This is a genomic window from Nocardia sp. NPDC051990 (assembly GCF_040680755.1).
Taxonomy (GTDB): Bacteria; Actinomycetota; Actinomycetes; order Mycobacteriales; family Mycobacteriaceae; genus Nocardia.
In genome coordinates this window covers 57672-113730 of record NZ_JBFAXH010000019.1, presented here as the reverse complement: position 1 = coordinate 113730, position 56059 = coordinate 57672, and the positions used below count along the sequence as shown (strand labels likewise).

The 56059-nt window shown below is 65.4% G+C and carries 53 protein-coding genes, 4 pseudogenes and 1 riboswitch (2 of these 58 only partly in view); of the genes and pseudogenes, 35 read left to right on the top strand and 22 right to left on the bottom strand.

What is annotated here, in order from left to right:
* From AB0L63_RS27335 to AB0L63_RS27320, 4 genes are all read left to right on the top strand, one after another.
* Positions 1–4, top strand: the final stretch of a protein-coding gene (locus tag AB0L63_RS27335) for a DUF1048 domain-containing protein (protein ID WP_364506160.1). The gene continues 323 nt to the left of window position 1, outside the view; 4 of the gene's 327 nt are visible here — the last part of the coding sequence; its start codon lies beyond the left edge, outside the window; it ends in the stop codon at positions 2–4.
* Positions 5–887: 883 nt separating this feature from the next.
* Positions 888–2084, top strand: coding sequence for a serine hydrolase domain-containing protein (locus tag AB0L63_RS27330; RefSeq protein ID WP_364506157.1), 1197 nt, complete (start codon positions 888–890; stop codon positions 2082–2084).
* Between the two features lie 84 nt (positions 2085–2168).
* Complete coding sequence (locus AB0L63_RS27325; protein ID WP_364506154.1) at positions 2169–2438, top strand: hypothetical protein; 270 nt, start codon at positions 2169–2171, stop codon at positions 2436–2438.
* Positions 2439–3148: 710 nt separating this feature from the next.
* Positions 3149–3763 (top strand): class I SAM-dependent methyltransferase, encoded by a 615-nt coding sequence (locus tag AB0L63_RS27320; protein WP_364506151.1) that lies wholly within the window; start codon positions 3149–3151, stop codon positions 3761–3763.
* Positions 3764–4465: 702 nt separating this feature from the next.
* Here AB0L63_RS27320 and AB0L63_RS27315 read toward each other — a convergent pair.
* On the bottom strand, positions 4466–4897 hold the full coding sequence (locus tag AB0L63_RS27315; protein ID WP_364506149.1) for a GNAT family N-acetyltransferase: 432 nt from the start codon (positions 4895–4897) through the stop codon (positions 4466–4468).
* Between the two features lie 317 nt (positions 4898–5214).
* Here AB0L63_RS27315 and AB0L63_RS27310 point away from each other — a divergent pair, with 317 nt between their 5' ends.
* The gene (locus tag AB0L63_RS27310; RefSeq protein WP_364506146.1) at positions 5215–5754 is read left to right on the top strand and encodes a GNAT family N-acetyltransferase; all 540 of its coding nucleotides are present in this window, start codon (positions 5215–5217) and stop codon (positions 5752–5754) included.
* Between the two features lie 324 nt (positions 5755–6078).
* Here the strand turns inward: AB0L63_RS27310 and AB0L63_RS27305 are convergent, their stop codons facing one another.
* Complete coding sequence (locus AB0L63_RS27305; protein ID WP_364506144.1) at positions 6079–9387, bottom strand: BTAD domain-containing putative transcriptional regulator; 3309 nt, start codon at positions 9385–9387, stop codon at positions 6079–6081.
* A 119-nt stretch (positions 9388–9506) separates the two neighbouring features.
* Here AB0L63_RS27305 and AB0L63_RS27300 point away from each other — a divergent pair, with 119 nt between their 5' ends.
* Together AB0L63_RS27300 and AB0L63_RS27295 are read left to right on the top strand one after the other, a co-directional pair.
* The gene (locus AB0L63_RS27300; RefSeq protein WP_364506141.1) at positions 9507–10148 is read left to right on the top strand and encodes a hemerythrin domain-containing protein; all 642 of its coding nucleotides are present in this window, start codon (positions 9507–9509) and stop codon (positions 10146–10148) included.
* Positions 10149–10331: 183 nt separating this feature from the next.
* Complete coding sequence (locus AB0L63_RS27295) at positions 10332–10709, top strand: DUF4267 domain-containing protein (RefSeq protein ID WP_364506139.1); 378 nt, start codon at positions 10332–10334, stop codon at positions 10707–10709.
* 894 nt (positions 10710–11603) lie between these two features.
* Here AB0L63_RS27295 and AB0L63_RS27290 read toward each other — a convergent pair.
* On the bottom strand, positions 11604–12098 hold the full coding sequence (locus AB0L63_RS27290; protein WP_364506136.1) for an SRPBCC family protein: 495 nt from the start codon (positions 12096–12098) through the stop codon (positions 11604–11606).
* 462 nt (positions 12099–12560) lie between these two features.
* Between AB0L63_RS27290 and AB0L63_RS27285 the strand changes: the two genes are divergently transcribed.
* From AB0L63_RS27285 to AB0L63_RS27260, 6 genes are all read left to right on the top strand, one after another.
* Positions 12561–12698, top strand: a complete 138-nt coding sequence (locus tag AB0L63_RS27285; protein ID WP_364506133.1) for a hypothetical protein — start codon at positions 12561–12563, stop codon at positions 12696–12698.
* Between the two features lie 32 nt (positions 12699–12730).
* On the top strand, positions 12731–13087 hold the full coding sequence (locus AB0L63_RS27280; protein ID WP_364506131.1) for a hypothetical protein: 357 nt from the start codon (positions 12731–12733) through the stop codon (positions 13085–13087).
* A gap of 60 nt (positions 13088–13147) precedes the next feature.
* A complete protein-coding gene (locus tag AB0L63_RS27275; RefSeq protein WP_364506128.1) occupies positions 13148–14443 on the top strand; it encodes a serine/threonine protein kinase in 1296 nt (431 codons plus the stop codon).
* A 188-nt stretch (positions 14444–14631) separates the two neighbouring features.
* The gene (gene eccB / locus AB0L63_RS27270) at positions 14632–15690 is read left to right on the top strand and encodes a type VII secretion protein EccB (RefSeq protein ID WP_364506235.1); all 1059 of its coding nucleotides are present in this window, start codon (positions 14632–14634) and stop codon (positions 15688–15690) included.
* A gap of 43 nt (positions 15691–15733) precedes the next feature.
* Positions 15734–16807, top strand: a complete 1074-nt coding sequence (locus AB0L63_RS27265) for a glycosyltransferase (RefSeq protein ID WP_364506124.1) — start codon at positions 15734–15736, stop codon at positions 16805–16807.
* A gap of 294 nt (positions 16808–17101) precedes the next feature.
* The gene (locus AB0L63_RS27260; RefSeq protein ID WP_364506121.1) at positions 17102–17386 is read left to right on the top strand and encodes an alpha/beta hydrolase; all 285 of its coding nucleotides are present in this window, start codon (positions 17102–17104) and stop codon (positions 17384–17386) included.
* Positions 17387–17557: 171 nt separating this feature from the next.
* On the opposite strand, the gene AB0L63_RS27255 is transcribed toward AB0L63_RS27260, so the two are convergent.
* Positions 17558–17992 carry a DUF420 domain-containing protein gene (locus AB0L63_RS27255; RefSeq protein ID WP_364506117.1) on the bottom strand — a complete coding sequence of 145 codons (435 nt, stop codon included), beginning with the start codon at positions 17990–17992 and terminating at the stop codon, positions 17558–17560.
* Positions 17993–18564: 572 nt separating this feature from the next.
* Here AB0L63_RS27255 and AB0L63_RS27250 point away from each other — a divergent pair.
* The 4 genes from AB0L63_RS27250 to AB0L63_RS27235 all read left to right on the top strand — a co-directional run bounded on the left by AB0L63_RS27250 (position 18565) and on the right by AB0L63_RS27235 (position 23636).
* Complete coding sequence (locus tag AB0L63_RS27250) at positions 18565–19023, top strand: hypothetical protein (protein ID WP_364506114.1); 459 nt, start codon at positions 18565–18567, stop codon at positions 19021–19023.
* Between the two features lie 29 nt (positions 19024–19052).
* A complete protein-coding gene (locus AB0L63_RS27245) occupies positions 19053–20183 on the top strand; it encodes an MAB_1171c family putative transporter (protein WP_364506111.1) in 1131 nt (376 codons plus the stop codon).
* Positions 20180–21589 carry a cytochrome P450 gene (locus AB0L63_RS27240; protein WP_364506108.1) on the top strand — a complete coding sequence of 470 codons (1410 nt, stop codon included), beginning with the start codon at positions 20180–20182 and terminating at the stop codon, positions 21587–21589. Before AB0L63_RS27245 ends, AB0L63_RS27240 begins: the two co-directional genes overlap by 4 nt.
* A 970-nt stretch (positions 21590–22559) precedes the next feature.
* On the top strand, positions 22560–23636 hold the full coding sequence (locus tag AB0L63_RS27235; RefSeq protein ID WP_364506105.1) for a F420-dependent hydroxymycolic acid dehydrogenase: 1077 nt from the start codon (positions 22560–22562) through the stop codon (positions 23634–23636).
* Positions 23637–23732: 96 nt separating this feature from the next.
* Here the strand turns inward: AB0L63_RS27235 and AB0L63_RS27230 are convergent, their stop codons facing one another.
* On the bottom strand, positions 23733–25034 hold the full coding sequence (locus AB0L63_RS27230) for a VWA domain-containing protein (protein WP_364506102.1): 1302 nt from the start codon (positions 25032–25034) through the stop codon (positions 23733–23735).
* Positions 25035–25427: 393 nt separating this feature from the next.
* Between AB0L63_RS27230 and AB0L63_RS27225 the strand changes: the two genes are divergently transcribed.
* On the top strand, positions 25428–26279 hold the full coding sequence (locus tag AB0L63_RS27225; protein WP_364506100.1) for a maleylpyruvate isomerase family mycothiol-dependent enzyme: 852 nt from the start codon (positions 25428–25430) through the stop codon (positions 26277–26279).
* A gap of 510 nt (positions 26280–26789) precedes the next feature.
* On the opposite strand, the gene AB0L63_RS27220 is transcribed toward AB0L63_RS27225, so the two are convergent.
* A complete protein-coding gene (locus tag AB0L63_RS27220; RefSeq protein WP_364506097.1) occupies positions 26790–26915 on the bottom strand; it encodes a hypothetical protein in 126 nt (41 codons plus the stop codon).
* Positions 26916–27263: 348 nt separating this feature from the next.
* On the opposite strand from AB0L63_RS27220, the gene AB0L63_RS27215 reads away from it, so the two are divergent.
* Genes AB0L63_RS27215 through AB0L63_RS27200 form a run of 4 tightly spaced genes read left to right on the top strand, consistent with a single transcriptional unit; the run spans position 27264 to position 31917 of the window.
* Positions 27264–28160, top strand: coding sequence for a hypothetical protein (locus AB0L63_RS27215; protein ID WP_364506094.1), 897 nt, complete (start codon positions 27264–27266; stop codon positions 28158–28160).
* A gap of 30 nt (positions 28161–28190) precedes the next feature.
* Positions 28191–28805, top strand: a complete 615-nt coding sequence (locus AB0L63_RS27210; RefSeq protein WP_364506091.1) for a hypothetical protein — start codon at positions 28191–28193, stop codon at positions 28803–28805.
* On the top strand, positions 28802–30310 hold the full coding sequence (locus tag AB0L63_RS27205) for a pyruvate, phosphate dikinase (RefSeq protein WP_364506088.1): 1509 nt from the start codon (positions 28802–28804) through the stop codon (positions 30308–30310). Before AB0L63_RS27210 ends, AB0L63_RS27205 begins: the two co-directional genes overlap by 4 nt.
* Entirely contained in the window at positions 30307–31917 is a 1611-nt protein-coding gene (locus tag AB0L63_RS27200) for a PEP-utilizing enzyme (protein ID WP_364506085.1), read from the top strand. The genes AB0L63_RS27205 and AB0L63_RS27200 overlap by 4 nt, the downstream gene beginning before the upstream one ends.
* Before the next feature lie 90 nt (positions 31918–32007).
* Here the strand turns inward: AB0L63_RS27200 and AB0L63_RS27195 are convergent, their stop codons facing one another.
* Positions 32008–32640: a TetR/AcrR family transcriptional regulator gene (locus tag AB0L63_RS27195; protein ID WP_364506083.1), complete on the bottom strand. Its 633-nt coding sequence runs from the start codon at positions 32638–32640 to the stop codon at positions 32008–32010.
* 562 nt (positions 32641–33202) lie between these two features.
* Here AB0L63_RS27195 and AB0L63_RS27190 point away from each other — a divergent pair.
* Positions 33203–34450 carry a cytochrome P450 gene (locus AB0L63_RS27190; protein WP_364506081.1) on the top strand — a complete coding sequence of 416 codons (1248 nt, stop codon included), beginning with the start codon at positions 33203–33205 and terminating at the stop codon, positions 34448–34450.
* 43 nt (positions 34451–34493) lie between these two features.
* On the opposite strand, the gene AB0L63_RS27185 is transcribed toward AB0L63_RS27190, so the two are convergent.
* The 6 genes and pseudogenes from AB0L63_RS27185 to AB0L63_RS27160 all read right to left on the bottom strand — a co-directional run bounded on the left by AB0L63_RS27185 (position 34494) and on the right by AB0L63_RS27160 (position 39553).
* Positions 34494–35546: an ABC transporter substrate-binding protein gene (locus AB0L63_RS27185; protein WP_364506078.1), complete on the bottom strand. Its 1053-nt coding sequence runs from the start codon at positions 35544–35546 to the stop codon at positions 34494–34496.
* Between the two features lie 116 nt (positions 35547–35662).
* Complete coding sequence (locus AB0L63_RS27180) at positions 35663–36445, bottom strand: ABC transporter ATP-binding protein (protein ID WP_364506076.1); 783 nt, start codon at positions 36443–36445, stop codon at positions 35663–35665.
* Positions 36442–37443, bottom strand: a complete 1002-nt coding sequence (locus AB0L63_RS27175; RefSeq protein WP_364506232.1) for an iron chelate uptake ABC transporter family permease subunit — start codon at positions 37441–37443, stop codon at positions 36442–36444. The genes AB0L63_RS27180 and AB0L63_RS27175 overlap by 4 nt, the downstream gene beginning before the upstream one ends.
* Positions 37444–37526: 83 nt before the next feature.
* Positions 37527–37979: pseudogene (locus tag AB0L63_RS27170) on the bottom strand (ABC transporter substrate-binding protein); the annotation flags it as partial.
* A gap of 41 nt (positions 37980–38020) precedes the next feature.
* Positions 38021–38138, bottom strand: a riboswitch (cobalamin riboswitch).
* 34 nt (positions 38139–38172) lie between these two features.
* Complete coding sequence (locus tag AB0L63_RS27165) at positions 38173–38307, bottom strand: hypothetical protein (protein ID WP_364506073.1); 135 nt, start codon at positions 38305–38307, stop codon at positions 38173–38175.
* 65 nt (positions 38308–38372) lie between these two features.
* Positions 38373–39553, bottom strand: a pseudogene (locus AB0L63_RS27160) (acyl-CoA dehydrogenase family protein).
* A gap of 831 nt (positions 39554–40384) precedes the next feature.
* Between AB0L63_RS27160 and AB0L63_RS27155 the strand changes: the two are divergent.
* The gene (locus AB0L63_RS27155) at positions 40385–41362 is read left to right on the top strand and encodes a maleylpyruvate isomerase family mycothiol-dependent enzyme (protein WP_364506070.1); all 978 of its coding nucleotides are present in this window, start codon (positions 40385–40387) and stop codon (positions 41360–41362) included.
* 213 nt (positions 41363–41575) lie between these two features.
* Positions 41576–42598: an NADP-dependent oxidoreductase gene (locus AB0L63_RS27150; protein WP_364506068.1), complete on the top strand. Its 1023-nt coding sequence runs from the start codon at positions 41576–41578 to the stop codon at positions 42596–42598.
* A gap of 219 nt (positions 42599–42817) precedes the next feature.
* On the opposite strand, the gene AB0L63_RS27145 is transcribed toward AB0L63_RS27150, so the two are convergent.
* Positions 42818–43285, bottom strand: coding sequence for a MarR family transcriptional regulator (locus tag AB0L63_RS27145; protein ID WP_364506065.1), 468 nt, complete (start codon positions 43283–43285; stop codon positions 42818–42820).
* An 86-nt stretch (positions 43286–43371) separates the two neighbouring features.
* On the opposite strand from AB0L63_RS27145, the gene AB0L63_RS27140 reads away from it, so the two are divergent.
* From AB0L63_RS27140 to AB0L63_RS27130, 3 genes and pseudogenes are all read left to right on the top strand, one after another.
* Positions 43372–43863 (top strand): SPW repeat protein, encoded by a 492-nt coding sequence (locus AB0L63_RS27140; RefSeq protein WP_364506063.1) that lies wholly within the window; start codon positions 43372–43374, stop codon positions 43861–43863.
* Between the two features lie 425 nt (positions 43864–44288).
* Positions 44289–44513 (top strand): hypothetical protein, encoded by a 225-nt coding sequence (locus AB0L63_RS27135; RefSeq protein WP_364506060.1) that lies wholly within the window; start codon positions 44289–44291, stop codon positions 44511–44513.
* Positions 44514–45210: 697 nt separating this feature from the next.
* Positions 45211–45323 (top strand): annotated as a pseudogene (locus AB0L63_RS27130) (DoxX family protein); the annotation flags it as partial.
* Between the two features lie 60 nt (positions 45324–45383).
* Here AB0L63_RS27130 and AB0L63_RS27125 read toward each other — a convergent pair.
* The gene (locus tag AB0L63_RS27125) at positions 45384–45581 is read right to left on the bottom strand and encodes a hypothetical protein (protein ID WP_364506057.1); all 198 of its coding nucleotides are present in this window, start codon (positions 45579–45581) and stop codon (positions 45384–45386) included.
* 94 nt (positions 45582–45675) lie between these two features.
* On the bottom strand, positions 45676–46053 hold the full coding sequence (locus AB0L63_RS27120) for a GFA family protein (protein WP_364506054.1): 378 nt from the start codon (positions 46051–46053) through the stop codon (positions 45676–45678).
* An 883-nt stretch (positions 46054–46936) separates the two neighbouring features.
* On the opposite strand from AB0L63_RS27120, the gene AB0L63_RS27115 reads away from it, so the two are divergent.
* The gene (locus AB0L63_RS27115) at positions 46937–47593 is read left to right on the top strand and encodes a PadR family transcriptional regulator (protein ID WP_364506050.1); all 657 of its coding nucleotides are present in this window, start codon (positions 46937–46939) and stop codon (positions 47591–47593) included.
* A 160-nt stretch (positions 47594–47753) separates the two neighbouring features.
* On the opposite strand, the pseudogene AB0L63_RS27110 reads toward AB0L63_RS27115, so the two are convergent.
* Positions 47754–47846 (bottom strand): annotated as a pseudogene (locus AB0L63_RS27110) (FAD-dependent monooxygenase); the annotation flags it as partial.
* Positions 47847–47922: 76 nt separating this feature from the next.
* Here AB0L63_RS27110 and AB0L63_RS27105 point away from each other — a divergent pair.
* Positions 47923–48108 carry a hypothetical protein gene (locus AB0L63_RS27105; protein ID WP_364506046.1) on the top strand — a complete coding sequence of 62 codons (186 nt, stop codon included), beginning with the start codon at positions 47923–47925 and terminating at the stop codon, positions 48106–48108.
* A gap of 430 nt (positions 48109–48538) precedes the next feature.
* On the top strand, positions 48539–49762 hold the full coding sequence (locus tag AB0L63_RS27100) for an FAD-dependent monooxygenase (RefSeq protein ID WP_364506044.1): 1224 nt from the start codon (positions 48539–48541) through the stop codon (positions 49760–49762).
* Positions 49763–50222: 460 nt separating this feature from the next.
* Here the strand turns inward: AB0L63_RS27100 and AB0L63_RS27095 are convergent, their stop codons facing one another.
* Positions 50223–50936, bottom strand: a complete 714-nt coding sequence (locus AB0L63_RS27095; RefSeq protein ID WP_364506041.1) for a GIY-YIG nuclease family protein — start codon at positions 50934–50936, stop codon at positions 50223–50225.
* A gap of 80 nt (positions 50937–51016) precedes the next feature.
* On the opposite strand from AB0L63_RS27095, the gene AB0L63_RS27090 reads away from it, so the two are divergent.
* Both AB0L63_RS27090 and AB0L63_RS27085 read left to right on the top strand, forming a co-directional pair.
* Positions 51017–51229 carry a hypothetical protein gene (locus AB0L63_RS27090; RefSeq protein WP_364506038.1) on the top strand — a complete coding sequence of 71 codons (213 nt, stop codon included), beginning with the start codon at positions 51017–51019 and terminating at the stop codon, positions 51227–51229.
* Between the two features lie 182 nt (positions 51230–51411).
* A complete protein-coding gene (locus tag AB0L63_RS27085) occupies positions 51412–51771 on the top strand; it encodes a hypothetical protein (protein WP_364506035.1) in 360 nt (119 codons plus the stop codon).
* A gap of 36 nt (positions 51772–51807) precedes the next feature.
* Here AB0L63_RS27085 and AB0L63_RS27080 read toward each other — a convergent pair whose 3' ends face one another.
* Positions 51808–52089, bottom strand: coding sequence for a hypothetical protein (locus AB0L63_RS27080; RefSeq protein WP_364506032.1), 282 nt, complete (start codon positions 52087–52089; stop codon positions 51808–51810).
* Between the two features lie 351 nt (positions 52090–52440).
* On the opposite strand from AB0L63_RS27080, the gene AB0L63_RS27075 reads away from it, so the two are divergent.
* On the top strand, positions 52441–53385 hold the full coding sequence (locus AB0L63_RS27075) for an NADP-dependent oxidoreductase (protein WP_364506029.1): 945 nt from the start codon (positions 52441–52443) through the stop codon (positions 53383–53385).
* A 59-nt stretch (positions 53386–53444) separates the two neighbouring features.
* Here the strand turns inward: AB0L63_RS27075 and AB0L63_RS27070 are convergent, their stop codons facing one another.
* On the bottom strand, positions 53445–53828 hold the full coding sequence (locus AB0L63_RS27070) for a nitroreductase family deazaflavin-dependent oxidoreductase (RefSeq protein WP_364506026.1): 384 nt from the start codon (positions 53826–53828) through the stop codon (positions 53445–53447).
* Between the two features lie 99 nt (positions 53829–53927).
* On the opposite strand from AB0L63_RS27070, the gene AB0L63_RS27065 reads away from it, so the two are divergent.
* Entirely contained in the window at positions 53928–54584 is a 657-nt protein-coding gene (locus AB0L63_RS27065; RefSeq protein ID WP_364506023.1) for a TetR/AcrR family transcriptional regulator C-terminal domain-containing protein, read from the top strand.
* A gap of 44 nt (positions 54585–54628) precedes the next feature.
* Here AB0L63_RS27065 and AB0L63_RS27060 read toward each other — a convergent pair whose 3' ends face one another.
* Positions 54629–54811: a hypothetical protein gene (locus AB0L63_RS27060; RefSeq protein ID WP_364506020.1), complete on the bottom strand. Its 183-nt coding sequence runs from the start codon at positions 54809–54811 to the stop codon at positions 54629–54631.
* A 233-nt stretch (positions 54812–55044) separates the two neighbouring features.
* Positions 55045–56059: the 3' portion of a lipase family protein gene (locus tag AB0L63_RS27055; protein ID WP_364506017.1), read on the bottom strand. 170 nt of this gene lie beyond the right edge of the window; 1015 of the gene's 1185 nt are visible here — the last part of the coding sequence; its start codon lies off the right edge, out of view — the gene reads right to left on this strand; the stop codon is at positions 55045–55047.

The window sequence follows — 56059 nt, the reverse complement described above, 5'->3', positions numbered from 1 at the left end:
ATGATCTCCGTTGTTCCGCCGGCCACCTGTGGTCGAGTATTGGGTGGGAGATAGCCTGCACTCGAGCGGGGTTTCTATCGTTGAGTCGATCTTCTTTGTCACCGTGCGCCCGGGTCCGAGGTAGGCGGTGAACGTCGAAGTGACCCGATAGCGGTTGGAGGTCACAGCGGTGACCACCGCCTCACCGTGTCCTCGCACCGCGCCGCTTGGTGCCGCGACCGCCCACGGACGTACAGCGCACCGTCGGCGCCGCTCCGCGGTTCTCGCCAGTGGTTTTGCGGAATTCAGCGTTGACGGTCCGGCTCTCGATCAGGTTGTTGGGGTACATCGAAGATGTCGCGCAAAGCGGCCGAGGTGTTGATCCACAATCGTTGCGCGGCTGGGCCGCAAGCCCGAATGCCTGCCCACAAGAGAGTGATCCCGCGTTCAGCGTGTCGAAATCTATGCCGCCGGTTGAAATCGGGAACCTGCTCGACTATCTCTCCCGCGTCGAGCACGGCCTCGATGGCCACCTTAGGTAAATCTCGGCGCTCTGGTGTCCGCTCGGTACGAGGGGGAGTTCGGCCGCATACCGCCCAGCTGAGATCTGCTCGACCACCGGTCGAATCATGTTGTGTCACAACCTGATACACGATAGGAAAGCTAAAAATCCGGTGAGCGCGTTGCCTGCCACGGGATGATTGCGACTCGTAACTCCTGGAGGTCGCGCACACCTCACGATATACGTATACATCTACGTATAAGTATACGTCTGCTAGCTGATAAAACGGAAGGGCAATCACATGCACGCTCAACGCAGGGCCAACACCGACTCGAACAACTCGACCTGGACCGGCAGCAATTCCGGGAGCGGTCGTAGTAGCGGTGTCGAAGAAGGCTGGGGAAGGGTGGCCGACGCGTTCCGCGCGAACTTCGAGGGAGAACCCGGCGAGGTGGGGGCGGCGTGCTGCGTCTACGTGGGCGGGCGCCGTGTCGTCGACCTGTGGGACGGCCTCGCTGATCGCCAGGCGAACCGACCGTGGGGCGAAGACACCGTCGTCCGGGTCGCTTCCACGACGAAAGGCGCTACCGCCATCTGTGCCCACATGCTGGCACAGCGCGGTCAGCTGGATCTGGACGCCCCGGTGGTCCAGTACTGGCCGGAGTTCGGCGCTGCCGGCAAGGAGCGAATCCCGGTGCGCTGGTTGCTGTCCCACCAGGCCGGTCTGCCCATCGTCGACGGACCGCTGACGTTCGAGCAGGCGTGCGCCTGGGAACCGGTCATCCGCGCGCTCGAGGCACAGCAGCCGCTGTGGGAGCCGGGCACGGAGCACCTGTACCACGGCGTCACGTTCGGTCATCTGGTAGGGGAGGTCGTGCGCCGGATCTCCGGCAAGTCGCTCGGCACGTTCTTCGCCGACGAAGTGGCTGCCCCGCTCGGACTGAGCGCCTGGATCGGGTTGCCCGAGCAAGAAGAGGACCGGGTGGCCCGGATCGAGTACGCGGCTCCGTTCAGCCTGGAGCAGTTGACCGCCGGGATGATCAAGGCGACCGGGCTCGACGCAGACACGGTCACCGCATGGTTCGAGGCCGGGTGGGGTCCGGACTCGCCCGCGATCCGCGCGGGCTCGCTCGGCGGAGCCTTGGACAACATGGCCGACCCCGCGACCGCGTACTACACCACGCGTGCCTGGCGCGCGGCCGAGTTCCCGGCCGCGAACGGGATCGCCGATGCGGCATCGGTGGCACGGATGTATGCCGCCACGGTGAGCGAGGTCGATGGCGTGCGGTTGCTCGATCCGTCAACTGTCGCGAGGGCGGCAGCCGTCCAGACCGACAGAACGCGGATGCATGGGCTGCCGCCGGAGCTGAACATCCCGGCCAACCGCTCCTTCTACATGTCGCTCGGATTCTGGCGAGCCTGCCCGATGCTGCCGATGGCCGGGCCGGGATCGTTCGGCCACCCGGGCTCCGGCGGATCGATCGGCTTCGCGGACCCGGATGCCGGCGTCGGCTTCGGCTACGTCACCAATCTCTGGGACCTCCGGCCCGACGACCCGCGTGCGGCGAGCCTGGCCGAGGCCGTCCGGTCCTGCCTCGGATGAGTATGTTCGCGGGCTGCGTGGGGTCGTTGGCGGATTCGGTTGCCGCGGTGCGTGCTACCCGCGTGGGAGCGGCATACTTGCACCATGACCACGGACCGGCCAGGTGAGATACGCCCGGGAGACATTTACGAGGACTGTCACTTTCACCCTGTGCTGTGTACCTACATCAACGATGGCGATGAGATCGGCGGCATCTCCCTGATCGACGCCACCTCCCCGCGAGCCTGTTCTCTGAGCCACTGCGCGGTCATCAAACTATCCATCGACGATGTGATCGCGGCAAGGGCCGACTGGCCCGCCTACCTCGCCCGCCGCAAGGCTGAGTTCGAATCCGAATATTCGCCCTCCCACTGACCTGCCTCCGGAAATCACGTGGCAAGCAGCAGGCGCGGCACACGGCTGCCGATTGGTAGATCGCCGGTGGCGCGCCTACGTGCTCGGTTGCCGAGGGGCGTCGAGTTGTCTTCAGCCCGAGTGGTTCTCGCTCGGGATGCCCACCGTGGAACAGACCGATGCGCTCGTCCGCCACGCCACGCAAGTGGCCGGCGACACGGGCATCCGGAGGTTGGTCGAACGACTCTGCCGCGCAACAACTTTCCTGGATGGACGAAATATCGTGAAGGCATGGCGAGTAAACGACGTGGGGGAGCCAGGTGATGTCCTCCGTCTAGCGGAGGTGGCGAGGCTGACCGCAGGCCCGGGGCAGCTGTTGGTGAAGGTGATCGCTGTACGGCGAACTTTCCAAACGACTCATTGCTGGAAAGAGCATCGGTCGAATGACTTTCCACCCGCAGAGTCGAAACTGATTCGCCTGGCATACATCTGCGGGCGAGACCTGCCGCGGCTGAAACAGCCTGCAGAGCGGGTAGCTATGGCGTGCTCTGGTTGAGAACCCGGGTGGTCGGTGAGGTATACATGTGCGAATTCTTGCGTCGTATCCGCCTGAAGTGCGGTGTCGATTGGCAGGCTGCACCGGCGGCGGGCACCATCAGGCCGCGCGCTCACTGTCGGCGCGGCGGTGGCACAGTGAACCAGAGGCAAGCCCGAGTGAAGAGGAACAGACCATGAGCGGACGTACCCCCAGCCAGTGGGAAGAGCTCACTGCTGCTGATCCTGCGCATTCGACGTGGTACGTGGAGCGGTTCCGGGCAATGGCGGCCGAAGGCACGGATATCGTCGGGGAGGCGCGGCTGATCGACGCGATGCTCGACCGCAGTGGCCGAGTCCTGGATGCGGGGTGCGGACCGGGGCGTGTGGGTGCCTACTTGCACCGAGCTGGTCACGTCGTGGTCGGCGTCGACGTCGACCCGGTGTTGATCGCTGCGGCGGAGCAGGACTATCCCGGTCCCACCTGGATAGTCGGTGATCTCGCCGAACTGGACTTGCCGGGCCGTGGGATCGCTGGCGACTTCGATGTCATCGTGTGTGCGGGGAACGTGATGACATTTCTGGCGCCGTCCACCCGGGAGGCGGTGCTGGCTGGGTTCGCCCGCCATCTCGCCCCAGCCGGTCGGGTGGTTGTAGGGTTCGGTGCTGGTCGTGGTTACGAGTTCGCGCAGTTCCTGGCAGACGCCGAGGACGCCGGACTCACGGTGGATTTGCGGCTATCGACGTGGGATCTACGTCCATTTACCGACGAGTCCGATTTTCTGGTGGCGGTGTTCTCGCGCGCAGATTGAAGCCCGCGGCCGGCGTCGGATGTCCGCGGCCCGTCGCTCGAGAGCAGCTGTTATGAGGCGCGTGCAGCCTGGCCGGTCACGGACTGTTGGGCGAGGATTTCGAATGCCCGCGCGTGGGTGGCGACCTATCGCGGCTGAGTGATGGTCAGCGGTCAGGCGGGAACTCTGGTGTGTGGCTTACAGGTTGTGATCTCGTGTCGTTGCGTACGGTCGCCGGTGTGCTATCAGGACTGAATTGCGGACCTGGCTGCATCGAGACGGCCTTGCGCAACGTTGCCGGTGAACCGAGTTCTCAATGCTTGCCGCTCCACCGTGTTTCCTGAGGGAATGCGGCGCCTCAGTGATATCGCGGTGCAGATGGTGGCGGATCTCTCGGAAGCGTTATCGGTGAGGCCGAACCAATCAATGGTTCGCTAAACGGGTTGCCGCACAAGCGGTCGCGGACTCGGAGCCAGCTTCCCGGCCCCTCATCGACCAGGCACTGCACAGCTTCACACGGCCACGCTCGGATTCACTGTGTCTCCCCGAAGCAGACGTCCAGCGCTTCCTGTCCCCCGGGCGGAGCGTGCACTGCTCGAGCAGTGGGGTGCAGTGCGCGAGGTCATCGGCGAATCCGGCGCGCGGCTGTTGCATTGGGACCTGCAATACGAAAACGTGCGCTCCTCGGAACGTGGCCGCTGAGATCAATGACCGGCGTCCGGGCTATCCCTGCGCGTCAAGAGCCATCCAATTCTGCGGTTCCGCAAGAGGAACGAAACCGAACTCGGCGTACAGACTGTGTGCATCGGCCGTCACCAACAACATCCGCTCGAGCTGGTAAGGCGCCAGGTGCTCACGGACCGCAGCGACAAGTCGATGACCGAGCCCGATGCCGCGATGGCCTCGGTCGACGTAGACGTCGCAGAGCCAGGCGAAGGTGGCAAGGTCGGTGACGACGCGAGCGTAGGCAACCTGGTCGTTGTTGCCGTCGTACACACCGAAATTCAGCGATGCACGGATGGATCGCTCGACAATGTGCCGTTCCCGCCCTCGCGCCCAGTACGCATCGGTGGACAGCCAGTGGTGGACTCGGTCCACGTCGATCCGGTCGATGTTGACATCGATCTCGTATCCGTCTGCAACGCGCGCGATCACCTTCAGATGCTAACGGCGTCGCCGGGAACGGAACCAATAGCCTGGTAGCACCGGGCGTCATGAGCCAGGTGGGTCATCATCGCACGGCACTCACGGCGTTTGAGCCGCTTGTATTTCCGGCAGGCCCACCGCATCAGGTGCAGATCGAGCCGCCGAAGGAAGCCCTGTTCGTCGATGCCCCATGAGGCTGCGGTTGGCCTCGCGGGCGAGTTCATCGACGCGGTCGCGCAGGTCGATGACCAGTTGCCTGTGGTGCTCGAGGCCGCGGACAGCTAATCCGGATGCGGCACGCCCGGGAAGCGGGGGAAATTCGAGCCATGCCTCGATACAGAGTCGGCGAGACTCCAGCTATCCGCATCGTGCACCTGAATGGCCCAACATTTGCGGCACTCGCCCAGGGCGACCTGGCTGCGGCCAATGTTGTCAGCCCGGTACCGCTTCCGGCCGCTTTCGCCGACGCAGAGTGGTGCGGGCTGTGGCAGTTACGCAGCCGACAGGCCGAGGAAGACCCGGCCAGCGCAGCCTGGATTACCGGCGCCATTTGGGACGAGCGACGACACCTTGCCGTCGGCATGGCCGGTTACCACGCGCCTCCCGGCCAATCGGGAATGGTGGAGATCGGCTATGCCGTCGAGGCAAGGCACCGACGGCAGGGTTATGCCCGAGCTGCCTTGGAGGTTCTGCTGCGGCGCGCCGCCCGCGAGCCACAGATACGGACGGTTCGGGTCAGCATCAGCCCCACCAACCTGGCCTCATATCGACTGGCGTCGCAGTACGGCTTCATCGAGGTCGGCGAGCACGTGGACGAGGAGGATGGACCGGAGATCATCTATGAGGTTGCCGCAGACAAGCTTTAGGCCAAACCTCGGGATACCCCGACGACCTGCGCAACCATGGCCGAGATCCGCCATCTCGGCCTGTCCGAGGTCACCGTCTCCGAGACCGAAGCAGCACAGAGGATCACTCCGATCGCCGATGTGCAGACGATGTGCCACGCGCCGCGGTCGCGGCCGTCGTAGCGACCGTCGCGCGGGCTTAGGTGGTGGCGGCGAACTTCACCGGATTCGGGTCGGTCGAGGAATCCACGGGCCAAGTCCAAGGCCGTGACGAAGTGCGGGCTCAGGTCTAGGTGGTTCGATGCTCTATCCGACAACGGAGGCACCCCAACGCCGATCTTGCGTTCAGCGTGGCTGCGGGGGCGAAACATGGACGCCGAGAGCACGATCGGCGTGTGTTCGGGCGTCGGCGGACCAGTGGGGCGCGCTCCACTGGTCGGCAATGACGGCGGCCCGGGCGAAGTGGGCGGCGGCCTCGTCGTCGCGGCCGAGGAGGCGGGCGAGTTCGCCGAGCGTGTGGGCGACCGGACGCAGGGCCAGCGACAGGCTCTCCGCGCCCGCCGGGGGACCGTCACGGTACGGCAGCAGGTCCGTGTAGATCTGCTCGGCAGCGTCGCGGTCGTTGACGGCGACGAGCGCCATCGCGCGCAGGCTCGTCAGGAAGGTGAAGAAGAAGTCGGGCCGGATCGGGCTCGGTGACGTGCGGGCCCGGCGTGCCTCATCGCTGTGGCCGGCGGCGTGCAGGGCGAGCGTGAGCAGGTCGGCGACCATCGGGCCGAGCGTCGTGTGGAGAGCGCGCACGTCGTCCAGGTGGTCGCCGAGCGTGCCATCGTTGAGCCAGATCGCCGCCAGCGCGAGGCGGAGGAAGCCCGCGGCGTGCACCGATCCGGCGCGTTCCATGAGTTCGGTGGCCTCGGCGTAGCGGCGCTCGGCGTCGGCGAACCGGCCCTCGATGAGCACCAGCGTCGTCAGCGCGATCTCGGCGGCGCCGGTAGCCTCCGGCATCCGGTAGGCGCGGGCGAGGTCGAGCGCCTCCCCGGTCACGCGGCGCATGGTCGCCGGGTCGTTGGCCGCGGCGGCGTTCGCGGCCTGGCTGAGCAGCCCGGTCACGCGGTAGACGGGCAGGTCGTGCTCGACGCCGATCTCCACCAGCTCGCGGGAGTACTTCTCCCGCCCGGAGTCGCGGGCGAGGAGCAGCAGCGCCGCCGCCCGGAGGCGGGGATCGGTGGCGAGGTCGAGCGCTTCCCGCGCCGCCGCCATGACCGTCGGATCGTCCTCGCCCACCAGCTCGTGGGCGTACGCGATGAGGAGGTGGGACCGAACGTCGGGGGCCAGGCTGGTCCGCCGGAGCAGGCGGCTGAGGCGGTCGACGATGGGACGGTCGACCGTGCCGTACCTGCGGGCCTGCCAGGGTGTGGGCTCGGTCCAGGCGGTGAACGCGGCGATCATCAGGTCGTCGCGCCCGATCGACTCGGCGTACTCCGCGGCCTGCTCGCGCGTGTCCCTGGCCGCAGCGAAGGCCCCGGCCCGGACCTGCGCGCGCAGCAGCCTGCCGAGCAGGTCGACGCGCTCGTCCGGGTCGCTGGAGTTGGTGACGGCGTCGGTGAGGAGCGCGGCCGCCACGTCGTGGGCATAGCGCGCCTCGGCCAGCTCGGCGGCCCGCACGCAGTAGCCGACGGCCTTCGGTGAACCGGCTCGCGCATAGTGATGGGCGAGGGCCGCGACGTCACCAGTGCCCTGCAGGGCTGCGGCGATCCGGGCGTGCATCCTGGTGGTCCGCACCCGGCTGACATCGGTCACCAGCGTGTCCCTGACCAGCGTGTGAACGAACCGGACGCGCCCGGGCCCGGGCTCGTCGAGCAATCCGGCGATGACGCCCGCGTCCAGCGCGTCAAGCACGCTGTCCTCGTCGGTGTCGGCGGCCCGGACGAGCACGTCCACCGAGCTCTCCGGGCCGGCGACCGCCGCCAGCCGTAGGACGGACACAGCGCTCTCGGGGAGCCGGGCGAGCCTGCGCCGCAGCACATCCCGGACACCGTCGGGGACCTCGGAGAGCGCGACCAGCGCGCCCTCCCCGTTGAGCAGCCGCGCGCTCTCCCGCACGTAGAAGGGGTTGCCGCCGGTCCGCTCGGCGATCCCGGCCACGGTCGTGTCGTCGGCCGCGCACTCGGCGCGCACGAGCTCGGCAACGGCGTCGACGGGCAGTCCGGGCAGGTCCAGCCGCAGCGGCGCGGTGCGGGCGAGGGACCCGAGGGTGTCGGTGAGTCGCTCGCTCTCGTCTCCGCGATACGCCGCGACGATCAGGATCGGGGCCCGCACACCGACGCCCGCGCCGAGCAGTTCCAGTGTCGTGCCGTCCGCCCAGTGCAGATCATCGAGGACCATCGCGACCGGCCGCTCGGCGGCGGCGGCGGTGAGCCAGTGCCACAGGGCCCGGCGCAGCCGGAACCGCCCGGCCGCCGCGTCGCCGGCACCCGGCGCGGAATCGCAGAGCAGCGGCGCCAGATCGTCGGCCGGCTCGCCCGGCGGGCAACTCGCCGCCACGGCCCGCAAGGCCTCGACCCATGCCCACGCGGGCGGCGCGCCGTCCAGCTCGGGACAGCGCCCGGCGGCCACGAGCCACCCGTCCTGTTCGAGCCGCGCGGCGAGGTGCTCGAGCAGCGTCGACTTGCCGAGCCCGGTCTCCCCGGTGACGAGCGCGACACGCACCCCATCGGCGACGGCCTCTTCGGCGGCCACCACCAGCGCCGCGAGCTCACTCGCACGGCCCACGAATGTGCCGGCACCGGACCCGTTGTTCGGCGGTTCGATGGGCCGGCGCTGTGACGCTATCGAGTTCGACTGCGCCCCAGGCGGTTCCGCGATGGCCTGCGTCTGTTCCGGCGGAACGGCGGCGCGAAGGATGTCCGTGCGCTGGGCGAGGATCGCGTCTTCCAATTCCACCAGGTCCGGGCCTGGGTCGAGCCCCAGCTCGTCGGCGAGTGTGGTGCGAGCGCGGCGGAGCGCGGCCAGAGAGTCGGCTTGGCGGCCACTGCGCCACAGCGCGAGGGCGAGCATGCGCCAGCCTTCCTCGCGCAGCGGCTCGTCACGGGTGAGTCCCTCCGCCTCGGGGACCACCGCGGCGGAGTCGCCGAGCCGCAGTCCCGCCGCGATGCGCAGTTCACGGGCGACCACCCGCAACTCGTCGAGCCGCGCGATCTCGGCAGCCGCCCACGGCTCGTCGGCGAACTCGGCGAACGCCGGTCCCTGCCACAGCGCCAGCGCCGCACCCAGCCGGGCGCGGGCGGCGCGGGGATCGGCGAGCGAACGGGCCTCGTCGAGCAACTGCTCGAAGCGCCACGCGTCCACCGCTTCCGGCGGCAGCCGCAGCGTGTAGCCGGGTGGTGCGCTGACCAGCAGCCGGGCCGGGGTGCGCGGTGCGCGACCGGGTTCCAGCAGCCGGCGCAGGTTGGACACGTACGCCTGCAACGACGCGAGAGCGCGGCCCGGCGGTTCGCCCCGCCACAGGCCCTCGACCAGGCGATCGACCGACACGACCTGCCCGCGCGAAGCTACCAGCAGGGCCAGCACCCCGCGCTGTCGCGGTCCGCCGAGCGGAATGGGCTCGCCGCCGGCCTCGGCCGCGAACGAACCCAAAACCCGGACCATCACCATGACCCGGCCGATGGTACGCGCGGCCGCAGCCGGTGTTCCAAGTCGCCTCCAAGTGCTCTCCAAAACCCCGGGCGCAATCTCGGTACATCGAACGGATGAAACACGAAGGGAAGCAACAGATGAGCGTCGACACCCAAGACATGGAGATCGTCCACCGCGGGCTCCGCCGCGAGTCGCGGCTGCTGATCGAGCTCATGGCGGCGGTCGCGCCGGGCGACACCGCCCGCGCCAAGGTGATCGCCCACCACTTCCGCATCTACCGGCTGGGTCTGAAGAACCACCACGAGGGCGAGGACGAGCTGCTGTGGCCGCCGCTGCTGGCCCGCGTCGACCTGGGCACCGACATCATCCTGCGGATGGAGGAGCAGCACGAACGCGTCGCTGCCACCCTGACCAGGCTGGACGCCGCCGTCCCGGCGTGGGAGGCCACGGCGGGAGCCGACGAGCGCGACACGCTGGTGGCCGCGCTGACCGACCACCGGGCAGTCCTGCTGGAACACCTCGACGACGAGGAGGCCACGCTGCTGCCGCTCGCCGCCGACTACATCACCGAAGCGGAATGGGCCTCGCTGGGCGAGCACCTGGTGGCGAACACGCCCAAGCTCACCCTGCTCACACTCTTCGGCGTCGTCCTCGAGGACGCGAACCCGACCGAGCGTGCTCTTCTCCTGTCCGGCTTGCCCGCGCCGGTCCGCGGCATCTGGCACCTCATCGGCCGCCCCCGCTACGCCCGCCACATCCGCCGCGTCCGCGCGGCCTGATCCTGCCCACCCGCACGAGGTCGACCACGGCGTGGTACCCGACCTTGGCCACCAACGCCGTGATCGCCTACACATCAGCCCGGCGCACAACACGAACGTCACTCAGATCTCAGGCGCCTTGCCTCGCTGTCGACGGCGGCCGCAGTCTCGGCTGGAAATGCCGATCGAACAAAGGAATTCATTATGCAGTCAATCATCGGCGGCTTCCTTGCTGCTGTCATCGCCATCGCAGTCGTCTTCATGGGCACGAGTTCCTTCTGGGTGCCGCAGGGTGCGGTCGGCTTCGGTATCCCGCACAGCCCCATCCAGGATCCTGCCTTCCACGCCTGGCTGGGGGTCAAGGGCGTCCGTGACATCGCCTCAGGGGTGTCCATATTCGTCCTGCTCGCCGCTGGCACACCAGCACTGCTCGGCGGGCTCATGCTCACCCTCACCCTCATCCCGATCGGGGACGCGGCGATCGTGCTCCGTAACAAGGGGCCCAAGTCGGCCGCCTACGGCATCCACGCTGCCAGCGCAGCCGTCGTACTGACAGCCGCAGTGTTGCTGCTGACCGCCTGAGACCCGGTCGCATGAGCACGCACGATTCAACTTGATCGGCACGCCCTCCGCCCCATGCAACCGACGGATCTCTGCCCAGTCCTCGATGGCGATCACCCCCCAAGCGTCGACCCCGACAAGGGGTCAAGGTTCGGAATTCGCTGCGGGGTCAGTCTTCAGGCTCTGGCACACATTCCGTGCTCGTCGGCCGCTGCGGTCCGCCCGAGATGCACTACTGGACAAGTGATCACGTGGAACTGACAGCGGCACTCTCTCGGGGCCGATGCCGCCACCAGGTCCACCTGATCGGCCGACCAACAGCGCAGAATGTGATCTGATGTGGACGCGAATCCTGTTGAGTGAGTGAGCGATCCCACGGGTCGCGTCACGGAATGTGTGCCAGATCCAGTCTTCAGGAGTTGGCGATAGTTTTCGAATCTGCCTGTGCCAGACGGCTTCTGAGCCTCGATCTCGGCTTTCAGTCGTTCGATCTGGGTGTGACCTTCGGGTCTGGTGTTTCACCACCTGTTGGAAGGCGATGGCGTCGTGGCGGCTGCCCGGCACCGGGATCGAGTCGACCGCAAGCAGCTTCCCGTCGCCGGGGGCGGCGACCTGAACAGGCCCAACGCCCACGGACGACCCAGACCCGACCGGGCCCGGAGGACTGTATGCACCCGCGCGGTGAGCTCGGTCAGTTGCTCACCGGTCGACCCTGTCATAGCCTCGTACCACAACGGCTTTCTCATACCCGCTCGATGAATTGGTCTTCTGAAGCGAGATGCGTTGATGCCGTTGCCATTTCAAGGCGACACGTGGCATGCCACTCAGGTCACGGCCGTCACAAGGACCGCGGCAGCCGATCAGCAAACCACCTCGAGGTCCTGGGTCTCATCCCCGACGGATCCGCGCGGTTGGCTACGTCGGCGACGGCGTGCCGCCGCCAGCCCTTTCTACCTGCTCGATTGCTCGGGCCAGCGTCGCTTTCGCGTAGCGCCGCCACAGCGGTACGGCCACTGCCCGGACCACCGGTCGAAGTCCTGGCCGCGGAAAGAACGAATACGTCCACCGGACAAGGCAATTCGATCCGTCCGGCGTGAAGGTCCACTCGCCGCGCACGTGATCGACGAGCAGCCGCAACGGCCCAGTAAAGTCCGCGATCTCGTAAGCGAAGCTGTGTGGCGGGGTGTACTCAACCAGCCGCTCGGTCGCGGTCGACCCGTCCGACAGCTGGGGTGAGCGGGTGCGGCCGACCGCATCCCACGGCCCCTCCTGGTCCAGGACGCCCTTCACAGCGGGCAGCGGACCCATACCAGTGAAGATGAGCGAGAGATCAATGGGCACGATCACTTCGAAAGCGGTGGCGGGAGCGGTCTGGCAGCGCGACTCCACGGTCACGGGCACGTAGTTCATGCACGCCATTCTGCCGATTCGTACCTGTTCGAGCGGGTCGGAGATGAGGGACTGGCACGGACATACCTTGCAGCAGCACACCAGCAATCCTGCTCGCTCGGACTTACGAATAGGACCCAAGGTCTCAGCGACGATTGTCGAAAAAATGACGAAAGGATTATCCGCTCACCTACTGTCGGAAAGATTGCATTGTTATTGTTGGCAACCGATATTGGAGCGAAACTGCAGCTCGACGGTCTCTGACGGAAGCAATGACAACATGACAGTAGAACGGATCACCGTCATTGGCATTGCATGCATTTTCGCGGTGGTATCACCCCGTCGCAGTATCGGTAATTACTGCAAAACGACCGCAAGGCGGTGTCTGAGATGACAGTTCAGTGGTGGGCGGAGTGCGGAGCCGCGATGCGCGGTCGTCCCGGCAGTGCGCACGTCGAATGCGCATCGTCCCGAGCGGGAACGATGAGTACGAAGGAGGCCTTGTCGACCCGCCGCTATGTCGCGGAGCTGGTCGTCGAAGAGGGCCTACTGAGCCGGGAGCAGATCGATTCGATCCGCGCACCGCACCGGTTGGCCGGCTTGCGGGCGCTGAGCCGGTAACCGCCCTGGTTCATCGAGACGCTGGAGTTGCCTTGCGAGACTTTGACAACGGCTACCGCAACCGCATGCCCGCCCGGACTCGGTCGGCCCGCATGCCGCTGCGGCGGTCGACATCGCGACCGTCGGCCGAGGAGGTGCTGCTGCGGTCGCGCGTCGAACGTGCTCAACTCGATCAGGCGCGGCTCTTCCAGGCCATGCTGGTCGAGGAGGCGCAGCAGTTGCACGAGGAGCTGCGTGCGCTGCACGAGGAGTTGCGCGAGGTCTACCGGCAGCTCGGCAACCTGCGACGGCGGTTCTCCAGCCTGCCCGCGGTGCCGCGTCCGGCCGGTTACCAGCCTGTCGTCCCACCACCGAGTCCGAGACCACGTCCCAACAGCGCCAGTGCCTGATCGAATCCGACCGCCATCGCGCCGTGGCTCCGTGAAATAACTTCTGCCGAAGGGGTTCTCATGATCCAGGGCACCGTAATCGCCACCGCACTGTTCGGTGAATCCGACGAGAACGTCGCCGCGCCATCGATCGGAAACGGACCGACCCGGGCCAGGCAATTCCGGGCCATCGGCGAGCACCTCGGGAGCACGCTGGTACCGCTGTCGCCGGCACCGCGGACGGATCCGGCCGCCGCGGTACTAGTGGAACCCGAGGTTCCACCCGGCAAGCGGTTTTGCTGGAAATGTCGCGAGCCGGTCGGCCGCGCCGATAACGCCGACCCGACCGGGAACTGTTCGTGTGGAGCGCCTTTCAACTTCCGTCCACCGCTCGAACCCGGAACCGTCGTCGCCGGTCAATACGAGGTGTCCGGGTGCCTCGCCTACGGCGGCATGGGGTGGATATTCCTGGCCCGCGACCAGTACGTCAGCAATCGATGGGTGGTACTGAAAGGACTGCAGAATCCGGACGACCTCGAGGCCCACATCGTGGCTTTGGCGGAACGGCAATTTCTGTCCGAGTTGGCGCATCCGGCCATCGTCGAGATCCATAACTTCGTGAAACACCGGTCGTCCGACGGTATTTCGAGCGGGTACCTGGTCATGGAATACATCGGTGGCCGATCGCTGCGGGCGATGCTGGACAGTCTGGAGCCGGAGCGGATGACGGCCGCCGAAGCGATGGCCTACGTCATGGAGGTGCTGCCGGCGTTGGACTACCTGCATTCCCTCGGCCTGGCATACAACGATCTGAAGCCGGACAACATCATGGTCGGCGACGGCGAGGTACGGCTGATCGATCTGGGAGCGGTCGCCGCGCAGGGATCGGGCGGCAGTCTGTACGGGACCCTCGGGTATCAGGCTCCCGAATTCACCAACACCGGACCGACCGTGGCCACCGATATCTATTCCATCGGCCGCACGCTCGCCGCACTGGCTTTGCGTCTGCCCGCCGTCTCGAGCGGAGCCGGGCTGCCTGGCCTGCCCTCTCCCGACGAAGCACCGGTGCTGCGGCAGTATCCGTCCTTCCATCGATGCCTGCTCCGTGCGACCGATCTCGATCCGGCGCGGCGATTTCCGTCGATCTATGCGATGTACTGCCAGTTCGCCGGAGTGCTTCGTGGCATCCTCGCTGCGGACACCGGCACCAGCCACCCCCAGGTTTCGACCGTATTCGGTACGCCCAGAGCCGATTTCGGAACCGATGTGCTGCTCCGCCCGACGGACGTCCTCGCCGACGGCCGGTACCGCCCACCGGTCCTCGACGTGGCCGATGTCGTTGCGGCACTGCCTGTTCCGCTGATCGACACTCCATGAACTCGGTGGAGATCTTCGTCTTGAACAGCAGGCCGTTGGACTGGATCTCCCGAAGCCGAGCCAGAGCTCCGAAAAGCCCTGCGGCAGTCCCTGATGGAGAAGCAGATCGCTCATTCGGAAGTCTTGGGCGGGGATCACCTCAATGACCGGCGCGGAGGATCTGTGTGAATCCCTGAAAGGACAGCAAGCTGGCGGCGCTGGCACGTGGACCGCTGCTCGGTATTCCGGGCGTACCGGCGGCGCTGCCCGGGCCTGCCGATTCCGACAAATCCGAATGGACCCTGTGCGACGATGTGAGCTCCGGTCTGCAGACGATCGTGCTCGCCGGTGCGCCGCAGCTGGGCCCGGCGATCAGCCAATTGCTATCAGGCGAAGGGCTTTTGGCGTCCGACGGTGACACCACCTACCTCATCTACGACGGCAAGCACGCCCGCGTCGACATGAACAGCAGCGCGATCACCTCGGCACTCAAGGTGCGCGGGCTGCGGCCGCGACCGATCGGCGCCGGGCTGCTCAACGCCACAGCCGGGGTACCCGACCTGACACTTCCAGCCATCCCGGACGCCGGTGCCCCCGGTCCCGTGCAATTGCGGAATCTTGCTGTCGGCACGGTGATTCAGGTCGACAGCATCACGACCGCCACACTGTACGTGGTTCTCGCCAATGGCCTGCAACCCTTGTCTCCGTTCGCAGCGGAGGTGCTGCGCAGTGCGAATTCGATGGGTCAAGCCGCGATCACCGTGGTCGCACCCGACGCGATCAGTGAGCTATCGGTTGTCAAAACCCTTCCGGTGGACCAGTTTCCGGCCGAACGCCCGCGCATCGTTTCCGCCGACGAACAACCCGTCGCGTGCAGCTACTGGTCCCGCGACCGGGGCGACACCGCCGGGCGGCTCCAACTGCTCGTCGGCAAACAAGCCCCGCTGGCCACGACCATGCGCGCGGTGACCCTGGTCGGCGACGGGCAGGGCGAATCCGCCCGCGCCGCCTACATTCCGCCGTCGACCGGAGAATTCGTGCAGATCACCGGCATCGAGCCGGACAGCACCCGCCGCGAAGTGCTGTTCTTCATCACCGACACCGGCGTGCGATTCGGCATACCCGACACTGCGACCGCCCAGACGCTCGGGCTGTCCGAGCCGAAACTCGCGCCCTGGCAGATCATCGCGCAACTGCCGGCCGGTCCGATGCTGGACCGCCAGTCCGCCCTCGTCGCGCATGACGTGGTGCCCACCGGTACCTACTGACGCGGCCGATGCCCCAATCCCCGAGTACGACAAGAAGGACCGGATGAGATTCCACGTCGCCGCCCTGCCGCACACGCTGACCACAAAACACTTCTCGTCCTGTGCCTACACCCAGAAGGTTCGCAAGTTCTGCGACATGATGATGAGCCTCGGACACGAGGTGTATCTGTATGCGGGGGAGGAGAACGAAGCAGCCTGCACCGAACTGATCACTGTCCACACCGCGGCGGACCGGCGGGACTGGTTCGGCGAGAAATCTCTCGCCGACGGCTTCGACTGGTTTTCCTGGAAGGCCCAGGAACGGCACTGGCTGATCGTCAACGCCCGCACTATCGCCGAGATTTCCAAACGAAGTCAGCCTCACGACTTCCTGTGTGTGATCGCCGGATCCGGCCAGAAGTCCCTCGCCGACTCCTTCCCCGATATGCAGACCGTCGAATACGGCGTCGGCTACAGCGGCGTCTTCGCGCCACACCGGGTGTTCGAAAGCTACGCCTGGATGCACGCCGTGCACGGCGCGCGAACCACCGTGCCGCAGATCATGTCCGACCGGGGCAACTTCTACGACGCGGTGATCCCGAACTATTTCGAGGTCGATGACTTTCCGTTCTCCGCGGAGAAGCACGACTACTTCCTGTTCATCGGTCGCCTCATCGAGGCCAAGGGCTTGCAGATCGCCGTCGATACCTGCAAGAACCTGGATGCGAAGCTGATCGTCGCCGGTGCCGGCCGGGCCCCGGACTACGGCGAACACGTCGGGGTCGTGGACGTGGCACAACGCGGAGAATTGATGAGCCGGGCCCGCGCGGTCTTCGCCCCCTCGGTGTATCTCGAGCCCTTCGGCGGCGTGCACGTCGAGGCCATGCTATGCGGCACGCCCGTGATCACCACCGATTGGGGTGCGTTCAGCGAGACCGTCCAGCAAGGTGTGCAGGGCTTCCGGTGCCGCACCATGCGCGAATTCGTCGATGCCGCCGAGGCGGTCGGCAAACTGGACAATCAAGCGATCCGTGACTACGCGGTGTCCAAGTTCTCCACCGAGGTGATCGCCGCACAGTACGACTCCTACTTCCGCCGGCTGGAAACCCTGTGGGGTGACGGCTTTTACACCCTATAGCCGGCGCTGTGCACTTCAATGTCACGCTCTCCGATCCGGACCGTCTCGCACCGTGGTACGACGACGTGACGCTCGCCGTCGCCGACGGTTTGCGGGATCTCGGCCACACCACACACAACCGGGGCGGCTTCGATCCCGCACAAGCTGGCGCTGACCTCCGTCGGCTACGACCCACGCGGGGCACAACCAGGGCTGCACGAGGGGCTGGCGCAACTGCAACCGCAAGTCTTCGAAGGCACCCCGTTCCTGGCCGAGTACAACCGGCTTTCCCCGCGACCCGAGGACTTCCCGAAGGTGGTGGAACGCGTCAAGGATCTCGATGCCCACACACCGGTCTACTCTCCGGAGCAGATCAGATCCATCCAGTCTCCAATGCTGATCATCGCCGCCGACAACGACATAATCCGCCCCGAGCACACAATCGAGATGTACCGACTGCTGGGTGGCGGCGTCGAGGGCACCAAGGGCATGCCCACCTCACGCTTGGCAGTGATTCCCGCTACCTCACACCTCACCGTGTTCGACCAGACACCGCTGTTGCTCCCGATCGTCCTCGATTTCCTTGGCGCAGCCGAATGAGGGCTTCGGCCGGGCGACGCCGGATGAGCACCGCGTCGCACGCTATTCGTCCCGCGGCCGGTGTAGCGCGCATCCCGGTCTGATCAACTCGTGCTCGGCTAGGACGCCAGCGCTATGGTGATCCCGGTCGCCCGGCATTCTTCCAGCGTCAGGCAGGCCGTCCTGAACTCTTCACACGAAGGCGACCACGTAGAACACCCACCCGGTGATAGCTGTCAAGACCATGTCCGTCGCGGCGACTCGCGCCCATGGCTTGTGCCAACTACTGTGCGCACCCGGCTTCGGCGAAGAGCCGAACGATCGGACCGCCCGCACAATCACGACCGGCCACAACAACAATGAGCTGATCGCGCAAGCCAGATGGATGCCGAGCGCGATCCATACCGCCGTGGGCACCGTGCCGCCGACGACACCGGCGGCGCGGTCCTGCCATCCGTTGAGTCGAATATCCAGTTCGAAGATCACGACCACTGCCAGCAAGGAGATCCCCAGCGGCACCTGCACGAACTTGTGCAGCCGGTACCGACTCCGGTACTTCACCTGCCAGACACTCCAAGCAAGTGCCACGACAACAACGACCATGATCAGAATCAACACGTCGATCATCAGTGAAGCCCTGGTCCCGAGGAACCCATCGATTCCCGCAAACTCGTCCAATGGTTCCCTCCGAAGCCGGCAGTGAAACAAGATCACCTGATGAACCACAATCCTCGGTGACGGCCAGGAACAGCACATCGGACCTTTGAGCAACCTCATGTGCCGGAAAGTAGGCTTCCGCGTACAACTTTCGATTGATATCACCGCCTAGCTGCTGACCGACGCGGCCGAATAGATTGCGGTTCTTCCGCTTCCAGGCAATGCAAGGTATGGAATTGGGCGCTGGCATATTTCGTACGTCTCGTCTGCGGGAGGCCGACCGTGCGCAGCAGGTCCTCGGCGATCTGGCCTCGGTGTCATCGCGTTCGAGGTGGTCGTGTAGGAGCGGTTGTTCGTGTGGTGCAGTCGCTCGCCCGGTTTCGACTGGGCGACAACAATATTGGTGAGGTCAATGCTCGACGGTTCCGGGACTATCGGGTGTTCGCTGTAAAGTCCAGAGTGCGTACCCGAGAAGGCTCGGTCAGGGGGTGTTTCCGATGGATGACTCGACTCAGCGGGTGATGGCGGCGCGAGAGATGGTGATGCGGCTGGTGCCGTCGCCGTGGAACCGGACTGCGTTTCTGGACGCGCTGGGGCAGTGGCGCGGCCGGTCGATCGAGCTCATGCCGGTTGATTCGACGCTGCTGCCAGGAACATTGGATTCGGGGCGGGGGACACCGTGCGGGCTGTGGCTGGACTGCACAGATGTCGACGTGATTGCCTTCGTCGCGGGCACGACGGACTTTCATATCGACCAGATCATCGCGCATGAGGTCGGCCACATGGTGCTTGATCACGATGCCGGGGTAGCTGGTTTGGCTGGTGTTCAGCGGCTCCTTCCGAATCTCGATCCGGCGCTGATCCGCCGTGTGCTCGGTCGTAGCGAGTTCCTCGACGAGCAGGAGGACGAGGCAGAACAGTTCGGTGATCTGTTGCTATCCGGGGTCTCGCGCTGGCGGGCGTCGCGGCCGATGCGGTCTTTCTGGGGTGGTGACGGGTGACCTCTTCGGCACCGCCGTCGATTGCATGGTTGATCATCGGCTTCGGCGCGGCGGCGGGCGTTCTGCGATTGGTGCTGTTGCACGATCGTTCGCGGCCGAGCGAGCGCCAGGTGACCTATGCCCTGATTTCCGCGGTTGTCGCCGCGTTGCTGCGCGAACGCGCGGTGCAGAACGTGCTCGCTGACGCTGGACTTCTCAGCGTCAGGTTCACGCGCCAGCTCGGCACGACGTTCATCGTGCTCACGTTTGCGCCGCTGATCGTGCTGGCGGGCTCGTGGTCGGAGCGATGGTCGGAGCAGACGTCGGCACGCTATCGGCGGATGAGCCTGACGGTGTGGTGCGCTGCGGTGGTGTCGATGGTGCTGATGCTGCTGCTCGGGTCGCACGCTCGTGCTCTCGGGCAGTACATCGACCGCACCGAGGGGTGGCAGACGGTCGCGTACTTTGCGTTTTTCTCGATCTGGTGCGCAGCAACCGGTGTTCTGATCGTGTCGGCTAGCATGCGGGAGCTGCGGGCAGGCCAGCTACGGCCCTGCCACCGGCTCACCTACGCCCTGATCGTGCTTGTCGGCGGGTGGGCGTTGGAGGAAGCGGTGTCGATCTTCGTCAGCGCCGTGTGCGCTGCGACCGGCACAGGACATGCGTTGGTGGACTTTCGTTTCCGCGCGAATGAGAACAACTTCGTGTACATGGTCGGGTTGGGGTCGCTGGCTGCGGGGGCCCGGGTCGCCACCGAGATCGCGCGACGGCTCGGCGTCGACTCCGCATCGCGGACCGTGCGCCAGATGACGCCGATGTGGCGCGATCTGGTGACGGTGTGCGTCGAGATTCCGCGCCTGTCGCATTCCGACGCGGGCGTGAATCCGCGGCGGCGTATGCACCGCATGACGGTGGAAATTCGCGACACGCTGCTCGTGCTCGGCCGTTTCGCCGCGCCTCTGCCTGCCGATGTGCCCGCGGCGGCCGCCGAGGCGGTGCAGATCGCGCGCGCCCTGCATCGCAAGGCCGGTGGTGCCGAACCAGGATCGTATGTGCGGTTGCACGCCTCCGCGCCTGGTCGCGACATCATTGATGAAGCCCGTACCCTGCGCCGTATCGCGCGGCATTGGACGTCGGCACAGACCTACCTCGACAGCCCCCAACTGGATGGAGCGAGATGACCACAACCAACTCCTCGACCGAGAGGCGGATTCGGGCCGGTGACCGAGAGTTACCGCACCCTCCGTTCCGCCTGCCGATCTTGGGTGATGTGTGGGATCTGCACGTCACCGACAGCAGTCAGTGGGGGATGCGTGGTGCGCAGCAGTATGGCGGGATCTACGAGCGCAACATCTTCGGCGCCCGCGTGACATATGTCTCCGACCCGGACTTGTTGACCGAGATCAACGACGACAAGCTGTGGGCGAAGTTCCTCGGGGTTCCGATCGGCACGTTGCGGTTGGTGGCTGGAGATGGGCTGTTCACCGCGCACAATAGCGAGCCGAACTGGCGTAAGGCTCACGAGATCCTGGCGCCGAGTTTCACGGCTGCGTCGATGCGTGGCTACCACACGACCATGCAGGCGTGCGCGAATGAGCTGGTCGAGTACTGGGCCGGGCGCGCCGGGCGGTGGGTCGACGTGCCGAGCGACACGAACAAGGTGGCGCTGGAGGTGATCGGCCGGGCTGGCTTCGGATACGAGTTCGGTTCGTTCACCCGCACCGACGAGCATCCGTTGGTGGCCGCGATGCTGCGCATCCTCACCTATGTCAACCGGTCCGCCTACTCACATCCACTCGTGGAACGCACTGTGTTCCGGCAGCAGCGGGCTCAGCATCTTGCGGACCTGCGGTTCGTCAACGCCGAGGTCGATGCGGTCATCGCGCGGCGCCAGCGCGACGGCGCGGGCGGGCACGGTGATCTGCTCGACCGAATGCTCACAGTCGCGGACCCGGAAACCGGTGAGTGCTTGGACGCGAAGAACATTCGTCGCCAGATCCTGACGTTCCTCGCGGCCGGACATGAAACGTCGGCGGGTGTGCTGGCGTTCGCACTGCACTACCTGTCACACTCGCCGGAGATCGCCGAGCAGGCGCGCCGCGAGATTGCCGAGGTCTGGACCGGGGACGAGCTGACCTACGAGCAAGTCGGCAAGTTGCGGCTGGTCCGGCGCATCGTCGACGAGTCGCTGCGGCTGTGGCCGACTGCGCCGGGCTATTTCCGGAAAGCCAAGAACGACACCATGCTCGCCGGTCGCTACCCATTCGAAAAGGGTGAATGGGTGTTCGTGGTGCTGCTGCAACTGCATCGACATCCGTCGTGGGGCGGTGATCCCGAGGCGTTCGACCCGGATCGGTTCCTTCCGGAGCGGGTCAAATCCCGGCACCCTGAGCTCTACCGGCCGTTCGGGGTCGGGATGCGGGGGTGTATCGGCCGTCAGTTCGCCTACCACGAGCTGCAGTTGGTACTCGCGACGATTCTGCGGAATTTCGATCTGACACCGGACCCGGGTTATCAGCTGCGCGTGAAGGAAACGATCACTCTGAAGCCGGATGGGTTGCGGCTCGAGCTTTCCCGGCGTGACTAGGACCGGTTGCGCTGCCGTTTGTCGAGGCTGCGGATACCGTCGCAGCTTCTGCTGCCTCGCGTCATCGAATGTGGCCGTGGTAAGGGTATGGGGGTGGTGTGGTTGTTGTCGTCGGAGCCGGCTCAGGTTCAGGTGGCGGCTGCAACGCAGGCGGCGCCCCCGGACGGTCGAACGAGCGGACGGGGTAGTGCTGTAGCTGGTGGAAACCGTCGCCTCGACATAGCGCGAACCGGTGTCCCGGATAGGCAGCCTGGCTGTTGAGGACGGCGCGGCCCCGAAAGGCCGGGCCGGCATCCGCGCAGGTGCCATTGTTGTCCCCGCACAGTCCGCCGGAGAAATGGCTGGGCGCTTGTGGGAGTTCGACGGTCGGCGTACTCACCGGAGCATCGAAAGCGATCACCGTCGCGGCCGCAAGGGATCCGAGCACGACGGTAGTAGTCCGGAAAATCTTCGGCGGATGCACTGACCGACTGCGGTGACCGCCGCCGTGTTCGTGTGATCCGGCCCTGCGGGTGAGGTGGTGGGCAGTCGGCTCGTGCCGATGTATCGGTTCATGCTGGTGTGCGGGCTCCTGCGGCCAGGAGTCACGGTCGCGAGATGTCATCATTGTGTGCTCCGCAGCGAATCGGGGACACACAGCCCAGCACCGGCAGTGCCGATCGCTCCGGTGCTGTCCGCCGTTGCCGGTGGGGTGTGGTCGGAGTAATCATGAGCAGTTCCTGATGCGTGGACCGATACGACCTGCGCGTATCGGCATCTTCACTGTCTCCCGGCACGATGGCAGGAAAACAGGGCAATTCGGCTTCTCTGGGCAGGGCCGGAGGTCTATCCAAGTCCAGGCCTGACTCGCGCGACAGCGTCATAGCTGACATCCAAGGCAGCGGCAATAGACGGTTGTTCAGTTCGTGTCGGGTGTGTGCTTGAGACAGGCGAACCGATTGCGGTCGGGCTGACCGGGTATGTTGGGCGCATGAGCGGCGTCTCCCGGCGATCGCTGGGGCGAGCGGCGGCCACGACGGTAGTCGCGGGGGCAATGGCCGCGTGTGGCGGGTCTTCCTCGTCGAGCGGGCCCGCCGTCGGGCCGGATGTCGGAATGGTGCTGTCGCACGAGCAATTTCCGACGTCTGTGCTGGTCGATCAGGCACAGCGGGCAGAGGCGGCAGGCTTTCGATACGTGTGGGCCAGTGATCATCTGCAGCCGTGGCAGGATAACCAGGGCCATGCGATGTCGCCGTGGCTGACGCTGGCGTTGGTGGGCGAGCGCACCACGCGACTGTCCTTCGGAACCGGCGTCACCTGCCCGATATATCGGCACCACCCCACCGATGTCGCGCAGGCGTTCGCCTCGTTGGCGGTGCTGGCGCCCGGGCGGGTGTTTCTCGGGGTGGGTACCGGGGAGCGGCTCAACGAACAGGCCGGGACAGGAGAATTCGGTGCCTATCGCGAGCGGCACGACCGCCTGGTGGAAGCCATTGAATTGATGCGACAGCTGTGGGCCGGTGGACGGATCTCCTTCCGCGGCAAATACTTTCGGACCGAACAGCTGAAGCTCTACGACCTGCCCGCGACGCCGCCACCGATCTATGTCGCGGCGAGCGGTCCGCGCAGTGCGCGCCTGGCCGGACAGTACGGTGACGGCTGGATCAGCCAGCCTGCCGGGGTGACCGACCCGACGCTGTCGGCCGCCTTCGCCGCGGGTGCCCAGGCGTCGGGCCGCGACCCGGCGCGATTGGGCAAGCGGGTCGAATTGTTTGCGGTGGTCGGCGACCGCGACGAGGTGGACCGGGCCGCACAGCTGTGGCGGTTCGGGCCGTCCGCATCAGCCATCGACCAACCCGATCCGGTCGCGATCGAGCGAGCCGCCGCGGCAACGCCGCTCGAGCAGGTCACCTCCGCGTGGGCGACTGGTACCGATCCGGCGCCGCACGTGGCGGCGGCACAGCGTGTTCTGGATTCCGGCGCGATGCCGTTTCTGCACTTCCCGCAGCACGATCCGGTTGCCGCGATCGACTTCTATCGCGATCACGTACTACCCGCACTGCACTGATTTCACTGTCCACCGCAGCCGGGCGATAGGCTCCGCGCCCGGCCCCCCGGAAAGGTCTGTCGCCGTGAGGTACACGGCTCGAACTCATATGGCTGGTCAGTGCAGTATTCCGGCGGACTTCGCTGCGCGCAGCCAGCCGGGAAATTCATCAAGAAGCCGGTTGTATAGATCGGCGTCCGTCAGGATGTCGATGTCGTCGACGGCAAAGAAGCCGGCGTTGTCGACGCGGCGCCCGGCCATTGTGTCCAGATTGTGCAGCAGCCCGTAGTCGGCGTGGCCAAGGCCGATGAACTGCCAGAACGCGGGAAGTGCGGAGGCTTCACGCATCAGTGCAGTGATCTTGGCTCGCTCTCGGAAGCCGCCGTCGGTGAAGAACAACACCAGGGTTGGTTCGGTGTGCCGAGTCAGGGAGGCGATGATCTCGCGCATGATGGGGAGCTCGTTGTTGGAGCCGCCGATCTCTGCGTAGTCGATGCCGCCATGGCGGCCACGGATGTGTAGGTACTCGGCGGCCCATTCCTCAGCTCGGTCCACGGTGATGTCGGGCAGTTTGGCGTAGTCGGCGGCGTAGAGGTAGGGCTCGAGGCGGCCGTCGTCATCGAGCTGGACGGCGACAGGGATCATGCGTTCGACGACGCGCTGGACGGTTCCGCTGTTGTAGAGGCGTCGCATGCTGCCCGTTTTGTCGATGACGAGGACAACCCGGGCGCGAATGCTGCCAACGCCCTTGCTGAGTAGTACTTTGGCTACTTGTCGTTTCCGAAGGTCGAGTTTCTCGCGCTTCTCCAGCGACAGCTTCTGTTCCCCATGGGCGGTGCGTATGTCGGCTGCGGTGGCAGGTTGTTGTGTTGTGTGCGTGGGCCAGCTCGGAGGGGACGCCGCCGAGGAGTCGTCGTGCACGACGACTCCGTGATCGGTCACCAATTCTGCGAGGCCGCCCGCGTACCCTTGACCGACAGCTCGGACCTTCCAGCTGCCCGAACGGCGGTACATCTCGACGGCGACAACGATGGTCTCGCTGCCGAGGCCCTCCATCCGGTATTCGTAGATCCTGTTTCCGGCGGTGTCGATTACTGCTGCGATGGGGGCGCGGAGCTGACCGAATGTCGTGTTCGGTGCGTCGAGAGTGACCACCGCACGGATCTCGGTGATATCGGCCGGCACCGCGGTCAGCGAGACCGCCAGCACGCATGGCCGTCCGTCGGAGCCGGGTTGCAGTCGGACTCCGGGCCCGGACGGTTGGTTGAAGAACACGAAGTCTGCATCCGAGCGGACCGTCCCCTTGTCCGTGACCAGCAACGCGGCCAGATCTACCGCTGCGGCGACTTCGACCGAGATCGACAGGTCGGTGAGGGGGAGGGGGCCATTCTGGCCTTTGGTCAGTTGTGCCGTCGCCATGGGTGTCCTTTGCCTGAAAAGTGTGTCGCTCGAGGGACAATCGTCGTAACCACGCGATCTGTTGCCGGTCCGAGTAGCGCGTGTCAGGTTGTGGCCCGGCGTAGCCAGGGCCACAAGGGTTTTGCCGACGTCGGGGTGTGGTGCGGTGTGCCGGTTTGTGGAGCCTGTGGGGTGGCCGGGTCGTGAGGGTTTCGGTGCGTTGGCCGGACACGGGGTTTTCGGCGGAGGTGGCGAAACCCGCGCTGGACGCGGGCGGGGTGAGCCGGTGGGCCACAAACCCGGCGTCTACGCGACCCGTTCATCTTCACCGTCAACATCTTGGCAGGAACTGGCTGGTCACAGGGTTGATGCGACAGGCACTTCGATCACCCGCGACCGCTCGGTAATGCTGATGTGCGAGGGCGTGACACGGCTGTTAGCGCCGGGAAAGTCGACATCAATTTGTGCGGTACCGATGAATCTGGGGGAGCGCTACCGTCTGCACTCCGGAACGATGAATTGCCGCCGCATTCCCTCGACGGGACGATGCGCGAGCTACATCATCGTGTACCCGGCAGTACCCGAACTGGAGGTTTCCTCGTGTCGAATGTCATTTCCCGTGATGCCCTTTGGGTGATGGCTCATGCCGAACGTGCAGTCCTGGCCGACGATCTCGCTCAATTGGACGACACGCAGTGGAGCCAGCAATCGCTGTGCGGGCATTGGGTGGTAGAGGAAGTCGTCGCGCACCTCACTGCCACAGCAAGCATCGGTCGGATTCGCTGGCTGTCCAGTGTCCTCGGCGCCCGCTTCGACTTCGACAAACACAACAACCGGCAAATGGCCGAGCACCGCGGTGCGACCCCCGTCGAAACCCTCGAACGGTTCCGGGCGATTATCACCAGCACTACCGCGGCATCGGGGCACACGGCAGCCTGGCTCGGCGAGGTGGTCGTCCACGCCCAGGACATCCGACGCCCTCTCGGGCTGCCCCGCACACCATCAATCGAAGCCGCCACCAGCGTCGCCGGTTTCTACGCAAGCCGTGACTTCGCCGTGCCCAGCCGCAGTGCTATCGAGGGCCTGCGCTTAGAGGCGACCGACGGACCCTTTGCTGTTGGAACCGGCCCCCTGGCCAGTGGAACAACGATCGCGCTGACCATGGCGATGGCCGGCCGGCCTGCCTACTGCGATGACCTCGCGGGGCCTGGCGTGCCTACGCTGCGCAGTCGCATAGCCGCTCGAGCCGGCAGCGGGAATATGTGATACCGCTGCCCACCGCAGCACCGCACCCGTGACTGATCGCCACGCCGCGCATACTGCCCGCCCAAGAGCTGCCGGTGAGTTCGTCGTCGGCTGTGCTGAATCCGCCGGACAGCGCGAGGGCTGGCTGCGGCTGCGGATCGTTCGACGCGCATTCGACCGTCTGAACAACCGAGGCGACGGTGAATTACCACGCCTACCCGGCAAGGCTATCTGTCTGATGCCGAACCGATTTGACGCCCCGCGGATCACTTTCATAAATTGACACCCTCGTCATTTCGTGGATAGCCTCACGTCTGTGCAGTGACTCTGAGCGTCGGCGTGATCAGCCGTCACAACCATATTCCTGTGCAGCCGTTCACTGTTCGTGTCCGCGCGTATCCACGCGGCGCCGGCAACCGGAGGTGCGTCATGGGCGTCGAGGTCGAGCCTGCGAGTGTGGCCAAGCCGCCGGGCTCACCATGGATTCGGCAGGATGCTTCGTTGCCTCTGCCCGCTGGGGACGTCAGCGGGCTACTCGTCCGCAGCGACCGCGTCCGCGAGATCATGCCCGCCCTGCCCGAGTAACCGACCGCGCGAGATGGACGGATCGAACGAGGTGCCCGCGTCGGTCTGCTGTGGCTGGGATGAGCCCGACACCGTCATCCTCGTCCGCACTGTCGGCCCGGTGTGGGTTCCGCTGATGTTTCTGGCCCTGGTACCCGTCGTCGGCGCAACGATCGGCCGTGCCGTGAGGCCGGAGAGTGACGGTCCCTCTGCGTGAACAACATCGGCCCCGGCACCCGGGACATGGACGCGACACCGTCCGCGCATGGATCACGCGGCCGGATCTACCGTGACCGACGGCATTGACCGTGTCGGACCGCATCAGCTGTATCCACCTGCGCCACAAGTACATACGACACCTGCATCGGAGCTGCCGAACCAAGTCCCACGCCCAATGAATCCGCATTTCGTCCGCGCATCCGAAACCAGAAGGGACCCTCGATGACATCCGTGACACCAACTGAGCGAAGTTGGGGCCAGCTTTCCGAGCCGATCCACACCAACGCCGCAGGCGTGGGCGACCCGGTCTGGAAGGACAATGCCTACTTCTCGTTCTGGGACCCTGCCGCACAGGTATTCGGCACATTGCACGTGTCGACCTCACCGAACGCGCCGAGTGCCCGCCGCGCCCGCTTCAGCATCTCCGTGGCAGGTCGGGTCACCGAGGTGATCGAACCGCTGGGGGAGGGCACATTCAGCAGCGGCAGCCTGCATTTCGGTCTCGACGGCCGGGTCCGGGTCGATCACCCGAGCGTTCAGGCCGAACTCGTCAACGCTCCGCTATTCGTCGCCGCCGACTACGGCACGAACAATGTCATTCCGCCGCTGGTGCCCGGCCAGCCGCTCCAGCACTTCCAGCAGGCATGCACCGTCGTAGGCAGCGTGACGGTCGACGGGACGACGGTCGCCACCACAGGTCACGGTATGCGCGACCGCACTTGGGGCTTCCGTGACGAATCGTCGCAGTGGGTCGAGTTCGCCGCGCTGTTCATGGTCGACGAGTCGACCTTCATCTCCGCGATGAAGTTCCGCGGCGCCGATGACGCGCTGACCGCCGATGGTTTCGTCATCGACAGCACGCGTTCGACACAGATCACCGGCATCACCTTCGCGCGCGATGCGGCTGCCCAATTCCGCTGGGCCCGACTCGAACTCGCCGACAACAGCACCCATGTGGTGTCGATTCGCTCCCGCCTCGGCGGCTTCTGGGTACCAGCGGGCCCTGCCGAGACCGATGGACCGGCTTTGGGGGTCTATGACGACTTCATGATGCTGGACAGCGAAGGGCGTTGCGGCGAAGGAATTTTCGAGCAGGCCATTTTGCACCGGGTCGCTTAGCCGCTGTTGCCGAGAGAAAGCAGACACACCATGCCACACGTCCTGCGCATCCTTCAGGCCGCGCGACTCAAGGGGCGCCCGAGCGAGGCCGATCTGGCCACCGCGGTTGGCCTTGCCGAGGCTGAAATCGCCGCTGTGTTGGAGCCACTCGTCAGTGGGGGCGAGCTCGCTCAGGTGGGAGTACGCGTCAAACTCACCGCTGCGGGTCGGGCCCGGCTCGACACCTTGCTGGCAGCCGAGCGCGCCACCATCGACCAGGAGCTGTTGCGCCAGCGTTACCTCGATTTCGACGAGTTCAATACGGAATTCAAGCAGCTGGTCACCGATTGGCAGCTCATCGAAGGAGTGCGCCCGAACGACCATACTGACGCCGAGTACGACGCCCGCATCGTGGCGCGGCTGGCGGATCTGCACGTGCGATTCGCACCGCTGGTCGGGGAATTCGTACGACTCGCGCCACGGCTCACGGCATACCCGAACCGGTTCGCCTCGGCGGTGGCGAAGGTCCAGTCCGGTGAACCGACCTGGTTCGCACGGCCGCTCATCGACAGCTACCACACGGTCTGGTTCGAACTACACGAGGAACTGATCGGCCTCGCCGGCCTGTCCCGCGTGCAGGAAGCGGCTGCGGGGAGGGCGGAATGACCTCGACAGCAGACGACCTTTCGTCGATTCTGGTCCTCGACGCCGTCACCACCGCGGATCGGGATCTGCTCGGCGGCAAGGCATGGAGTATCCAGCGGATGATGGCGCTCGGGATCCCTGTCCCCCCTGCTTTCGTCATCACCACCGATGTCTGCCGTCGCATGCACAGCACCGGCGAGACACTGCCCGCCGACGTCTGGCGTGATGTGCCCGCAGCCGTGGCGGAACTGGAAGCGCTCACCGCCCGCCGGTTCGGAGCCGCCCCGCGCCCACTGTTGGTCTCGGTGCGCTCGGGCGCCGCGACCAGCATGCCGGGGATGATGGACACGGTTCTCAATCTGGGCATGACCGACGAGGTCGAGCAGGCACTGGCCGAACAGGCAGGCGACACCGCCGCATTCGCTGCCGACACCCGTCGGCGATTTCGCGAACAGTTCGAGAAAGTTGTCGGTTGCCCCCCGCCGTCGGATCCATGGGAGCAGTTGCGCCTCGCGGCGGTCGCAGTACTCGATTCATGGAACTCGCCGCGCGCGATCAGCTATCGCGAGAGCCGCGGGCTGCCGCACGACGGCGGCACCGCGGTTACCGTGCAGGCCATGGTCTTCGGCAATCTCGACGACCGCTCGGGCACCGGTGTGCTGTTCACACGTGACCCACTCACCGGCGGCGCCGAAGCCTACGGTGAGTGGTTGCCACGCGGCCAGGGCGAGGACGTGGTGTCCGGACGCGCCGATGCCCTTGCCCTAGCCGACCTGGCTGCCACGATGCCAGGGGTGCATGCCGATCTGCTTGCCGCGGCTGCTCGGCTGGAGACAGACAGCCGTGACGTGCAGGATATCGAGTTCACTGTGGAAAGCGGCACCTTGTGGCTGCTGCAGGCGCGAGTCGCCAAACGATCTCCTGAGGCCGCGATCCGCCATGCGGTAATGCTTCGGCAGGAAGGTCTGATCACCGCCGCCGAGGCGCTCGACCGGGTACAGCCCGAGCATGTTCGGACCTTGCTCACCGCTCATCTCGACCAGGCCGACGTGGACCCGACCGCAGCGGTGGCGACCGGAAAACCGGCCTGCCCAGGCATTGCCACCGGAATCGTCGTCACCGACGCCGACGATGCCGAGGAACGCGCCGACCGGGGCGAAGCGGTGATCCTCGCCCGGCCGACCACCGATCCCGATGATGTGGCGGCGATGTCCGTCGCCGTCGCGGTGATCACCGAACTCGGGGGCTCGACCTCGCACGCGGCGGTGGTCTGTCGGGAAATGGCCATCCCGTGTGTAGTCGGTTGCGGAGCAGGGACACTCATGGCGCTGGCCGGGCAGACAGTCACCGTCGACGCGTCGACCGGCACGGTGTATCCGGGCGAGATAACCGTTGTGCCCGCCACCACGGTCGACGATCCCGATCTTGCGCTGCTCGCCCAATGGGCACGCGCGGAATCCCCCCATGGCGCACCGGGTTCGCTGCCCGAGCTGCTCCAACGACGCAAGATGGAGAGAATCCGATGAGCAGCCGCGAAACCGTCGAGGAAACGCTCGACAACACAGTGATCGATCCGGCGGTCACCTGGACGACCGGCAATGTCGCGGAGGCATTCCCCGGCGTCTTCACCACACTCGGCTTCACCTTCATCAACGCGCCAGTGGAGTTGGCGACTCGCACGACGTTCCTGAATTTGGGTGTCCTCAAACGGAAGCAGGTCTATCTCCCCGACCAACCGGAGGACATGTTCTGGACGTTGTTCGCCGGGCGGGCCGCGGCGAATATCGACAAGTTCCGCGAGATCGCGAATATCACGCCCGGCACGTCGGCGACCGCGGTCGAACAGCAGCTGTTCGGCTACGTCCGGCCGGAGACCGTCGACGCTAACAGCGCACGGCGGTATCCGGTCATTGCCGTCAAGGCGCCGGGAGCCGTACTCCGCTTGCCCAAGCAGCACGACGCCGAATTCGCCGAGTTGCGTCGATGGCGGCTGGCGCACCTCGACGGCATCGACGCACTCGACCATGCGGGGTGCGTCGAGCTGCTGGCCGACGCACAGCGGCGCTTCCAGCGCATGTTGACCATGCACATGCTCGTCGCGTTCGTCAGCTCCGGGCTGGCGGATCGGGTGACCGACATGTTGACCGGGCTCGACCTGTCCGATCTCGGGCCCGCACTATTGTCCGGGGTCGGGACGGACGAAAGCGATGTCGCGCACGACCTGTGGGCACTGGCCCATGACGACATCAGCCTGCGCGAGTTCACCGATCGGCACGGTTACCACGGCACCAATGAGGGTCAGTTGTCCGGCCTGACCTGGCGTGAGGACCCGACCCCGGTGCTCAAGCGGCTCGTCGACTACCGCGCTATCGCCGCCGACAGCCCACGGGCGCCGCGCAATCGGAGCAAGGAACAAGTCGAGACGCGGCAACGCGCCCTGGCCGAGCTCCAGTCGGCCCTGCCCCGACGCAAGCGCCGCGCCGCCGCCTGGAATGTGCGCATGGCCAGTCGCTGGATCGCCCTTCGCGAGCAGGGCAAGGCCGGCTACCTGCTCACCTTCGATATCGCGAGGGCCGTCATACGCAGACAAGGCGTCCTGCTGGTCGATGCGGGCGTGATCGACCGTGTCGACGATGTCTTCCACCTGTCGTACGACGAAGTGCGCGGCGGCGTCACGGGTGATCGGCGCGCCCTGGTCGCCGAACGACAGGCTCGATATGACGAGCGGTGCACCTATCGGTTGCCGCAAGCATGGGCGGGCGTGCCGGCACTGACCACAGTGAGCGAGCCCGAAGCGCCCGCACTGGACGTCTCCGGTGTCATCACCGGCGTGGCCGCCAGCGGTGGTGTGGTGGAAGGCCGCGCCCGGGTGGTCCGCGATCCATCGACCACCGAGCTCGACGACGGCGACATCCTCGTCTGTGAGACGACCGACCCGAGCTGGGTGTCGTTGTTCCTCGTCGCGGCCGGGGTCGTCACCGATTACGGTGGCCTGCTCAGCCATGGGCCGATCGTGGCACGTGAACTCGGAATCCCCTGTGTCTGCGGAACCGAGAACGGTAGCTACCGGATCCGCGACGGTCAGCACATCCGCTTGGACGGTGATGCGGGCACTATCACTGTGCTCGGGTGACCCGTACGGCGCGGTAGAAATCGATTCGATCAGGCATCGTGTCTGCCCCGTTGATCTGCGAGGCAGGCACGATATCCACCTTGCGCGCTCCTACCAGAGGGTGCCGTGCAGCAGGCCTACGAATTGCTCGACCATCGGCTCGAGTTGATCGTGCGTTCCGACGAATCCCGCGTACATGCTCATCCCCCATATCACCGCGACCAGCATTTCGGTGACGGCTGTGATATCGATGTCCTGGCGGATGGTCGCGTCCGCCACGGCGGCTTCCAGAGACGATCGGATGAAGCTACGCACATAGTTGAGCTGTCCCTCGGCCCATCCACCGAACTCCGGGTTGCGAAGCGCATCGAACAGTGACGCTGCCAGAAACCGTACATAGGTGCGGTCCGCGGAATCCACCTGCATGGCGGTGCGCAGAAAGGTGGCTATCCTATCGGCGAGATCCGCTTGCGCCTCGGCGTCGGCGATGCCTGCCGTGAGAACGCTGCCCTTGTCCGCTTCGAACAGCGTCCGGTAGAGCTCGTCTTTGCCCCGGAAGTAGTGGTTGACATTCGTGCGCGTGACATCGGCACGCGCCGCGATATCTGTGAATGTCGCACGGTCGTAACCGACTTCACTGAACAGTTCACGCGCTGCCCGCAGAATGCGATCTCTGGTATTCGCTCCGTCGGATCCGGCAGGGCGCCCTCGACCTCGTCGAGGCTCTCCTGCCAGGTCAGTCACAACCGCGCTACCTCTCGTCCACCGACAGTGCGATCTCGTCGCCGACCGTCACCCCGCGCCCACCGAAACGGACAGCATCGGACCGAGTCTAACTCGATCTTTCTTGGGGTCCGTGAGCCAGTCTTCGCTTCGAATCGGGTGTTTCGGCTGTGGTCTGCCGCAAGGTGCAACGGCATGGCATCGGGACGTTCCGGTGCCGGTTCCACCTCCGGACCGGAATGGGTTCGGCAGGGCAGCCGTCGCGAGCCGAGCAGAAGCCGAGCCGACTCGTGCAATCAGCGGATCGGCGGGTATAGGGGTATCGTTGTCGTCCAATCACGTTGGGGAACAATGCACATCGAGTCTCTACGGGTAGCGCCGGAGGGCGCGGATCCGGCCGAGGCGCTCGTCGAGTATCCGGATTTCACCGGTCGCCGCCGCGGATCCGGCCCGGTCAGGAGAACCGATCGAATACGAAGTGATGCACCGATGCACCCCGTCCATGGCCTGATGTCCAGCAAGAACACCACCGAAGCCGTGATGCATAGTTCGCAGTGCGTCATAACCGTCTGGAGTCCCATTCTTGAGTACCTCCCGGTCCGGAGCCCCCACCGCGTCCTGCCCAGCCTTTCCCGACTCGCCCTTCGATTCCGACGGCCCACGGATGCCGCTGTTCGCGCCGGAGTTCGATGCTGATCCCCACGGCTACTACCATGAAATGCGCAAGCAGTACCCGTCTTTGATGCCGGTGGAACTGGCGCCCGACGTTCCCGCCACGTTGGTGATCGATTACAAGACCGCGGTGCGGATTCTCCACGATCCCGAGCACTTCTCCGCTGATCCGCGCACCTGGCAGCAGGGCATCGCCGCTGACTGCCCTGTCCTCCCGATGATGCAGTGGCGGCCGATGGCGACCAGGTCCGCCGGTGTGGACGCAGCGCGCTACCGGCAGGCTACGACCGAGAGCGTCGGTGAGGTCGATCTCTATGCTCTGCGTGCAACCGTTGAGCAGATTGCCATCTCGCTGATCAACTCCTTCTGCCGGGACGGCAGAGCCGATCTGATCAGCCAGTACACGTTCCCGCTGGTATTCGGAGTTCTCAATGTCCTGTTCGGTTGCCCACCGAAGATCGGGCAGCGGATGGCCGCCGGTATGGCTTCGATCGTCGAGGGGGTCGATGCCGACAACGGCAACAAGCTGATCAGTGAAGCAATGTTGGAGTTGGTGACCCTCAAACGGACCAAACCCGGCAAAGACATCACCTCGGCACTGCTACGGCATCCAGCCGAACTCGACGATCTCGAGATGGTCCACCAGTTGGCAAGCCAATACGGCGCGGGGATCGAGTTCGAACAGAACTTGATCGTCAACACTTTGCTGCGCATCCTCACCGACGACCGATTGGGCGGAAGCGTCCTCGGCGGGAGCCTGTCCACCCGCGAGGCCCTGGACGACGTCTTGTTCAACGACCCTCCGCTGGCGAACTATCTGCTCACCTACCCCCGTCAGCCGGTCCTCATCGAGGGCGTCTGGCTGCCGGCACATCAGCCGATCGTCATCAGCATCGCCGCCTGCAACAACGATCCCGCGGTCCGAAGCGATAATCGCACCGGCAATCGCTCGCATCTGGCGTTCGGCCTCGGCCCACGCACCTGCCCCGCGCAATCCATGGCGTACCTGATCGCACAAGACGCCATCGATCAGCTCCTCGACGCACTGCCCGATATCCGTCTGACCGAACCCCCGACCTGGCGGCCCGGTCCCTTCCATCGGTCACTGACGTCTCTGCCGGTCGAGTTCCCCCCTTCCGCTCCGCTGCACGTGTCCTGAGAGAGCGCGGTGAGCTTGCCCCACATGTGGTGTTGTTTCCGCGCTAGCGTGTCGTGAGGCCTGTCGCCAGTTTCTCGATGGCGTCGATTTCGCGGATGCCCGGATCGAGTTCCGAACCGGTCATGACGACGTAGCGTTTGCCCTGGACGGCGCGCATGCGGGCGGTGGCCGGGTTCGATTCGAGGAACTGCTTCTTGGTCTCGATGGCGTCGCCGTCGACGCGCTTGCGGCTGAGGTCGGCGAGGACGAGGACGTCGGGGTCGCTGGCGACGACTGCTTCCCAGCTGATCTCGGGCCAGTCCTCACGGGCGTCGGCGAAGACGTTGCGTGCCCCGAACTCGCGGGCATACAGGCCTGGCGCAGAGCAACATCCAGCCATGTAGGGCGTCTTGATGCCGGAGAACCAGAACGCCACCGTCGGCTCGCCAGGGCTGTCGGTGCGCGCCGTGACCGCCTGTAGTCGGCCCTTCAGCTGGTCGACCAGTTGGGCGCCGCGGTCCTGGACGTCGAAGACCCGCGCGAGTTCGGTGATCTCCTGGAACAGCGTGTCGATACGCAGTGATGCTGTGCGAGTGACGGTCTCGCCGTCGACGGTCGCTCCGGTGCACACCGACGGCGACTGGTAGGTCGGGATGCCGAGTTGGGCGAATCGGGACCGTTCGGCGACGACGGCGGGAGTGAAGGTGTGCGCGCTGGTCGAGGTGACGAGGTCGGGTTCGGTGTCGAGCACCGTTTCCAGTGCCGGGTCGTTGTCGGCGAGGCGGGGGACCTTCGCGTTGTCGGCTGCCAGAACGGGCAGGACCGGGTCGAACCAGGTCGAGGTGCCGACCATCCGGTCGGCCAGGCCCAGCGACAGCAGGATCTCGGTGGATGCCTGGTAAAGCGAGACGGCCCGTGTGGGGGCTTTGTCGAAGGTGACCCTGACGCCGCAGTTGTCGAGGGTGAGCGGGTAACTCGTGCGTCCGGGGGTGTCATGGGCCGAACCGTGGACGCCGGAGGTATCGGCGGGCGAGCCGCAGGCGATGGCTGCGGTGAGGAGGGTGCTGATCAGGCCGAACGCGGCCACTGTTCGCAACGATCGAGTCGTTGTCTTCATGATGCGCAACGCAATCAACCTCGGAGTCGCTCGAGACCGAACCGGACGGTGGGTGGACATCTGGCCAGGGCCGGGTTCGGAGTCGGCCTCGGCGACGGTGTGAGCGCGGCGGTGGCTCACTCACGGGTATCGGGCAGACCGGGACGGAACGACACGACGGGATATCCGTGATCGGGGTCGGTACCGATCTGGGCTCGCACCTGATACACCCGCTCAACCATCTCGGCGGTGATCACCTCGGCGGGCGGGCCGAAAGCGACGATGCGCCCCCGGTCCAGGATCAGCAGCCGGTCGCAGAACATCGCGGCCAGGTTGAGGTCGTGCAGCGCGATGTAGCAGGTCACCGGCAACGCGGTCACCAGGGCGAGGAGATCGAGCTGGTGTCGGATATCGAGGTGGTTCGTCGGTTCGTCCAGCAGTAGCTCACGCGGCTGCTGGGCCAGCGCCCGCGCGATCTGCGTGCGCTGGCGCTCACCACCGGAGAGCGTGTGCCAGCGATTCTGTGCCTTGTCGGTCATCGCGGTGTGCGCCAACGCTTTCCGCACAGCCTCGGCGTCGGCCTCGGCGTCCCCGCCGAACACCCCGCGATGGGGAATACGTCCCAGTGACACCACGTCCTCGACGGTGATGTCGACTTCGGTGTCCGCGTGCTGATCGACGACCGCTATCCGGCGCGCGATCCGGTTGCGGCGCCACCCGCTGATGTCGGCGCCGTCGAGCAGCACCCGACCGCTGTCGGGCCGGCCGATACCGCTGAGCAAACGCAGCAGCGAGGATTTGCCCGACCCGTTGGGGCCGAGCACGCCGATGGTCTCGCCCGTGTCGGGCTCGACGGTGACGTCGTCCAGTACCAGGTTCCCGCCCCGGGTCCAGCTCAGGTCCTCCGCGCGCAGGGTCATGCCATCGCTCGATTCCGGAGAAGCAGCGTGATGAACGCCGGAACACCGATCAGCGCGGTCGCGACCCCGACAGGAATTTCGGTGGGCGCGAACACGGTTCGCGCGGCGACGTCGACCCAGACCGTGAAGATCGCGCCTGCCAGCACCGTCACCGTGAGCAACCGGCTGTGTCGCGGCCCAACGACGAGACGTGCCGCATGTGGCAGCACCAACCCGACGAATCCGATCGCACCAGCCGCGCTCACCAGCGCGGCGGTGATCAACGCGGTGACCGCGAGCAACAGCGCCCGCGCCGCCCGTACCGGGATGCCCAGCGCCGCCGCGGAGGACGCGCCGAAAGTGAATGCGTCCAGCGCCGCGGCGCGGCTCAGGCAGATCGCGAGGCCCGCACCGGTGATCGACCCACACACGACAACGTCGGACCAGTCCGCGCCCGAGAGCGAACCGAGCAACCAGAACAGCACGCCCCGGGTCTGTTCGGCGTCGGCGCTGGACACCACGATGAACGAGGTGAGCGCGGAGAACAGCTGCGTCGCCGCGACACCGGCCAGGACGATGCGGGCGGCGCCGCCACCGACAGCGGCCGCGAGGACCAGCACCAGCGCAAACGCGGCGATCGCCCCGACGAAAGCGCCCGCGGCCAGCGATATCGCTCCGCCGCCGATACCGAGGACTGCCACCAGCACCGCGCCGGTCGACGCGCCGGAGGAGATACCGAGCACGAACGGGTCGGCGAGCGGATTGCGCAGCACCGACTGCATGATCGCACCACACAGCGCCAGCCCGGCGCCACAGATCGCCGCGAGCAGGGTGCGGGGCAGCCGCAACTCCCACACGATGCCGTCTTTGATCCGGCTGACGTGCGCCTCACCGAATCCGAGATGTTCGCCCACGATCGCGTAGACCTCGCCCACCGACAGGTTGGCCGGGCCGATGGTCAGTGCGATCGCGATCGAGGCCACCAGCACCGCGAGCCCGGCCACCGACGTGGCGGCCACCGCCGGTCCGCTGCGCCGGGCGATGGTCCCGGTCAGCGGACCGGTCCCCACTGCGCGGGTGCCGCCGTCACCTTCTCCACCGATGACAGATAGTTCGGTACCCCGAGCTGGTCGAACCGATCGCGGTCGGCCACACCACCGGTACCCAACGTGTCGCCGAAAGAGGCAGAGACGAAATCGGGCTCGGCGTCGAGTACGACCTCGAGCGGCGGCTTGTTGTCGGCCAGTCGCGGCACCTTCGCATTGGCTTCGGCGAGGTCCGCGCGCACCGGGTCGGTCCGGGTCGCGGTGCCGACCATCCGATCGGCCAAGCCCAGCGACAGCAGAATCTCCGTCGAGCCCTGGTTGAGCGACATCGCCCGCTGCGGAGGAGCATCGACGGTGACCGCCCGCCCACAATTCTGGATCCTCAGGGGAAATCCGGCCCCGGACTCAGTGGCGGCGCCTGTGGTTTCGCCACGGTCGGCGCACCCGGTGAGGCTCACCATGCGGGTGAGCGCGAACAGGGCACCGAGGTGCCGGAATACCGAACGCATCGGGCATGAACTCCTTGATCAGGGCTCAGCCGCGGAGCCATGAAAACTGGTACCACGATCGCCGAGTAGTCGGGCTCCGACCCGAATCGAGCCGTTACCGTTGCGCGTCAGCCCCGGATTTACACCGGTGTTCCCTCGACGATCGCTGCGCAGATGCTACCGGGTGGCAGGAGGGGAGTTTCCAGATGGACTGTCAGATGCCCTCTGAGATCGTCGGAGTCATTGCCCGATCGCCAGTGGCCGTGGTGATCGCACGCACCATGCGGTCGCCCTCCCGTGGTGCGGTGAACGGGCAGGTGCCCGCGACCGTGCTGGAATTTTCAGGCATCTTTTCCGACTTCTCGCCGGTACCGGGGCGCCGCGCCTATTGACTCGTGCACTCGATTGCCGGGCTCAGATCATTGCCCGCAGTGGTCCCTGCGGTTCGACACCGAGTCCGCTCAGCGACGCGGCGTGGTAGACCGTGCCCGGGCTATGAATGGCTTGGTGAAGGCCAGCGTGCGCGTCACGCCAGTACCGTTGCAGGGGGCGGTTCATGCGCAAAGCCGCACCACCGCACCGCGGGTAGATGTCATCGATCCCGCGGACTGCCTGCCACGCAGCACGAACTTGGTTGCGCCGCCCCTCCGCTCGCCGCTCGAACGATACTTCCTTGCCGGCATCGACCAGGTCCCGGATTCGCTCCGCGTTGGTGACCAATCCTTCACGCGCCGAGTTGATTTGGGCGGCCGCGTCCCCCATGGCGTACATGGTGTAGGGGTCGTCTCTGACAGCGGTTCCTTGCGCATTGATGCGCTCCCGCTGATAGTTCATCGCCTCGGCGAGCAGTCTTTCGCAGATTCCTATCGTGGCGGCGGTGATGCCCAGCGGAGACATGCACGACCACGGCATCCGGTACAGGGTCTGGGACAACCCCGCCTCTCGAACCTGAGTGCCGTCGAGCAACCGGTCGTACTCCATGACTCGGTAGTCCGGAACGAAGGTGTCGTCGATGACGAGATCCTTTGAGCTGGTGCCCTTCAGGCCGACAACATCCCAGGAATCCTCGACGATCGAGTACTCGCTGCGGGGGATGATGACGTGCACATGGTTGGCAGGCCAACGATATTGCCATCCGCATCGCATTTCATCGCGCCCAGGAAGGCCCATCGGCAGTGATCGGTGCCCGATGAGAATCCCCAGCGACCGCTCATCCGGTAGCCACCCTCGACCGGGACCGCCCTACCGTTCGGCATGTACGGCGACGCTACCCAGGTGTTGTCGTCCTCACCCCAAACCTCCTGCTGCACACGTGGATCCGCCATCGCAAGCTGCCACGGATGCACTCCGACCACGCCGTGCACCCAGCCCGCCGGTGGGTTGAGCGCCGCGGTAGCCATCACGGTCTCGGCGAACTCGCGTACTCCGACTTCGAAGCCGCCGTGTGTCTTCGGCTGCAGCATCTTGATCGACCCCGCAGCCTTCATTATTTCGACGGACGAGTCGGTCAGGCGTCCCAGCCGATCCGCCTCCGGTCCACCCTTACGTAGGTCATCTTGATGCCGCATGATTCTCTCGAGAACCGATTCCGTCATCGCTTGCTCCAATGTTCGATAAGAATGGACGTGTTTCGAGCTCGACTACGGAACTAGCCCATAGCGGCCAAGGGGTCGGATCCCGACCAATCGTGTCCCAATAGCTGTCGGCGGTGATCTCTTTTCGCCGGCATGCTCTCTTCCTCTCCGTAGAACGTGGGAAACGCCCTTCGTGTGGGCTGTGAAAGAGAATGATGCTGACGGGGGATGCGGCTGCCTATAGTCGCTTCCGTTGATCGGAAAACATCTCGCGTGTCACTTCGTCATGATTCGGTCATTGGATTGACCGCCGCTGCCTTCGAGTTCGATCGTCGGAGGACGACGGTGAGAGCTCGAGTATGCCCAGTCGCTTCCGCCCCTGATCGGTGAATCGAATCGTCGGATCTCCCTGAAGTATTCGGATCGTTCGCACGAGATCGGGCTCGGCGCCATCGCCCCTCGTATCGGAGGCACCTGATGCGGACTGGTGTCTTCGCCGGATCTGCTTCGCGGTGGTCAATGAAATGCCCGCGGCGAGAGTGGCTTCCCGCGCTGACGCGGCGCGGTTGTCGCGCAGGAACTGCTCGGCACGAAGTCGCCGATCCGACGGATCGACTGGGTAGGTCAAGCCGTCGCGGCCGATCCGGCCATCCGTCGCCTGTGGGAACTCCGCGCCCGACCGTTGGCGAATAGACCCGATTGTCTTGTCGGACAGGCCGGTAACCTCGGCAAGTCAGTGGTTCGACCACTCGGGATAGTAAGACATCCCCGTCGAGCGGCCGCATTGCGACCGGCGAGTGACAGCGGTAGACCGTGGGCGCTGTTCATACACACTGCGACGACAAACGATTTATGCTGATTGCCCTCGAAGTACACCGCGTCGATGGTCTTCGCACTACGGCCTTGCGCGCACGCAAGCGGTGCACGCCGTCGATGACCGTCATCATCTGCCGATGGGTGACCGGAAAATCGCTGGTGTCGGCACCGCCTTCGTCGGTCTACTTGACGACCATGATCCCACTTGATACTCGGCTACTGTTCCCGCTCGAGCGGCAGGCACTGCTCGAGCTGCTGTGGTCGCTGGATTCCGCCGATTGGGCGAAGCCCACGGTGTGTCCGGGTTGGGCCGTGCAGGACGTGACCGCCCATATCCTCAACGACTACCTGCGGCGGATCTCCGGCAGCCGCGACCGGCACAACGGCGCTGTATTCGACGACGGCGAAACCCTGCCCGCCTACCTGGCACGCGTCAACGGCGAGTTCGTCCGCGCGATGCGTCAAACCAGCCCGCACCTGCTCATCGATCTGCTCGCCCACCTGGGGCCGCAGCTCGACCTCGTCTGGGCGGCAACCGATCTCACCGGTCCCGCTCACCTGCACGTGTCGTGGGCCGGCCCCGGCGCCAGCCCTGCCTGGCTCGACATCGCCCGCGACTACACCGAGTTCTGGGTCCACCAGCAGCAGATCCGGGACGCGGTGTCGCATGCTGGTGCCGACGAGGTGTCGTTGCTCCGGCCGGTCTTGGTCACGTTCTTGCACGCACTGCCGGTCACCCTGCGCGATCGGATACGCCCGCGCGGGACCGCGGTGCAGGTCGACATCACCGGCCCGGCCGGCGGGCGCTGGACGGTCGTATCCGATGGCTCAGGCTGGGATCTCACCGACGCGGACGCCGACGAACCGGCGGCGTCCGTTCGAATGGATCAGGACACGCTGTGGCGGTTGGCGACCCGCGGAATCACCGTCGACCAGGCCCGGCAGCGTTCCGAGCTGCGCGGCGACCGGGAACTCACCGAATCGGCGACAACGCTGCTGGCTGTGGTGGCCTGAACCGGGCACTGTCCAGTGGTACCACGACGCGTTCGCCGCAGCCTTCGACCAGGCCAGCGATGAGTTCGGTCGGGTCGAATTCGTCGGACGCCCAATGCCACTCGGTTGATATCGATGCCAGGCACCGGGCGTCCGCTATGCCGAATTCCGTGCGTATCGGCCACGGTGAAAAACGATTCGAAGACTGCGATGTGTGTGATTTAGCATCGCCCGGTGACGGATACGGTGAACCGGCAGTGGATTTTGCGACGGCGGCCCGAGGGGGCATTGCGGGATGGGGATTTCGAGCTCAGGAGTCTTCCGGTTCCGGTTCCGGGGCCGGAAGAAGCCTTGGTCAGGGTGCATCGGCTGGGTATTGATCCCACGCAGCGTGGTTGGCTCAACAATGCGGACAACTACATCGATGCGGTCCCGGTCGGCACGGTAATGCGGGGGAGCGGGGTGGGTCAGGTGGTGCGCTCGAACACTCCGAGCTATCCGGTGGGCAGCTGGGTCGCCGGTATGGTCGGCTGGCAGGATTATGCCGTGGCGTCCGAAGGTGGATTGTTCGGGCTGAACGTGGTGCCCGACCGTGTACCCCCCACGATGATGCTGAGCGTGTTCGGGGCGCCCGGCTTGACCGCGTACTTCGGCATGACGGATATCGGTCGGCCTGAGCCCGGCCAGACGGTGCTGGTGTCAGCTGCGGCCGGTGTGACCGGATCGATTGCGGGCCAGATAGCGAAAACCTTGGGCTGCACGGTTATCGGCATCGCAGGCGGTCCGGACAAATGCTCCTGGATCACTGATCGTGCGGGCCTGCATGCCGCGATCGATTACAAACACGATGACATAGACGCCTGTTTGACCCGCTTGGCCCCGGACGGTGTCGACGTCTTCTTCGATGGTGTCGGTGGCCGGGTTCTAGAGCATGGTCTGGCGCACCTGGCGCCCGGTGCTCGTGTTGTTCTGGCCGGTGCCATCTCTTCCGGGTATCAAGGTGCGGATCCACAGTGCGGGCCGCGGAACTACATGCAGCTGGCCATGCGCCGGGCACGCATGGAAGGGTTCATCTTTCTCGACTACCTCGGCCGTTTTCCGGAGGCGTTCGCGGCATTGCGCGACTGGCACGACCGGGGCGAACTCACCATCGCCGAAACCGTAAGCAGCGGCTTGGAATCCGCACCGAGTGCACTGCGCGCTGTCTTCGAGGGCGGCAATCTCGGAAAGCAGTTGGTCGACGTCGTGGAGTCCTGAAACCCACCGACCGGCCGTATGAAAGGTCAACCGGATGTCACGGTCTGACTGTCCGGACGGTGTGCCAGCGTTCGCGGGCTGTCTTCTCGGGGCAGGGTTTGCGGCTCCGGTCCCGCATTGGTGATTCGGTCGGGCGAGTACTCGACGCCGCGATCGCGCGGGGAGGCTTGCGGCCGGATACCGCACGACACCCGGGCCGGTGCCGACAGCCCGCAGAGGCTACGACCGAACCGGAAAGGCGTCATCCGAGGGTGGTATCGCGGTAGGGGCGACCAGCGCGTCGACGAGCGGGGCCAGTCGTCGTAGTTCCTCCAGATGGGTCGCGCTGAGCTGTGCGAGGACTTCCCGACCCGCCGCAGTCAGCGCGAGGCGGACGACTCGGCGGTCTTTGCCCTCCTCCCGATTGCGAGCGACGAGGCCGAGTTGCTCGGTGCGATCGATCAGTTGCACCACACTGTGGTGTCGGGTGCACAGATACTCGGCGATCTCTCCGATGCTGGGGCCAGCTGGATGGGAATGGCCTCGAATCGCGAGCAGCAGTTGATGCTGAGTGGCAGTGAGTCCCACATCGGCTGCCCGCCGTTCACTCCATTGCATAAAGCGGCGGAGCCCGGAGCGGAACGCCAGCAGCCTCGAATACTCCTCGTCACTGAGGTGATCAGCCACCGACATGGACTGATATATCATGTCGTGATATTATCACGCATGGCCGGGCGGTCGGGGCTGTAGGCCGTCTCCGCTCGACAGTCTCTATTTACGCACTGTGTCCGAAGGTGGTGAAGGACATGACCAGTGAGGCCATGAGCATGAGCCGGCATCCCGACATCATGGAGTTGCGGGCCAAGCATGAAAAATATGAGCTCGCCTCGGAAGCGCCGGCCGCCCAAGCGGTCGCCGGCCTGATGTTCCTGACTGGGCTCTATATCGCGATCTCGCCCTGGGTTGTCGGATTCAACGGGTTCGCGACCTTGACAGCGAACAACCTCATCGTCGGGATCGCCCTGGCGATGCTGGCTCTCGGATTCGCATCGGTGTACGGCCGCACCCACGGCATCGTTTGGGCTGCTCCGCTGATCGGTGTGTGGACGATCATCGCTCCCTGGGTCGTTAGCGGCAATGTCGCCACCGCATCGACGATCTGGAGCAACGTAGTCGCTGGCGCGGTCGCGGTACTGCTCGGTCTGGGCTCGATGTTCCTCGGGATGAGCCCAACCAGCCGACTGCCAGGCCGGGCGCCGACTGGCGCGGGGCAAAGGCAAAGCTAGCTAGTGCCGCCCGTGTGCGCCTGAGACTCCCGCAGGTGAGCGTGGGGTAAAGGCAACCTGGATGCCGCGCAGGACGCGGTGTTGCGCGCGCTGACCGAGTATCGGATTCTGCCTGATCTCGTCGTCGGCGCGCTCAATGCGACCCACTCCGCAGCCTGGCCCACTCCCGCCGGCACTGTGCAAAGTTGGCGAGGCTGTGGCTGTCGGTGGGACGTTATGACGTCTGCTCGCGCGGCGCCACGTGGCGTGCACGTGTGTGTCCGATTCCAGATTGGCATGCTGCTGACACAACGCTCAGCCACGAAAACGCCACTGCGCTGAGACGCCGACGAAGTCGCTCCCGGTTTTTCCTGCTACTTGCCGTCGCCGCCCTCGACCGCGATCGCGATGGCGATGCACGGGTACAACTGTTGAACGAGCAGCGGATGAAAGCCTCGATCGCGCACAACCTGCACCGTGCTCGGCTGCATATCCTCCCGGCGTTGTGTCCGGTCGAGCTGTTGCCGATCGACTTCGCGCAAACCGCTGACCTGATCGAACGCGCCACCGAGTCAACGCTGCACTGGCTCGACCACCGGACGCCCAAACCGGGCATTGCCCGAGCACTCGGTGACTACCATCCCGCCGACCACCGACCGAGCCGGACCTAACCGGACCGAGTGTCAGCGGTGCCTTGCTCTCCGGCCTGACCCCGCGACGCTGCCTGCTCGACTCGCCCGGGGTCGGATTCCTCGGCTGCGTTATCGGCAGCCTGATCAGCCGTGAAAAGTCATCGCCGTCGACGGAGGTCTGACTGCATGAACACCAGCAGACCCCAACCGCGCCGGGTGTCAATCCCCTCGAGGCTGGATGGTTGGGGTCGATCGCGGCGACAACGCGGCGGTGGTCAGCCGGTCGATCGGGGTGAGGTCCGGGAAAGCCGCGCGGATCTCCTTGAAGATCCTCGCCGGAGCGACAGGCGATCACCGAAGTCATGGCACGGCGGGGCGGAGCGGCGTCGTTCTACGATTTCGTACTCGATCAGGTTGCCGCCGGCGTGGCAAAGGCACCCGAATATCTGTCCTGACCCCGATCCAGGCCATACGACGAAGGCCGCCGCTCGGCCGAGAGAATCGAGTCGACTTCCCGTTGTGGTGGAGGAAAACCCCGCAGGGGCAGCAGGCCGGAGGGCCGGATAGTCAGAACGATCGGGCTATAACGAAAGCCGTTGCTATGCAACAGCTTTCGTTTCGAACTGTGTCCGGAGGAGGATACGAACACGTTCATCTGCCCGCGTAATGAGGAAGGACCGACGTGGACCGCATCGACGCCCGATTGGCGATTCTTCGGGTATGCCTCGGCCTGACCATGGCCGCACACGGCTACGGAAAGTTGTTCCGGGACGGGCAATTCCCGGAACCGGGCGCTGGTTCGAGAGTATCGGTATGCGTCCGGGACTCGCATGCGCCTGGCTCGCCGCGTGAGACGTCGGCGCTCTTGCGGTGCAGGGGCGGGAAGAGCCGATCATGGCCTTCAGACAACTATTCGGCGATCACGACTGCTTCGGCGACTGGAGCGGTGATCCACCTGTTTGGTGGGAGGTTGGGGTCGTGTTTTTCCTTGGTGGATTTGATCGCTGGTGTGCCGTAGTGGTCGACGATGGAACTTCGGGTGATCTCGTGGAAATGCGAGTGTCCATTGGCGTCTCCCTTGGTGAAGATCATCTTCGTCCGGGTCACCATCAGCGTGGAAGTAGGTGTGTTCGCTGGCCTCGTCTGCGCCGAATTGCACAGCCGATCGCCGCTCCGCATGTTTTCCGGCGCCGCGAGCGGGTCAGGAAGACAAGGTCTCGATCACCGGCAGCCATGACACGGCGTTGGGCTTGAAGGACTGGTGCACCGGTACCAGCGCGCTGTGATCGTCGAGGGCCATCATCGTGATGCCGATGTCGTTGCTGCCGTCGTCGATCGCGGCCACCGTGGAGCCGCACTCGGGGCAGAATCCACGCTTGGTTGTCGGGAAGGTGTGGTACCACGTGGGTTCGCCGCGCTCACCGGTCCATGTGAACTTTTCGGCGGGGAAGCCGACCCAAGCCATGACCGGGGTGCCTCCCAGGCGCTGGCAATGCGGGCACGAGCACAGGTGGGGCCAGTCAGCCTCCGCGTCGGCCCGGAAGCGAATCGCCCCGCACAGACAACCACCCTCGTACATCGGATTTCCCCTTTCGCTCAAATATCTTTGACACCATAGGAATTCGACATGTGTGCAGCGAGCCGTGACCTGGCCATTCAGTCACGCTACATCCCGCAGTCGTCCAATAGGATCGACCATGGGACCGACAAATTTGTCGGATCGGTCAGCGCCGCAACCTTTCTGACACCCAAATTTTCCGACTCGGCAGGACGGCGACAGAGGGCCGACGCTGCTGGAAAGCGGAGACTTCGTGCTGGGACAGCCGGGCAGCTCCGTGAGGAACGCCCGATAGCGCTGGACCGCTCCGGCAGCCGGTCCCGTCCAGGGTTCTACAACATACCGCGTCCAGATCGAATTCACCGCTGACTAGAGGTGCGGCCAGGCAGATCACCCGCCGTGCCCGTGCCTGCAGGTACTCGAGGATCGCTCCTCGAGAGCTTCGCGAGAATTCCTCGATGCCTGTTGTGTCATCCCCGCTTCGGGTTTTGATCTAGTTCTGGACGTTGGATGCTTCCACGGACTAAACGATAAGCAGCGCGAAGCATATGGGCGGAAGATCACTGCAGTTACCAACCCGGCTTCGATTATCCTCGTTCTCGCCTTTACTAGCCAATTAAATAGAGTTGCCCGCGAGGAGTTTCCGAAGCGGATCTGGAGCGGAACTTCAGCGGATGGTGCATCGACCAGGTCAGGTCGGCGCTGGATACGTCAGAATTCCGAACGACTATGGATCCAGCGAAGCTGTCGAGAATCTGGGCAGATGCTCGACCGAAATGGTTTCAGCTACGACGGGACCAATCGGCCAATGTCTGGCAATAGACGTCGACTCCGCCGACGTGACGCGCCATAGCAGTGCGGTAGAATGGGGCAAATCGGATAAGGACAGGGGTAGACGATTCGCATGGGCGCTAAACGTAAAAAAGATAACCTGATGGCACTAGCTGTGTTGTCGGTCTTAATGCAGCGCCCGATGCATCCTTACGAGATGGCGCTGAGAATGCGATCGCAAGGCAAAGAACACGATATGGAGATCAAATGGGGCTCTCTCTATGTCGTGGTGCAGAACCTTGCAAAGAATGGGCATATCGAGCCCGTCGAGACGATCCATGAAGGCCGGCGCCCAGCGCGCACTGTGTACTGTATTACCGATGCTGGCAAGCAAAGGATGGTGGAATGGACCAGAGAACTGCTGTCCGTACATCATGTCGAACACTCTCGGTTCGCGGCGGGAATTGGGATGATGACCGCTCTTCATCCGAACGAAGTTGTCGAGCTTTTGCGTCAGCGATTGGAATCGGTCAATAAGTTCGTCGGCGTGCAAAAAGAGGAGTTGGCGAGATATCTCAGTGAAATTCCGAAGGTGCTCCTTGCGGAAGTCGAATACCGGATTGCAATGGCCGAGGCGGAATCTGCTTGGATGGGTCGGCTGATCGAGGAACTCGCGGCTGGGAACTACCCGGATCTGGAGATGTGGAGCAAGTCGAATGAGGCTGGAGCCATACCCCAGGAGCTGCTCGACTTGGCTGAAAGAAGCGCCGCGCGGGCATCGGAGAACTAGTCATGGGGGGTGAGGCGGACTTCCGCATCAGCGGCTGATGCGTCACCCATTTGCGTCGACTTTCAAGTGATTTTTCAACGCCGTCGAATCCGTCGACAATCATGCGGCTTTCGTACTCGCGAATCGCACACATCAATTCGATGCCATCCCGTTCGACGGCAATCAGGTTGCGACAGAGCAGTTCTGCGTCGCGAAGGCCCGCATTGGCACCAGAGCCGTGCCCGGGAGCCATGGTGTGAATGGCATCACCCAAAAGTGTAACGTTGCTTGTATGTTAATTGGGAAGGAGGTGCGAGGGTCTGTTCCACAGAAGATTTTACGCATAGGCCATGCGGGAATCGGTCTGGCGGTTCGTGCAGAGCCGGGATGCGGCGAGCGGCACCACCGGATGCCCGAAAGGCGTCATGCTCGACCACGCCAACACCCGCGGCGGGGAGAGCATCTACCCCAAAGAAATCGAATCGGTCGTCTATCAGCTCCCGCAGCGACGTCGAGCCGGCACTGCTGGCGTGTGAGCGCTTCGGTGCCGCCGTGCTCGCCCCAGCCGACCAATCTCCCAATGTGCCACCGTCACAGGGTCGGCTCTGAAACTCGCTGTGATTCCCCTCGGTGAGTCCGGAGACCTTATCGGTTTGACGGGCAAGCATCCGATGAAATTGTCTAGGGAACTGCTACGTCCGCGGCCCCGAAGGCATCATCATCGGGCTGGTCGAGGAGCTCCACTGAACGACACTCCTCGCCGCAACGCTCCCGATCAAGCGCCGAACGATCTCGGCTGCACCGATGAATTTTGTGTGGATCCGTCGTCGATACCGCTGGATACACCGACAGCGGTGGGCCTGTGCTGGGACCGTTCCAGCGCGGGAAGAAACGCACGGAGGCAATGATGAGCGTCGACGACCTCGCGCAGGAGCAAACGATCCGGACAGGTAAGCAGAGGGCGCAGTGAGCGGTGCCAGGGTGTTGGTGGCGGGGGCGAGTATCGCGGGGCCCGCGCTGGCCCACTGGTTGCGCCGGCGGGGGGCCGAGGTGACCGTGGTGGAGCGGGCGCCTGAGCTGCGTCCCGGTGGGCAGGCGGTGGACGCGCGCGGAGTGACCAAGGAGGTCATCCGGCGGATGGGGCTGGACCTGGCGGTGCGCGCGGCCTGCACCCAGACCATCGGCGCGCACACCGTGGACGCGGACGGCAACGTGCTGGAGACCTTCCGCGTGGACGACGACGGCGGCGACGGGTTCATCTCGGAGATCGAGATCCTGCGTGGGGACCTGTCCCGGGTGCTCCACGACGACACCCGCGACGGTGTCGAATACATTTTCGGCGACCGGATCGCCGAGCTCACCCAGGACGCCGACGGTGTCGACGTGGTCTTCGCGGGCGGCGACCGGCGGCGCTTCGATCTGGTGATCGGAGCGGACGGGCTGCACTCGGCGCTGCGCACAATGGTCTTCGGGCCGCATGAGCGGTTCGTCCGCCATCTCGGGCACGTGCTGGCCTTCTACAGTGTGCCCAACGAGTTCGGGCTGGACCGCTGGCTGATCGACTACCAGGAGTCCGGGCGCTCCGCCGGGCTGCGGCCCATCCAGGACGCCACCCGGGCGATGGCCATGTTCTCCTTCCCCTCGGCCGACCTCGACGTCGACTACCGCGACGTCGCGGCCCAGAAGCGCCTGCTGCGCGAGCGGATGGCCGGCATGGGCTGGTTGACCCCGCGCATCCTCGCGCACCTGGATGACACCCCGGACTTCTACCTTGACCAAGTCGCCCAGGTGGTGATGGACCGCTGGTCGAGCGGACGGGTGGGGCTACTCGGGGACGCGGCGTTCAGCTCGTCACCGATGTCTGGGCAGGGCACCGGGCTGGCCTTGGTCGGCGCCTACCTGCTGGCCGGAGAGCTGGCCGCCGCCGGGTGGGACCCGGAGGCCGGATTCGCCGGCTACGAGGGACGGATGCGCTCGTTCGTCGAGGCCAACCAGGAGATCGGCCGCATGCATGCGCGCAGCCGCGACGTCCCCGGGCCGGACACCGAGTCGAGCACCGAGCCCGCTGTCGAGTGGCTGCACGAGCTGGTCGAGCGCGCGCTCAACGGCATCGAGCTGCCCGACTACGAAGAGGTGGCCGACTCCGGGGCCCCGGCCGTACCGCCGACCACCTCGTCGGCCAAGTCCTAGGCGTCACATAACGTGTCGAGAGGGACCACGCTTCGGTAGGACACGCCAACATGGGCAACTGACAAACGCCTGGTCATCGTGGGTAGGCAACCCGTCTGAGGGATCGCGTGCCCTGGGGAGTTGGTCAACCGGTCCTATTGACGCGGTCAGGTTGCGTTTCCCGCGTACTGCTGTTCATGCTGATCGGCGAGTTCGACCGATAACCTCTAGTCGGACTTGGCTTCTGCGCTTCTACGAGCGGTAGGTCCCGATGGTTCGGGCAACCATTGCGGCGAGATCCTCGACCTGGGGGCGCTTTTGCCGGGTCCTCGCCGGTCAGCATTTCGGCGTCAGCGTCGACGTAGACGAGACTGGTCGCGCACTCGTTGCCGCTGCCACGGCTGGCTGCTCACACCGCGGTCGGTCGCCGTGGCATCGGGCTGGGGGACCATCTCGCAAATCCACAGTCCCCTTGCTCCGCCTACTGCTCGGTGATCTCGAGTTGCCGGGTTCGCTTGATGTCCTGGAACGATTCGTAGTCGCCGGCGCGGCCCAATGTCTTCAGCAGGGCCTTCAGCTTCTCGGCACTGAGTGTGGGCACGAGGCACTGCTCGAACAGCGCCGGCTCTCTGGCCTGGACCATGTCGGGATTGATGCGGCGGCTCTTGATGGCCGTTTCCCAGGTTGCGACTCCGTCGATACCGGCATGGGTGCCGATGGCGAGTTTGAGTTCGGTCTCCACCCGCGCCCGCTCCGCCGCAGCCTGTTCGTGCTCCCGCTTCAGCCGCTGCTCCTCGTCGTACAGCTTGATCCACTGATTTCGAAGCTGCTCGGCGGCTTGGTCGCGTGGCAGCAAGGTGGGTTCGGGTTCGATGGCTTCGAGTTGTTCGATCTTCCGCAGTTTGGGCAGTTCCTCGGCGAGCCAGACCCGGCACCGCGCGAACAACTGGGCAGCCTCACCCACGGTAAGGCGGTAGATCTCCGATCCGCCCTCCTCACCGCGCCGATCGGCCCAGGTGTCCTTGACGTACTTCTCGAGCGCCTTGTACTCATCGGTCTCGATGGCGTCGAACAGCACCAACGGATGAATACAGTTGGTCTGCAACGTCGATTTACGCTTCTCTGGCGTCGCGGTCGTCTGACCGATCTTGAACAAGTCCTCAGTGCCGTGACGGAAGCCGTAGACATACCCCATGAGTGATCCCCTGTTGTCTGAAATGTGTTCTCGCCCAGCCGAGAACACGACACCTTCCCATCTTTGCAGTAGCCACTGACATGTATCGGGATCCGCTGCGAAACGGGGACGTAGCAGCCGCGGCGCTGCTCGATGAGTCGGCGATACCGCCGCCGGAGTTGTTTCTCACGATCGCCGTGCGCGAGGCCGAGCTGGACGAGATCCTAGCCGCCGTCGAGCGGACCCCGAGCCTGGCCCACGAACGCCGCCACAACGCCGCAGCGACCCGCGTACGCACGCGAGCTCGCCGCTAGCGTTCCTCGGGAGGTGAACTAGCGGTACCGGAGCCGCCTCGGCACTGCGGACGGTCCGGTGCGAATAATGTTGGTGGACAACGACCCACGGGATCGTGCAGTCCGGGCACAGCCCGGACTGCACGATCCGGAGAATTTCGGGTGAACGCCGCACCGAGAAGGCCGTTCGAAGGGGGACCGCGTTGATCACCACCATTCTCAGCAGCGTCGGCATCGCGATGGCCGTGATGATCGGGATCTGGCTTTTTGGCGACATCATCGCCCGATGGTCAGGGGTGCTGCTCATCGCCGCCGGGGTCGGCTACATGGTCGGCGGTCTCGCGCGCGGAGCCGTCATGGCCGCGATCGGCCTGATCCTGTGGCTGGCCGGACACTGGTTCTTCGCCTACAAGCACCACGGCTGGAAGAGCGCCCTCGCCCAACGGCTGTTCAATACCTCTCGGCTGCAACGACTCGACCCGACCCGCGGCTGGGCCACTCCGGTCACCGACGTCGGCCAGCGTGACGGCTTCAACGCGCCCTACCCGACTTCGGGAATATAGCCGTCATCTGCCGGTGCTCGGTCGTTTCTTCTACGGTCAGCAGGACGTCTGGAACGGGAAGCACGACGGCGGCGGGGCAGTCGTGTGCGCGGGCGCGACGGTCGACGGCGGTGTCAGCCGGCCTTCGGTGGATCCCATGTGGGTGAGGGTCAGCACGGCCAGCAGCAGGATCACGCCGCCCAGGAGCGCCCCGAGCGCCCACAGGATCGGCGTGGGCGATGCACTGCGGTAGCCGGGGTAGTACGGCGACCGGCTCTGCGGCCGGGGTGCGCGTCGGTCGGTGCAGCGGACGGATCCGCGCACGTAACTCCCGCTCATCGGTCAGCGTGTCCGCTCGCCATGTCTTCGCCGGTGTGCCATCGTGGCCGGGCAGCTGGGCGAGATCGTCCGGCGGGTGTGGGACGGACGACTGCGGACAGGAATCGGAAAGGTCGCGACCCTTGACGCCGCCGTCGCCGCCTCCAATCCGACCGAGCGGGTCAAGGGAAAGAGACGATCATCCGCGTTCGTCCGTAAGGATTCCGGGACGCGATCGCCAGGCGGCAGATCGGCACAACGGAGCCTGGCGCTCCCCGAGCAACAAGATATGGCCCGCTAGTCGAGTCGTCGCGGAACGTAACGCAGACACAAGTGCCGGGTAGGCGAGGGCTGATACAGAGAGGTGTCCAAATGAAAGCGATCGTGGTGACGGACCAGGTCGCCGGAACAGCTGGGATGACGCTGGTGGAGCGGCCCGAGCCGCAGGCGGAGAGGCTCGCCGGTCTCTCGGGCGCGAGCTACGGCGATGTAGTCGTTGAAGTTCATGCTTCGGGATTCACCTGGGATGAGCTGGAGTGGCCCTCGACCTGGACCGACCGCCTCGGCCGTGACCGGACACCGTCGATCCCCGGGCACGAGCTGGCCGGAGTGGTCAGCGCTCTCGGCTATGGCACGACGGGGCTGTCGGTGGGACAGCGGGTGTTCGGCCTCACGGACTGGACGCGCGATGGCACGCTGGCGGAGTACTCAGTCGTCGAGGCACGCAACCTCGCGCCGCTCCCGGGTGACGTTGACTTCACGGCGGGCGCGGGCGTCGTGATGCCGGGCCTGACCGCGTGGCAGGGACTGTTCGAGCATGGCCGCCTCCAGGCGGGGCAGAGCGTCCTCGTGCACGGTGCGGCCGGCGCGGTCGGTTCGATGGCGACGCAGCTCGCGCGCGAGGCCGGCGCCTACGTCATCGGCACCGGACGCGCTGCCGGCCGTCAGACGGCGCTCGACTTCGGAGCGCAGGAGTTCGTCAACCTCGAGAGCGACTCGCTGGAAGACGTCGGCGATGTCGATCTGGTGTTCGATGTCTTCGGCGGAGACATCGGGAGGCGGTCCGCGGGTCTGGTTCGAGCCGGAGGAACGCTGGTGACCGTCGCCGGGCCGCCCGAGGTGCGGCCCGCCGACGGCCTGGCGGTCGACTTCGTTGTCGTGCCCGATCGCGCCCAACTGACTGAGATCGTCCGGGGGGTGCGTGACGGACGGCTACGGACGCATATCGGCAACATCGCAACCCTCGACGGTGCCGTCGCCGCCTTCAACATGACAGAGCGGGCCAAGGGGAAGACAATCATCCGCGTTCGCCCGTAAGGACTCGGCGGCGCGATCGCCGGGCAGCAGGTCGGCATAGCGACTCTAGCCCGGAGCCTTTATCTGGTAAGGGGCTCGGGGGCCAGATCCATCTGGAGGAACTCGGTGATGCGCAGTAGCCGTGGCGGGTGGGCCTTTTCGGGTAGGGCTTGGAGGGCTTCGGCCTCGCTGACCAGGCGCGGCGTGTCGAGTTCCAGGTCGTGGCCGTCGATTCGGAGGCGGGCGTGGCCGGCGGCCAGGATGTTGCGGACCCAGTCCGAGCGGGAGCCGTAGACGAGGATGAACAGGTAGCCGCCGTCGATGGGGTAGGCGTCGAGCGGGGTGCGGTAGGTGGTTCCGGAGTTGCGGCCGGTATGGGTGAGGACCGGCCATTTGCCGACTGCGAGGGCGCGGGGGTTGAAGACTCGCTTGTTGACGTGGCCCCACCATTTCGGCATCGGCATGAGAATCTCCTCGGTTGACTTACGGATGTAAGGCTGGCTTATGTCTGTAAGCGTGACTTACGCTTGTAAGCCTGTCAATGGATTCAGCGAGGAGCCACAGTGACACGACCAGTGCTCAGCAGGGAGCGGGTGCTCGACGCTGCCATCCGCGTCGCGGACCGTGGTGGCGCGGAAGCCATCACCATGCGGCGGGTGGCGCAGGAGCTCGGGGTGGAGGCGATGTCGCTATACCACCACGTCCCGAACAAGGACGCGATGCTCGACGGTGTGGTGGACGCGGTGTTCACGGCCATCGAACTGCCTGTGGGCGAGGGGGATTGGCGGACCGCGATCCGGGCGCGCGCCGAATCCGCGCGGACCGTGCTGTCCCGGCATCGGTGGGCGCTCGGGCTGCTTGATTCGCGGCCCACGCCGGGATCGGCCACGCTGCGGCACCACGACGCCGTCCTCGGCGTCCTCCTGAACGCGGGCTTCACCCTGGAATTGGCCGCGCACGCGGTCTCGCTGCTGGACAGCTACATCGGCGGATACGTTCTGCAAGAAGCGAATCTGCCGATGACGACGCCGGCCGAGGTCCAGAACGTGGCGGGCGGCATCCTCGCGGACCTGCCCGCGGACGAGCTGCCGCACCTCAGGGCGATGATTGTCGACCATGCCCTACGGCCGGATTACGACCACACCGGCGAATTCGACTTCGGCCTCGACCTGATACTGGACGGCCTCGAGGCGCGGCGAAAGGCCGCCGCGGCCGCCTGAATTCGCGTAACGAGCAACGGAAATCGCGAGGTCGGCTACGGAATTCAGGTAGTCGACCGACCTGACTCGGCGTCCGGGCCCTGCAGCCACAGCAGCTGCACCACGCCCGCGATGATCAGCGCGGCCGTCACCACGATGCACACATCTCCCGGAACCTGTTGCCACCACATCCAATTCAGTTCCCGATGCTTGCCGTTGGGCACCACGCCCGGCCCGATCAGGAACACGGCCGTGAACCCGGCGATGGTCGGCGCGGCAGCGACCTCGACCCGTGGATCAAGCAGGTCCGTGAAGCAGTACTCGCAGAGTTCGATCCTTCCTACGCAACCTCGAACCTAGAAGCCGAGCGTAGAAGATGTTGACAGCGCGAAGGCTTCCGTGCGATGGTCACCGGCGCCTGCGGCCTGGTCCGATGTCCGCTACCGACGGCGGCGTGCATTGCACTGGTAGGGCTGGCGCCTTATCGCACCACGCACCCCGGGGCTTGTGGGGTGCCGGCGAAGCGGTCGGCGAGGAAGTTCAGGCCGCCGAAGGCCTCGCCCGCGGCGGCTCCGATGTGGGTCGGGAACAGCGAGTGGATCGCGGTGAGGGTGGCGCCCTGAGCGCAGTAGGTATCGACGAGGGCGGTGTAGCCGGCGACGGGGATCTTCTCGTCGGTGACGCTGTGGTACAGGTACAGCGGGGTGTCGGGGGTGGTGCGGCCGAGTTCATTGGGCCTGGCGGCGTTGCGGAAAGCGGGATGTGCCAGCAGGTTCGGGACCGTGGCGAAGTCGTCGACGTGGATGTCGGAGAATTTCTGAGCCAGATCCGCACCGCAGGAGGAGGTGCCTGCGGCGCGCAGCGCGCGGCGGCCCTCGTCGTTCAGCAAGTCGGCCAGCCGGGATTCGGGTTCATTGCGGGCCAGCCCGAGCAGGATCAGTATCGCCCCTTCGGCGCCGTCGGCGAGTTGTGCCATCGTCGGGATATCGGTGGGGACTCCGCCGGCGCTGGTGCCGACGAATCGCACCTCTGGTGCGTATTCCCGACGCAACTGCGTGGCCCACAGCGTGGCGAAGGCTCCGCTCGAATATCCAAAGGCGCCGATCGGGCTCGCGGCATTGATGCCGGCTGGCGGGAAGGACCGCGCGGCCCGGATTCCGTCCAGGACTCCACGCCCGGATGTCACACCGTCGAAGAGTCGGGACTGCGGCCCTTCGTAATCGCTGACCACGACGGCCCATCCCCGCCGCAGTGCCTCCGCGATGAACGGCGCATCCTGCATGATTCTCGCCATATCGGTATCGCTTCCGCCGCGCAGCGTGGCCGACGGCGCGCACCGGGTGTCGAGACTGTTCTCGGGTACCTGGTACGACAACACCGGCCGCGGCCCGCTCCATGGCACCGGTGGCACCAGCACCGTGGTCACGTCCAGCTGCGGATGCTCTTCGGAATCGGTTGTGCGATACCGTAATTGCCACGCCGCCACCGGTATCGAC

What these genes read in the sequence shown, in the direction of transcription:
- AB0L63_RS27105 (WP_364506046.1), top strand. Translation starts at nt 47,923, where the DNA reads ATGCGGGAATCGGTCTGGCGGTTCGTGCAGAGCCGGGATGCGGCGAGC.
- AB0L63_RS27145 (WP_364506065.1), bottom strand. Translation starts at nt 43,285, where the DNA reads ATGATATATCAGTCCATGTCGGTGGCTGATCACCTCAGTGACGAGGAG.
- AB0L63_RS27235 (WP_364506105.1), top strand. Translation starts at nt 22,560, where the DNA reads ATGAGCGGCGTCTCCCGGCGATCGCTGGGGCGAGCGGCGGCCACGACG.
- AB0L63_RS27180 (WP_364506076.1), bottom strand. Translation starts at nt 36,445, where the DNA reads ATGACCCTGCGCGCGGAGGACCTGAGCTGGACCCGGGGCGGGAACCTG.
- AB0L63_RS27300 (WP_364506141.1), top strand. Translation starts at nt 9,507, where the DNA reads ATGAGCGTCGACACCCAAGACATGGAGATCGTCCACCGCGGGCTCCGC.
- AB0L63_RS27285 (WP_364506133.1), top strand. Translation starts at nt 12,561, where the DNA reads ATGAGTACGAAGGAGGCCTTGTCGACCCGCCGCTATGTCGCGGAGCTG.
- AB0L63_RS27275 (WP_364506128.1), top strand. Translation starts at nt 13,148, where the DNA reads ATGATCCAGGGCACCGTAATCGCCACCGCACTGTTCGGTGAATCCGAC.
- AB0L63_RS27205 (WP_364506088.1), top strand. Translation starts at nt 28,802, where the DNA reads ATGACCTCGACAGCAGACGACCTTTCGTCGATTCTGGTCCTCGACGCC.
- AB0L63_RS27240 (WP_364506108.1), top strand. Translation starts at nt 20,180, where the DNA reads ATGACCACAACCAACTCCTCGACCGAGAGGCGGATTCGGGCCGGTGAC.
- AB0L63_RS27230 (WP_364506102.1), bottom strand. Translation starts at nt 25,034, where the DNA reads ATGGCGACGGCACAACTGACCAAAGGCCAGAATGGCCCCCTCCCCCTC.
- AB0L63_RS27200 (WP_364506085.1), top strand. Translation starts at nt 30,307, where the DNA reads ATGAGCAGCCGCGAAACCGTCGAGGAAACGCTCGACAACACAGTGATC.
- AB0L63_RS27095 (WP_364506041.1), bottom strand. Translation starts at nt 50,936, where the DNA reads ATGGGGTATGTCTACGGCTTCCGTCACGGCACTGAGGACTTGTTCAAG.
- AB0L63_RS27120 (WP_364506054.1), bottom strand. Translation starts at nt 46,053, where the DNA reads ATGTACGAGGGTGGTTGTCTGTGCGGGGCGATTCGCTTCCGGGCCGAC.
- AB0L63_RS27185 (WP_364506078.1), bottom strand. Translation starts at nt 35,546, where the DNA reads ATGAAGACAACGACTCGATCGTTGCGAACAGTGGCCGCGTTCGGCCTG.
- AB0L63_RS27115 (WP_364506050.1), top strand. Translation starts at nt 46,937, where the DNA reads ATGGGCGCTAAACGTAAAAAAGATAACCTGATGGCACTAGCTGTGTTG.
- AB0L63_RS27255 (WP_364506117.1), bottom strand. Translation starts at nt 17,992, where the DNA reads ATGATCGACGTGTTGATTCTGATCATGGTCGTTGTTGTCGTGGCACTT.
- AB0L63_RS27165 (WP_364506073.1), bottom strand. Translation starts at nt 38,307, where the DNA reads ATGCCTGAAAATTCCAGCACGGTCGCGGGCACCTGCCCGTTCACCGCA.
- AB0L63_RS27325 (WP_364506154.1), top strand. Translation starts at nt 2,169, where the DNA reads ATGACCACGGACCGGCCAGGTGAGATACGCCCGGGAGACATTTACGAG.
- AB0L63_RS27295 (WP_364506139.1), top strand. Translation starts at nt 10,332, where the DNA reads ATGCAGTCAATCATCGGCGGCTTCCTTGCTGCTGTCATCGCCATCGCA.
- AB0L63_RS27305 (WP_364506144.1), bottom strand. Translation starts at nt 9,387, where the DNA reads ATGGTGATGGTCCGGGTTTTGGGTTCGTTCGCGGCCGAGGCCGGCGGC.
- AB0L63_RS27135 (WP_364506060.1), top strand. Translation starts at nt 44,289, where the DNA reads ATGAAAGCCTCGATCGCGCACAACCTGCACCGTGCTCGGCTGCATATC.
- AB0L63_RS27310 (WP_364506146.1), top strand. Translation starts at nt 5,215, where the DNA reads ATGCCTCGATACAGAGTCGGCGAGACTCCAGCTATCCGCATCGTGCAC.
- AB0L63_RS27210 (WP_364506091.1), top strand. Translation starts at nt 28,191, where the DNA reads ATGCCACACGTCCTGCGCATCCTTCAGGCCGCGCGACTCAAGGGGCGC.
- AB0L63_RS27320 (WP_364506151.1), top strand. Translation starts at nt 3,149, where the DNA reads ATGAGCGGACGTACCCCCAGCCAGTGGGAAGAGCTCACTGCTGCTGAT.
- AB0L63_RS27290 (WP_364506136.1), bottom strand. Translation starts at nt 12,098, where the DNA reads ATGAACTACGTGCCCGTGACCGTGGAGTCGCGCTGCCAGACCGCTCCC.
- AB0L63_RS27080 (WP_364506032.1), bottom strand. Translation starts at nt 52,089, where the DNA reads ATGAGCGGGAGTTACGTGCGCGGATCCGTCCGCTGCACCGACCGACGC.
- AB0L63_RS27215 (WP_364506094.1), top strand. Translation starts at nt 27,264, where the DNA reads ATGACATCCGTGACACCAACTGAGCGAAGTTGGGGCCAGCTTTCCGAG.
- AB0L63_RS27075 (WP_364506029.1), top strand. Translation starts at nt 52,441, where the DNA reads ATGAAAGCGATCGTGGTGACGGACCAGGTCGCCGGAACAGCTGGGATG.
- AB0L63_RS27090 (WP_364506038.1), top strand. Translation starts at nt 51,017, where the DNA reads ATGTATCGGGATCCGCTGCGAAACGGGGACGTAGCAGCCGCGGCGCTG.
- AB0L63_RS27070 (WP_364506026.1), bottom strand. Translation starts at nt 53,828, where the DNA reads ATGCCGATGCCGAAATGGTGGGGCCACGTCAACAAGCGAGTCTTCAAC.
- AB0L63_RS27265 (WP_364506124.1), top strand. Translation starts at nt 15,734, where the DNA reads ATGAGATTCCACGTCGCCGCCCTGCCGCACACGCTGACCACAAAACAC.
- AB0L63_RS27155 (WP_364506070.1), top strand. Translation starts at nt 40,385, where the DNA reads ATGCTGATTGCCCTCGAAGTACACCGCGTCGATGGTCTTCGCACTACG.
- AB0L63_RS27250 (WP_364506114.1), top strand. Translation starts at nt 18,565, where the DNA reads ATGCGGCTGGTGCCGTCGCCGTGGAACCGGACTGCGTTTCTGGACGCG.